At 45.3% G+C, this 57,671-nt stretch carries 54 protein-coding genes, 4 pseudogenes and 4 riboswitches (2 of these 62 cut by a window edge); of the genes and pseudogenes, 19 read left to right on the forward strand and 39 right to left on the reverse strand.

The window, feature by feature from the left end; translation table 11 throughout:
- The 5 genes in view from LNN34_RS19905 to sigY are tightly spaced (at most 6 nt apart) and all read right to left on the reverse strand, a layout consistent with a single transcriptional unit that may run on beyond the window.
- Positions 1–472, reverse strand: partial view of an ABC transporter ATP-binding protein gene (locus LNN34_RS19905; RefSeq protein ID WP_229044312.1) — the 5' portion only. 416 nt of this gene lie to the left of the window's left edge; only the first 472 of its 888 coding nucleotides appear in the window; the start codon lies at positions 470–472; the stop codon falls past the left edge of the window.
- 6 nt (positions 473–478) lie between these two features.
- The gene (yxlE, locus tag LNN34_RS19910; protein WP_024123344.1) at positions 479–667 is read right to left on the reverse strand and encodes a sigma Y negative regulator YxlE; all 189 of its coding nucleotides are present in this window, start codon (positions 665–667) and stop codon (positions 479–481) included.
- Positions 667–870, reverse strand: coding sequence for a sigma Y negative regulator YxlD (yxlD, locus tag LNN34_RS19915; protein ID WP_059292240.1), 204 nt, complete (start codon positions 868–870; stop codon positions 667–669). Before yxlD ends, yxlE begins: the two co-directional genes overlap by 1 nt.
- A complete protein-coding gene (locus LNN34_RS19920) occupies positions 870–1,187 on the reverse strand; it encodes a YxlC family protein (RefSeq protein WP_229044315.1) in 318 nt (105 codons plus the stop codon). Before LNN34_RS19920 ends, yxlD begins: the two co-directional genes overlap by 1 nt.
- A complete protein-coding gene (sigY, locus tag LNN34_RS19925) occupies positions 1,180–1,716 on the reverse strand; it encodes an RNA polymerase sigma factor SigY (protein WP_044160005.1) in 537 nt (178 codons plus the stop codon). Before sigY ends, LNN34_RS19920 begins: the two co-directional genes overlap by 8 nt.
- A 213-nt stretch (positions 1,717–1,929) precedes the next feature.
- Here sigY and LNN34_RS19930 point away from each other — a divergent pair, with 213 nt between their 5' ends.
- Positions 1,930–3,303: a purine-cytosine permease family protein gene (locus LNN34_RS19930; protein WP_024123348.1), complete on the forward strand. Its 1,374-nt coding sequence runs from the start codon at positions 1,930–1,932 to the stop codon at positions 3,301–3,303.
- Positions 3,304–3,315: 12 nt separating this feature from the next.
- Here LNN34_RS19930 and LNN34_RS19935 read toward each other — a convergent pair whose 3' ends face one another.
- From LNN34_RS19935 to cydA, 5 genes are all read right to left on the reverse strand, one after another.
- The gene (locus tag LNN34_RS19935; RefSeq protein WP_229044318.1) at positions 3,316–4,146 is read right to left on the reverse strand and encodes an NAD(P)H-hydrate dehydratase; all 831 of its coding nucleotides are present in this window, start codon (positions 4,144–4,146) and stop codon (positions 3,316–3,318) included.
- 85 nt (positions 4,147–4,231) lie between these two features.
- Positions 4,232–5,959 (reverse strand): thiol reductant ABC exporter subunit CydC, encoded by a 1,728-nt coding sequence (gene cydC / locus LNN34_RS19940; protein WP_229044323.1) that lies wholly within the window; start codon positions 5,957–5,959, stop codon positions 4,232–4,234.
- Positions 5,956–7,659 carry a thiol reductant ABC exporter subunit CydD gene (gene cydD / locus LNN34_RS19945; protein ID WP_229044325.1) on the reverse strand — a complete coding sequence of 568 codons (1,704 nt, stop codon included), beginning with the start codon at positions 7,657–7,659 and terminating at the stop codon, positions 5,956–5,958. Before cydD ends, cydC begins: the two co-directional genes overlap by 4 nt.
- Positions 7,659–8,675: a cytochrome d ubiquinol oxidase subunit II gene (gene cydB / locus LNN34_RS19950; RefSeq protein ID WP_044160009.1), complete on the reverse strand. Its 1,017-nt coding sequence runs from the start codon at positions 8,673–8,675 to the stop codon at positions 7,659–7,661. The genes cydD and cydB overlap by 1 nt, the downstream gene beginning before the upstream one ends.
- A complete protein-coding gene (gene cydA / locus LNN34_RS19955) occupies positions 8,659–10,065 on the reverse strand; it encodes a cytochrome ubiquinol oxidase subunit I (RefSeq protein ID WP_059292235.1) in 1,407 nt (468 codons plus the stop codon). Before cydA ends, cydB begins: the two co-directional genes overlap by 17 nt.
- A 551-nt stretch (positions 10,066–10,616) precedes the next feature.
- Between cydA and cimH the strand changes: the two genes are divergently transcribed.
- The 3 genes from cimH to LNN34_RS19970 all read left to right on the forward strand — a co-directional run bounded on the left by cimH (position 10,617) and on the right by LNN34_RS19970 (position 14,039).
- Complete coding sequence (cimH, locus tag LNN34_RS19960) at positions 10,617–11,966, forward strand: citrate/malate transporter CimH (RefSeq protein ID WP_044160011.1); 1,350 nt, start codon at positions 10,617–10,619, stop codon at positions 11,964–11,966.
- A 123-nt stretch (positions 11,967–12,089) separates the two neighbouring features.
- Entirely contained in the window at positions 12,090–13,778 is a 1,689-nt protein-coding gene (locus tag LNN34_RS19965; RefSeq protein WP_229044327.1) for a M56 family metallopeptidase, read from the forward strand.
- 57 nt (positions 13,779–13,835) lie between these two features.
- Positions 13,836–14,039, forward strand: a complete 204-nt coding sequence (locus LNN34_RS19970) for a hypothetical protein (protein WP_229044487.1) — start codon at positions 13,836–13,838, stop codon at positions 14,037–14,039.
- 12 nt (positions 14,040–14,051) lie between these two features.
- Here LNN34_RS19970 and LNN34_RS19975 read toward each other — a convergent pair whose 3' ends face one another.
- From LNN34_RS19975 to LNN34_RS19995, 5 genes are all read right to left on the reverse strand, one after another.
- Entirely contained in the window at positions 14,052–14,891 is an 840-nt protein-coding gene (locus LNN34_RS19975; protein WP_229044330.1) for a polysaccharide deacetylase family protein, read from the reverse strand.
- A 99-nt stretch (positions 14,892–14,990) separates the two neighbouring features.
- Positions 14,991–15,719: a ZIP family metal transporter gene (locus tag LNN34_RS19980; RefSeq protein WP_229044332.1), complete on the reverse strand. Its 729-nt coding sequence runs from the start codon at positions 15,717–15,719 to the stop codon at positions 14,991–14,993.
- Between the two features lie 110 nt (positions 15,720–15,829).
- Positions 15,830–16,927 carry a maltodextrin ABC transporter ATP-binding protein MsmX gene (gene msmX, locus LNN34_RS19985; RefSeq protein WP_059292232.1) on the reverse strand — a complete coding sequence of 366 codons (1,098 nt, stop codon included), beginning with the start codon at positions 16,925–16,927 and terminating at the stop codon, positions 15,830–15,832.
- 119 nt (positions 16,928–17,046) lie between these two features.
- Positions 17,047–17,940 (reverse strand): helix-turn-helix domain-containing protein, encoded by an 894-nt coding sequence (locus LNN34_RS19990; RefSeq protein WP_229044336.1) that lies wholly within the window; start codon positions 17,938–17,940, stop codon positions 17,047–17,049.
- A gap of 179 nt (positions 17,941–18,119) precedes the next feature.
- Positions 18,120–18,956 (reverse strand): YitT family protein, encoded by an 837-nt coding sequence (locus LNN34_RS19995; RefSeq protein WP_229044339.1) that lies wholly within the window; start codon positions 18,954–18,956, stop codon positions 18,120–18,122.
- 69 nt (positions 18,957–19,025) lie between these two features.
- Positions 19,026–19,128, reverse strand: a riboswitch (guanidine-I (ykkC/yxkD leader).
- Positions 19,129–19,520: 392 nt separating this feature from the next.
- On the opposite strand from LNN34_RS19995, the gene LNN34_RS20000 reads away from it, so the two are divergent.
- Positions 19,521–20,063 carry a DUF4352 domain-containing protein gene (locus tag LNN34_RS20000; protein WP_229044488.1) on the forward strand — a complete coding sequence of 181 codons (543 nt, stop codon included), beginning with the start codon at positions 19,521–19,523 and terminating at the stop codon, positions 20,061–20,063.
- Between the two features lie 74 nt (positions 20,064–20,137).
- Here the strand turns inward: LNN34_RS20000 and galE are convergent, their stop codons facing one another.
- Entirely contained in the window at positions 20,138–21,157 is a 1,020-nt protein-coding gene (gene galE / locus LNN34_RS20005; RefSeq protein WP_059292229.1) for a UDP-glucose 4-epimerase GalE, read from the reverse strand.
- Positions 21,158–21,345: 188 nt separating this feature from the next.
- Here galE and LNN34_RS22145 point away from each other — a divergent pair.
- From LNN34_RS22145 to LNN34_RS20035, 8 genes and pseudogenes are all read left to right on the forward strand, one after another.
- Positions 21,346–21,414 (forward strand): annotated as a pseudogene (locus LNN34_RS22145) (DUF1453 domain-containing protein); the annotation flags it as partial.
- Positions 21,414–21,773, forward strand: a pseudogene (locus LNN34_RS20010) (LuxR C-terminal-related transcriptional regulator); the annotation flags it as partial. The pseudogenes LNN34_RS22145 and LNN34_RS20010, both read left to right, overlap by 1 nt.
- 49 nt (positions 21,774–21,822) lie before the next feature.
- A complete protein-coding gene (gene pepT / locus LNN34_RS20015; protein WP_229044342.1) occupies positions 21,823–23,055 on the forward strand; it encodes a peptidase T in 1,233 nt (410 codons plus the stop codon).
- Positions 23,056–23,162: 107 nt separating this feature from the next.
- The gene (locus tag LNN34_RS21970; RefSeq protein ID WP_010332428.1) at positions 23,163–23,288 is read left to right on the forward strand and encodes a hypothetical protein; all 126 of its coding nucleotides are present in this window, start codon (positions 23,163–23,165) and stop codon (positions 23,286–23,288) included.
- Between the two features lie 277 nt (positions 23,289–23,565).
- Positions 23,566–23,844: pseudogene (locus LNN34_RS20020) on the forward strand (hypothetical protein).
- Positions 23,845–23,973: 129 nt separating this feature from the next.
- Entirely contained in the window at positions 23,974–24,462 is a 489-nt protein-coding gene (locus LNN34_RS20025) for an LURP-one-related/scramblase family protein (protein WP_044160021.1), read from the forward strand.
- A 65-nt stretch (positions 24,463–24,527) separates the two neighbouring features.
- Positions 24,528–24,634: riboswitch (SAM riboswitch) on the forward strand.
- Between the two features lie 84 nt (positions 24,635–24,718).
- The gene (locus tag LNN34_RS20030) at positions 24,719–25,852 is read left to right on the forward strand and encodes a 5-methyltetrahydropteroyltriglutamate--homocysteine S-methyltransferase (RefSeq protein ID WP_229044344.1); all 1,134 of its coding nucleotides are present in this window, start codon (positions 24,719–24,721) and stop codon (positions 25,850–25,852) included.
- 68 nt (positions 25,853–25,920) lie between these two features.
- Positions 25,921–26,028: riboswitch (SAM riboswitch) on the forward strand.
- Between the two features lie 77 nt (positions 26,029–26,105).
- Positions 26,106–27,245, forward strand: a complete 1,140-nt coding sequence (locus LNN34_RS20035) for a 5-methyltetrahydropteroyltriglutamate--homocysteine S-methyltransferase (protein WP_229044346.1) — start codon at positions 26,106–26,108, stop codon at positions 27,243–27,245.
- A gap of 47 nt (positions 27,246–27,292) precedes the next feature.
- On the opposite strand, the gene LNN34_RS20040 is transcribed toward LNN34_RS20035, so the two are convergent.
- The 6 genes from LNN34_RS20040 to LNN34_RS20065 form a co-directional block, all read right to left on the reverse strand.
- Positions 27,293–28,687, reverse strand: coding sequence for a sigma-54 interaction domain-containing protein (locus LNN34_RS20040; protein ID WP_229044348.1), 1,395 nt, complete (start codon positions 28,685–28,687; stop codon positions 27,293–27,295).
- Between the two features lie 80 nt (positions 28,688–28,767).
- On the reverse strand, positions 28,768–29,541 hold the full coding sequence (locus tag LNN34_RS20045; RefSeq protein ID WP_229044350.1) for a 3-hydroxybutyrate dehydrogenase: 774 nt from the start codon (positions 29,539–29,541) through the stop codon (positions 28,768–28,770).
- A 17-nt stretch (positions 29,542–29,558) separates the two neighbouring features.
- Positions 29,559–30,215, reverse strand: a complete 657-nt coding sequence (locus tag LNN34_RS20050; RefSeq protein ID WP_024123370.1) for a CoA transferase subunit B — start codon at positions 30,213–30,215, stop codon at positions 29,559–29,561.
- Positions 30,212–30,925 (reverse strand): CoA transferase subunit A, encoded by a 714-nt coding sequence (locus LNN34_RS20055; RefSeq protein WP_044160025.1) that lies wholly within the window; start codon positions 30,923–30,925, stop codon positions 30,212–30,214. The genes LNN34_RS20050 and LNN34_RS20055 overlap by 4 nt, the downstream gene beginning before the upstream one ends.
- A 24-nt stretch (positions 30,926–30,949) precedes the next feature.
- Complete coding sequence (locus tag LNN34_RS20060; protein ID WP_229044352.1) at positions 30,950–32,389, reverse strand: GntP family permease; 1,440 nt, start codon at positions 32,387–32,389, stop codon at positions 30,950–30,952.
- Between the two features lie 232 nt (positions 32,390–32,621).
- Complete coding sequence (locus LNN34_RS20065) at positions 32,622–33,464, reverse strand: methyltransferase domain-containing protein (protein ID WP_229044490.1); 843 nt, start codon at positions 33,462–33,464, stop codon at positions 32,622–32,624.
- 490 nt (positions 33,465–33,954) lie between these two features.
- Positions 33,955–34,056: riboswitch (purine riboswitch) on the forward strand.
- Positions 34,057–34,183: 127 nt separating this feature from the next.
- Between LNN34_RS20065 and LNN34_RS20070 the strand changes: the two genes are divergently transcribed.
- The gene (locus LNN34_RS20070; RefSeq protein WP_095712686.1) at positions 34,184–35,377 is read left to right on the forward strand and encodes a NupC/NupG family nucleoside CNT transporter; all 1,194 of its coding nucleotides are present in this window, start codon (positions 34,184–34,186) and stop codon (positions 35,375–35,377) included.
- 42 nt (positions 35,378–35,419) lie between these two features.
- On the opposite strand, the gene LNN34_RS20075 is transcribed toward LNN34_RS20070, so the two are convergent.
- The 3 genes from LNN34_RS20075 to LNN34_RS20085 all read right to left on the reverse strand — a co-directional run bounded on the left by LNN34_RS20075 (position 35,420) and on the right by LNN34_RS20085 (position 38,640).
- Positions 35,420–36,094, reverse strand: coding sequence for a DUF3298 and DUF4163 domain-containing protein (locus tag LNN34_RS20075; RefSeq protein WP_044160028.1), 675 nt, complete (start codon positions 36,092–36,094; stop codon positions 35,420–35,422).
- A gap of 148 nt (positions 36,095–36,242) precedes the next feature.
- Positions 36,243–36,530, reverse strand: coding sequence for a hypothetical protein (locus tag LNN34_RS20080; RefSeq protein ID WP_044160029.1), 288 nt, complete (start codon positions 36,528–36,530; stop codon positions 36,243–36,245).
- A 49-nt stretch (positions 36,531–36,579) separates the two neighbouring features.
- Positions 36,580–38,640 carry a catalase gene (locus LNN34_RS20085; RefSeq protein WP_229044354.1) on the reverse strand — a complete coding sequence of 687 codons (2,061 nt, stop codon included), beginning with the start codon at positions 38,638–38,640 and terminating at the stop codon, positions 36,580–36,582.
- A gap of 208 nt (positions 38,641–38,848) precedes the next feature.
- On the opposite strand from LNN34_RS20085, the gene citH reads away from it, so the two are divergent.
- Both citH and LNN34_RS20095 read left to right on the forward strand, forming a co-directional pair.
- The gene (gene citH / locus LNN34_RS20090; RefSeq protein WP_059335232.1) at positions 38,849–40,129 is read left to right on the forward strand and encodes a citrate transporter CitH; all 1,281 of its coding nucleotides are present in this window, start codon (positions 38,849–38,851) and stop codon (positions 40,127–40,129) included.
- A 91-nt stretch (positions 40,130–40,220) separates the two neighbouring features.
- Positions 40,221–40,799, forward strand: coding sequence for a DUF421 domain-containing protein (locus LNN34_RS20095; RefSeq protein ID WP_229044356.1), 579 nt, complete (start codon positions 40,221–40,223; stop codon positions 40,797–40,799).
- Positions 40,800–40,835: 36 nt separating this feature from the next.
- Here the strand turns inward: LNN34_RS20095 and LNN34_RS20100 are convergent, their stop codons facing one another.
- The 5 genes from LNN34_RS20100 to LNN34_RS20120 form a co-directional block, all read right to left on the reverse strand.
- Positions 40,836–41,942 (reverse strand): hypothetical protein, encoded by a 1,107-nt coding sequence (locus LNN34_RS20100; protein ID WP_229044358.1) that lies wholly within the window; start codon positions 41,940–41,942, stop codon positions 40,836–40,838.
- 98 nt (positions 41,943–42,040) lie between these two features.
- A complete protein-coding gene (locus LNN34_RS20105; RefSeq protein ID WP_044160033.1) occupies positions 42,041–43,459 on the reverse strand; it encodes a glycoside hydrolase family 1 protein in 1,419 nt (472 codons plus the stop codon).
- A 19-nt stretch (positions 43,460–43,478) separates the two neighbouring features.
- Entirely contained in the window at positions 43,479–45,311 is a 1,833-nt protein-coding gene (locus LNN34_RS20110; protein ID WP_229044360.1) for a beta-glucoside-specific PTS transporter subunit IIABC, read from the reverse strand.
- A 310-nt stretch (positions 45,312–45,621) separates the two neighbouring features.
- Positions 45,622–46,455, reverse strand: coding sequence for a BglG family transcription antiterminator LicT (gene licT, locus LNN34_RS20115; protein WP_044160035.1), 834 nt, complete (start codon positions 46,453–46,455; stop codon positions 45,622–45,624).
- 96 nt (positions 46,456–46,551) lie between these two features.
- Entirely contained in the window at positions 46,552–47,232 is a 681-nt protein-coding gene (locus LNN34_RS20120) for a hypothetical protein (RefSeq protein WP_202646760.1), read from the reverse strand.
- Between the two features lie 210 nt (positions 47,233–47,442).
- On the opposite strand from LNN34_RS20120, the gene LNN34_RS20125 reads away from it, so the two are divergent.
- On the forward strand, positions 47,443–48,726 hold the full coding sequence (locus LNN34_RS20125; protein ID WP_229044361.1) for an MFS transporter: 1,284 nt from the start codon (positions 47,443–47,445) through the stop codon (positions 48,724–48,726).
- Between the two features lie 18 nt (positions 48,727–48,744).
- On the opposite strand, the gene LNN34_RS20130 is transcribed toward LNN34_RS20125, so the two are convergent.
- The gene (locus LNN34_RS20130; RefSeq protein WP_229044363.1) at positions 48,745–50,184 is read right to left on the reverse strand and encodes a DEAD/DEAH box helicase; all 1,440 of its coding nucleotides are present in this window, start codon (positions 50,182–50,184) and stop codon (positions 48,745–48,747) included.
- An 82-nt stretch (positions 50,185–50,266) separates the two neighbouring features.
- Positions 50,267–51,415 (reverse strand): rhamnogalacturonan acetylesterase, encoded by a 1,149-nt coding sequence (locus tag LNN34_RS20135; protein WP_229044364.1) that lies wholly within the window; start codon positions 51,413–51,415, stop codon positions 50,267–50,269.
- 164 nt (positions 51,416–51,579) lie between these two features.
- On the opposite strand from LNN34_RS20135, the gene LNN34_RS20140 reads away from it, so the two are divergent.
- Complete coding sequence (locus LNN34_RS20140; RefSeq protein ID WP_095712674.1) at positions 51,580–51,921, forward strand: PadR family transcriptional regulator; 342 nt, start codon at positions 51,580–51,582, stop codon at positions 51,919–51,921.
- The gene (locus LNN34_RS20145) at positions 51,918–52,439 is read left to right on the forward strand and encodes a DUF2812 domain-containing protein (protein WP_229044367.1); all 522 of its coding nucleotides are present in this window, start codon (positions 51,918–51,920) and stop codon (positions 52,437–52,439) included. The genes LNN34_RS20140 and LNN34_RS20145 overlap by 4 nt, the downstream gene beginning before the upstream one ends.
- Before the next feature lie 210 nt (positions 52,440–52,649).
- Here LNN34_RS20145 and LNN34_RS20150 read toward each other — a convergent pair whose 3' ends face one another.
- The 7 genes and pseudogenes from LNN34_RS20150 to LNN34_RS20180 form a co-directional block, all read right to left on the reverse strand.
- Positions 52,650–52,781 (reverse strand): hypothetical protein, encoded by a 132-nt coding sequence (locus LNN34_RS20150; RefSeq protein ID WP_229044369.1) that lies wholly within the window; start codon positions 52,779–52,781, stop codon positions 52,650–52,652.
- A gap of 17 nt (positions 52,782–52,798) precedes the next feature.
- On the reverse strand, positions 52,799–53,254 hold the full coding sequence (locus LNN34_RS20155; protein ID WP_229044371.1) for a hypothetical protein: 456 nt from the start codon (positions 53,252–53,254) through the stop codon (positions 52,799–52,801).
- 13 nt (positions 53,255–53,267) lie between these two features.
- Complete coding sequence (locus LNN34_RS20160; protein ID WP_229044373.1) at positions 53,268–53,564, reverse strand: YxiJ-like family protein; 297 nt, start codon at positions 53,562–53,564, stop codon at positions 53,268–53,270.
- 15 nt (positions 53,565–53,579) lie between these two features.
- The gene (locus tag LNN34_RS20165; RefSeq protein ID WP_229044375.1) at positions 53,580–53,720 is read right to left on the reverse strand and encodes a hypothetical protein; all 141 of its coding nucleotides are present in this window, start codon (positions 53,718–53,720) and stop codon (positions 53,580–53,582) included.
- Between the two features lie 157 nt (positions 53,721–53,877).
- Entirely contained in the window at positions 53,878–55,401 is a 1,524-nt protein-coding gene (locus LNN34_RS20170; protein WP_198098205.1) for a class I adenylate-forming enzyme family protein, read from the reverse strand.
- A gap of 97 nt (positions 55,402–55,498) precedes the next feature.
- Positions 55,499–56,726, reverse strand: a pseudogene (gene fabF, locus LNN34_RS20175) (beta-ketoacyl-ACP synthase II).
- Positions 56,727–57,198: 472 nt separating this feature from the next.
- Positions 57,199–57,671, reverse strand: the 3' portion of a protein-coding gene (locus LNN34_RS20180; protein ID WP_198098206.1) for an SDR family NAD(P)-dependent oxidoreductase. Its footprint extends 307 nt past the window's final position; the window shows 473 of its 780 coding nt (coding positions 308–780); its start codon lies beyond the right edge, outside the window — the gene reads right to left on this strand; it ends in the stop codon at positions 57,199–57,201.

Genomic DNA, 57,671 nt, shown 5'->3' on the forward strand with positions numbered 1-57,671 from the left:
GGGCAGAAACCGGTTCATCCAAAATCAAAAGCTTCGGTTTATGAAGCAGAGCCTGAGCCAGACCGAGCCTTTGTTTCATGCCGCCAGAATAACCGCCGATTCTTTTGTTTGCCGCGTCCTGCAAACCGACAAACGCCAGCATTTCGCCTATTTTCTCTTGGCATTTTTTCTTTGAAAGGCCAGACAGTCTCCCGGCAAAGGTTAAAAATTCATTTGCCGTCATCCATGAATAAAAAGCCGGGTACTGCGGAAGGTAGCCGATCATACTGCGATCTGCCTTTTTCTCCCCGTACAGCTTGACCGTCCCGGAGGTGGGTGACAGCAGTCCGGACAGCATTTGAAGCGTTGTGGTTTTACCAGCCCCATTCGGTCCTAATAGAGCGACACACTCGTTCTCCTTGACTTGAAAGCTGACATTCCGTACTGCTTGATGATGCCGATATGATTTGCATAATGACTCAATAGATAGCATGCTCGCTCACCTTTGCTTTCTGCCGACGGTAAAAAATAAAATCGGCCCAATAATATTGATGCATATAATCACTGCTGCCCACATCCATTTCGGCCCGTTTGTCCGCTCTTCTTTCACACAGCTGATCAGGGCAAACACTGCCAGCACGGCCTGTAGCACAATCAGCGGTACAATCATTTCCCAAGAAATATTCATTAGCTGATCCTCCTATTTTTTCGGTCAGGCCTTATCACAAAAAAGTAATAGCAAATCAGAGGCATCGGCGCTTGAATCAGTCCGACAATTCCCCACACCCATGCCAGACGATCCCGTTTTTTCGCATCAATGAATAAAAAGATTCCCTGTGCCAATACAATCAGATAAGCAAACACAAAAATCGTCAAATCTGTTTGGGACATCAGCGCTTCACCTCACGTTCGCCAAGGTATCGTTTTTTCTCAGCCGCAATCAAAATCGGCAGGACTGCCAGCGCACAGACCTGAAGCACGACAAAAGCAGCGGGAACTTGAGTAAATGCCAGAATCGCCGCGCTTACCACCATCAGTGCACAGAACACAAATAAGATAACTTCTTTCAGCACGCTTTTTCTTCGTTCGGCTTTCATTTGTAACAGCTGATCAAGCAATTCTTTTTGACTCGGTATAATCGGGTTGGCGCATTGGTCAATTTTCTGCAATTCCGATTTTAAATGAACAGATCGCTTTTCTTTATTCATCAGTCCACTCCTTTCTGATTTGCTGGAGCCCTTTATGGACTCTGGACTTTACCGTGCCTTCTTTGATATGCAGCATCATCCCGATATCAGCATAGGTATAGCCGTAATAGTGCCTTAATAAAACGGGCGTGCGCAGCTTCGGGTCAAGCTGAGAAAAGAGATCAAGCGTCTCGCTCCACTCAGAGCCTTTCATTGACACATCCCATTTGATCTTGCGTATCGTTTCCTCTGTAACAGCCTGATTTCGTTTCCATTCTCTCTTCCTCTTTTTCTGGTGATCAAGGTAGAGTCTTGACGCGATAGAGATCAGCCAAGTGGAGAATTTGGATCGCCCTTGAAAACTCCCCAGATGGACGTACCCTTTCAGAAAGGTTTCCTGAACTAGATCCTCGCTGATGTCAGGGTGAAGGGAAAGCTTTAACAAGTATTTGTATAGAAAAGAATAATAATGCTGAAATAGGGCTGTAAACGCCTCGTCGCTTCCCTCTTTCGCCTGCTGAATCAATTGCTGTTCTTCATTTGTATCCAACGGCCGCGATCCCCCCTTTTTTTGTTATCTTGCCTTATGAGACGACACCGGATTCCAGAGCGTTCAACTTTTTTTATAATTCTTTTGATCTATTGACTTCACTGGCTTCTCATTGGTTTTCGTGAACATCTAAATTTGTAAAGCGAATTACAGTCTGTTAAGCTATGTTTTTATGTCTATTTCAAAATTTCATTATATATGGAGGACGATGCATTGAAAGTAGAAAGGCGAACGATTGAATATATTCCGAATGAAGAAAGACATGGTAAAGCAAAAGATTTATTTCCCGTATGGTTCGGGGCCAATATGCATATCACCACGTTAGTGACCGGTACTCTTCCCGTTGCAATGGGACTTAATCTGTTTTGGAGTGTTGCCGCTATTATTTGCGGAACCTTAATCGGTGCCATATTTATGGCTTCTCATTCCGCGCAAGGACCCCAGCTCGGCATCCCGCAAATGATTCAAAGCCGTGCCCAATTCGGCGTAATCGGAGCGATTCTTCCCCTCTTCTTAGTCATGTTTATCTACCTTGGTTTCTTCGCAAGCAGTACAATTCTGGCGGCCGGGACCTTAAGCAGCTTTGTTCCCATCCCGGGATCATGGAGCATTATAGGCTTAAGCGCCGCATGTTTTTTACTCACCATTTTCGGTCATGATTTGATTCACAAAATGCAAAAAATCCTTTCTTGGACTTCTTTTGCCGTATTTTTTGCTGCAACGATACTCATTTTCCAATTACCGATTCCGGCAGGCAGCTGGATGCCCGGGACGGTCGACTTGCCCGTTTTCTTGGTGGCAGTCAGCGCCGTAGCAACTTGGCAGCTTGCCTATGCGCCTTATGTCGCCGATTATTCCAGATATCTGCCAATTAAAACACCGGCGTCCCAAACGTTTTGGTACAGCTATGCAGGAACATCTGTCAGCTCCATCTGGATGATGCTGCTCGGCGCGCTGCTGACCACGGCACTTCCTGATTTTACGACAAACTCAGGGACCCAGATTGTGCAATTGTTCGGCCCCTTCTCGTTCATTATGCTGATCATTGTTTTATTTGGCCAGATGGCGATTAATGTCTTTAACTTGTATGGAGCTTTTATGTCCACGACGACTACGCTTGAGCCGTTTCTGAAATTAAAAGTCACACCGAAAATCAGAATCATCATGATCCTTGGCGTCACCGTCGTCGGAACAGTCCTAAGCCTTCTCGGGCAAAGTAATTTTATGGAGCTGTTTTTGAATTTTATCTTTTTTATCAGTTATTTCTTAATTCCATGGACGGCGATCAATTTAGTGGATTACTACTTCGTCCGCCACGGGAGCTATGAGGTCAAAGCGATGTTTGATGTCAACGGGCCGTATGGAAGAGTCAATTGGATCACAACGATTGCTTTCATTCTGTCCATCTTGTTAGAAATTCCGTTTATCAATACATCCTTTTACATCGGGCCATTGGCAAAAATGTTTGGCGGCGGGGATATCGCATGGATTATCGGCTTGGCCGTGCCTTCTGTTCTATATTATGTACTCATGAAACCTCGCCTGAAAAAACGAGCGGGCTATCAAGAAAAGCTGTCTTCCCTATGAAGACAGCTTTTTTCATTCAAATCGTTTCCACACACGAGGCAACATGTCAGAGAGCTCGTGGGCGAGCAGCGTATGGGCAGAGTGTTCGTCAGTCCAAAGCTCGGCGCATGCACCGTGCAAGTATACGGCATTTAATACGGCATGTTTCGGGTCTTTGTGGCAGCAAAGCATGCCCAATATCATTCCCGTCAGTGTGTCGCCGGTTCCGCCTTTGGCGAGTGCCCCGTTTCCGGTCGGATTGCTCCAGCAGTCGCCATCGGGAAACGCGATGATGGTTTGATTTCCTTTTAACACGATCACCGTTTGCAGCTGAACCGCCCACTCCTTGGCATATTCTGCTCTTTTATTTTGTAAGTCTTTCACCGGAACCCCTGTCATTCGGGAAAACTCACCTGGATGCGGCGTAAGGATGACGGGCGCCTTCCGTTTCGGATACGTGCGCTTTGTCAGCGCCCCGGCATCCAAAATAACAGGACAATCCTTCTCAAGAACATGATCAACGGCCTGCTGCACCCTCTCTGTTTGCGGAAGCCCCGAACCGATCGCAATTGCCCGGTATGTCTCTTCAAGGCGAGAGCCCGCCGCTTTTTCCCAGCCGTCCCGCCAATACGTGGCCTCCGGCAGAACCGGAACGATCAGCGGGATCACGCTTTCAGACGTGCCGATGACAAGCTTGCCGAGACCGCTCCGCATGGCTCCAAGCCCGGCTAAAAGCGCAGCGCCCGGCATGTCGTCGCTTCCCGCCAGCAGCAAAGCCGTACCGTACGTACCTTTATGGCTCGCTGCATCTCTTTCAGGGAGCGCAGCCCTTACATGCTCTTCCGTCCAAATCGGAACATTCATATCCATACCTCCTCTTATTTCTCTTCTTATTTTTCCTGCACTTCTTCTTTTTCAAACAAAAAAAGACAGCCTCAGAGACTGTCTTTTATTTTACAGGAACGTCGAGATGATAAAGCCGGCGATACCGTTCGTTCGTCGCCAGCAGTTCCTCGTGTGTTCCTTCCATTTCTGTTTTTCCGTTTTCCAGAAAGACGATTTTATCGGCCGCTTCCACTCCCGCCAAGTGATGCGTAATCCAAAGAATCGTTTTACCTTTCAGCACCTCAAACACGGTTTCCATCAGTTCGCGTTCCGTGATAGGGTCCAAGCCTACTGTAGGCTCATCAAGTATAATGATCGGCGTATCCTGCAGCAAAATCCGGGCGAGCGCGATCCGCTGCCGCTCTCCTCCTGAAAATCGGATTCCGGTTTCCTGAACTGAAGTATGATATCCGTCAGGCAGCGACTCAATGTAATCATGCAGCTTCACCTGCTTTGCGGCGCGACGCACATCCTCGTCGCTCGCCTTTCCGTTTCCGAGCCTGATGTTATTCAAAATGCTTGTATCAAACAAGTGAGGCTTTTGATTTAACACAGCCACCGCATCAGCAATCTGATTCTTTACAAGCGCTGTTTCCACTCCGTTTAACGTTACCGAGCCTGAGTCAGGTTTCAATGCGCCCTCAATTAATGCGAGTGATGTTGATTTTCCTGAGCCGCTCCGGCCGAGCAGCGCCATTTTTTCTCCTTGGCGCAGCGTAAAGGAAAAATGGTTCAGTACTTGGCTGCTGTTGTCATAAGAAAACGTCACATCACGAAACGCCAAAGTGACGTCTTTGAGATCAAGCCTGTCAGCCGCAGACGCTGTTTGTGAAGCCTCAGGCTGAGGAGCCACCTTGTTCATTCTTCTGATAGAATCCTGATAACCCGGCACTTCGCCCAACGCATCAGAAAGCGGCAGAAAAGCTTCTGTCAGCGGGAACACAACAAGCACAAAGGCAGCAATCATCGTTTTGGCGAGTTCGCCATTTGCATGCTGCCCCGCCGTCCAAAACAGCATCAGCAAAATAAGGCCGGCGACAAAGCATTGCGCGGCGAAATCCCGCCATCTTGTAAAACGATGTTTTTTGCGTTCCAGCTCAAACCAAGCGTTTTCTTCTCTTTCATAGGAATCAATAAAAGCATGCCGGCGTCCGCTGAACATCCAGTCGCTGACACCCATCACGGCATCTGTGAGACGGCTGTACAGCACGTTTCGCCCGCTTTTCAGCTTGGCATTCTTCGCCCGCGTCACAAGCAAAGACACGACCGGAAACAGCACAACCAGAACAAACAAATAAAGCGCCAGCAAAATGGCAAACGGCCAGGAGAAAAAGCCGAGCGCAATCACTGAAACAGCATACAAAAGCAAGGCTGAGATGGCAGGGAAAATGGTTTTTAAGAAGGCATCCTGCAAATGCTCAATATCCTCAGACAAAATGCCGAGCATATCTCCCGTGCGAATACGGGACCGCAGCATCAAAGCGCCAGGCTCAAGCATGTTGTAAAGGCGGACGCGCATGTCTGACACGATTTTCAAAATGATATGATGCCCGATCAGGCGCTCCACATAGCGTGACACAGACCGGGCGATCCCAAAGGTTCGAACGGCGACAATCGGCACATAAATGAGCAGGATGTTCTCCGGCCTTGTCGCCGCCTTTGAAATTAAAAACCCAGAAGTAAACATGAGAAAAGCAGCGGAAAAAATCGTCACCGCACCCAAAAAGACAACAAGAACAAACAGACGGGCATTTTGCTTGATATACGGCAGAATCCATTCTTCTTTCTTCATGCTCTTTCCCCCAGTTGTGCCTTCACGAGTTTGGTGTACACACCGTTTTTCGCCAGCAATTCATCGTGAGTCCCGATTTCTGCTGCCCTGCCTCCGTCCAGCACGATAATTTCATCCATATCGAGCATCCAATGGAGACGGTGTGTCGCGAGAAAGACGAGCTTGTCATTAAATAAATCCAGCATCGTTTCTTTTATTTCATATTCTGTTTCGATATCCAGATGGGCGGTCGGCTCATCCAGCAGCAGAATCGGGCGGTTACCCAAAAAAGCGCGGGCAAGCGCGACACGCTGAGCCTGACCGCCGCTGAGCGCCCGGCCGCCTTCTCCGATCCGTCCCTCTAATCCTTCAGGAAGAGTGTTTACAAACTCCGTCAATCCCGCTGAGGAAGCAGCGCGGGCTGTATCTTCAGCAGAAGCACTTGGGTGATAAAACCGGATATTGTTCGCCAGCGTATCATCAAAAATATAAGGATGCTGCGGAATATAGAGAAGGTTTTTCTGCCAGTTCCCATCCTGCAGGTGCGAACGGCTTGAACCATTCACACTGATAACACCGTCATCCGGCTCCAAAAATCCTCCGAGAATATCGATTAAAGTTGATTTTCCGGCACCGCTTGCTCCAATGATGCCGATTTTTTTCTTCCCTTTAAATGAAAGAGTCATATCAGACATCGCTCGGCCAACTGAGACACCTGACAGCTTCAGTTCATCGTGATTGGACCATGTTTCAAGCTGAAGCGGGGCCTCTTCTTTGAATCCCGGCTGAGATAATATGTCCTGAATCGTCTTGCCCGCTTCCTGTCCATTAAGCGTCGCATGATAATCATTTCCCACTTCCCGCACCGGCAGAAAGTATTCAGGTGCCAGAATAAGCGCTGTTAAAGCGGGGCCAAGCAAAATACCGCCGTCTATCAAACGCAAGCCTAAAAACACAGCAACTGTCGCCACCGACAGCATCGTGAAAAAATCGAGGGCAAATGAAGATAAAAACGCCACCCGCAGTGTGCTCATTGTCGCTTTGCGATACCGCTCACTGACGTGGAAAATGTTTTTGCTATGCGATTTGCTCAATCCTAAAAAACGCAAAGTCTCCAATCCGCGAAGAGAATCAACAAAATGGTTGGACAATGTCTGGTATGATTTCCACTGGCGATCCGCTTTTCGCTGTGCGACAAGGCCAAGAAGAATCATAAAAAGAATCAGAATCGGCAGGGCCGCGACTAAAATAATCGCAGAAGTCCGATCCTGAAAAAACACGTAGATGACAACCGCAGCCGGCACAATCGCCATGCTGACCATTTTCGGCAAAAACAGCTCTAGATAGCGGCGGAATTGGCTGATGCCTTCCATCGCCAGCGTCACCATTTGCCCCGTCCCCTCTTTCTTTGCAAAGCGGGGGCCTAAGCGGAACAGCTGATCGAGAAAGCTTTTCCTCAAATCAGCTCCCGTCCGGGCAGCATATTGATAGACGATTTTTTGGCGCGCCACCGTCATCCCGTGCCGCGCGACAAAAGCGATGAGGAAGAAGCCGATCACCGGAAACAGGGAGGCAATGCTCTTCCCGTTGAAAAGCCCGGTTACAGCTTCACTCAGCCACTCTGCCTGCATGATAATAGCGGCTGTCTGAATCAGCGTTAAGCAAGTAATCACGGTGAGAATCCGCTTCATTCCTTTATATCGAAACAGGTCTTTTCCCATTAATAAGTCATAGGCTCCTTATGGCTGACGCGCTTCCGGAAGACATAATAGCTCCAGATCTGGCTGCCGATTACAAACGGCAATAGCGTTAATGCTGCAATTGACATGACTTTTAGCGAATAATCACCGGAAGAAGCGTTAGCTACTGTTAAATCGAACGCGCTTTGAATCGAGCTGACCATCACCCGAGGGAATAATGAAATGAAAATCATTCCTACGGTCAGAGCAAGCCCCGCGCCTGTCATCCCGAATGTCCATCCGTCTTTTTTCTTACGGATAAATACAGCCGCGAGCATAAAGCAGATGACAATCAAAACAACAAGCGGAATGGTAATCTCGCCGCGGCGTGTAAACATGTCTGTCTCATAAGCAGAAAGGGCCGCGAAGGCAAGAACCGCTACAAAAACAACACCCATTATCTTTTGTGCCATTTTCCGGGCGCGGTTTTGCAAATCACCAATCGTACGCAGCGTGATGAACATTAATCCATGCTGGAAGCAAAGAAGTGTTACGGTCACGCCGCCAAGTACAGAATATACATTGATATAATCAGATAAGTGCGCGTGAATGTTCATATCGGCATCAATCGGCATACCGCGGAATAATGTCGTAAATAACACACCGAGCACAAACGGAGGAATCAGACTGCCGAAGAAAACCACCCAGTCCCAAACCTTTACCCATTTCAAATGATCAACCTTGCCGCGGAATTCAAACGCGACCCCGCGGCCCATTAACGCAAGCAGCACAATGACAAACGGAATGTAATAACCGCTCAGCATTGTTGCATACCAGTTTGGAAACGCCGCGAAGATAGCACCCGCACCAGTCAAAAGCCATACTTCATTCGCGTCCCAGAACGGTCCGATCGTGTTGATCAGCACTCTGCGCTCTAATTCATTATGGCCAAGAAAACGGGTCGCCATGCCGACCCCAAAATCAAAGCCTTCCAAAAAGAAGAAACCTACAAACAATACAGCAACGAGTATAAACCAAAGATCATGAAGAGATGCCATGGTATACCTCCTGACTAAATGGATCTGTTGATACAGGAACATCATGATGATCACTATGCTCCGCACCTTTTTTAATCTCACGGATGAACAAGAAGACGAGCAATGCGCCCAAAATCAGATACATCACACCGAACGCGATGATTGAGAATAACAGGGAGCCCGCCGTTACGTTAGGCGACACGGATTGAGCCGTTGTCATCAAACCCATGACCGTCCAAGGCTGACGCCCGATTTCTGTCATAATCCAGCCCGCGGAGTTCGCAAGAAACGGGAAGGAAATCAATGCGATCATAATGCGCAAATACCATTTGCTGTTTTCCAGCTTTTTGCGGCGGTTTAGCCAAAGGCCGCCTAACGCAGCAAGAATCATGACAACACCTGCTCCAACCATAATGCGGAAACTCCAGAACGTCGTTTTGACAGGCGGAATATAGTCGCCTTTTCCGTACACTTTTTCGTACTCTGCCTGAAGTGTTTTCATTCCTTTGACACTGCCGCTGAATTTTTGATAAGCCAGATAGCTCAATGCGTAAGGAACTTTGATTTCATTAGAGCTCTTTTCATTTTTCGTATCAATTGTGGCAAAGGCCGTCCAAGCGGCAGGGTCGCCGCTGTCTTCCCAAAGCCCTTCACTGGCAGCCATTTTCATTGGCTGTGACTCCATCAAGTGTTCAGCCTGCATGTGTCCGCTAAGGCCGACGCCAAGGCCTGCACAAAGCCCGACAATCATTGCGAGTTTGAAAGATTGTTTAAAGAATGGCACTTCTTTTTTCTTTAATAGTTTAAAAGCACTGACACCGGCGATAAAGAAAGCCCCGGTGGCAAGCGCACCGAAAATGACGTGCGGGAATTCAACCCAAAGCTGCGGATTTGTAATCAGCGCGCCAAAGTCATTCATTTCCGCGCGGCCGTTTTTGATCGTAAAGCCGACCGGTTCCTGCATAAAGGAGTTCGCTGTTAAGATCCAGAAAGACGACATAATCGTTCCGAATGACACGAGCCAAATGCAGAGCGCATGAATTTTTTTAGGCAGGCGGTCCCACCCGAAAATCCATAATCCGATAAAAATAGATTCCATGAAAAACGCCAATAATGCTTCAATCGCAAGCGGCGCGCCAAATACATCTCCGACAAAACGGGAATAATCAGACCAGTTCAGTCCAAACTGGAATTCTTGCAAAATCCCCGTAACAACACCGACTGCGAAATTTATTAAGAATAAGTGTCCCCAAAACTTCGCCATTTTGAGGTACAGCTCATTTTTCTTCACAAGATAAAGAGTCTCCATCAACGCAACCATAAACACAAGCCCGATAGACATTGGCACAAACAAGAAATGAAACAACGTTGTTGATGCAAATTGAATGCGGGCTAATACTAATTCACTCATGCTTTATCCTCCATTTCCGGTTGAACGTTATATTGTTCACTACTTCACAAGCAGAACCGAAACTTTGATCAGTATTTCACAAAATAGACGAAAAAAATATTGTTCAATATTTCACAAATACGTCAAAAAGTCGTCCAATATGATTCAAGATTGCCAGACTGACGAATGGCACGATCTCTAAATGGTTCATATTAAGTACTTTACAACGATCCGCTTCAAAAATAAAGCCCGAAATACCTAAAAAGTCCCACACTATGTGACGGATTATTGTCTATTTTGTTGCTGATTTATGACGGCTGCTAGGATAAATGACCCTTTATTATCGTACATCAATGCCTCGCTTCTTGCGAATAAAATGCTTGACCGGCATCAGCACTCGTTTCTCGGCACTCCGGCACATCCGGAATTTAGTCAAAACGTCTCTTTTCATCTGAATCATAAAGAAGAAACAGTTTGAATAGTAAATTTTTAATATATTAATAATTTCAACTTTTTAGTATACTTAACATAGTGAACAATTTCACTGCAACAAGAATAGGGGAGGTTTTTCAATGGGAGAGCTTCAAACTCAATTGCAATTGCAAACGGATACAATTCACGAAGGGGTTCGAAAAGAGAATTGGTTTGCGAAAGCTATGAATATAAAAGTAGGCATCATACCGCTTCCTGTGTATGTCTTGCTGTTTATATTAATCACTGTTTTTGTAATGCATCACGATGTAAAAAGTGACATCTTGACATCCATTGCCGTCATGGCGTTTTTCGGGTTTACCTTTGCCCAAATCGGAAAATCGATACCGATTGTGCGCTCTATCGGCGGTCCGGCCATCCTTGCTACTTTTATTCCATCTGCTGTCGTCTACTATCACCTTCTGCCAAATGATATTGTCAAATCCACCACAGAATTTACAGAAAACTCAAACTTTCTTTATTTGTTTATTGCCGGAATTGTTGTCGGAAGCATCCTCGGCATGAAAAGAGAAACACTTGTAAAAGCATTTATGAAAATTTTTATACCGCTTATCGCCGGTTCTGTCGCGGCCGCCATTGTGGGACTGGCTGTCGGTACATTGCTCGGACTCGGATTTCAGCACACTCTTCTGTACGTCGTGATTCCTATTATGGCTGGCGGCGTCGGAGAAGGCGCCATCCCTCTGTCCATCGGTTATTCCGATATCATGCCGATGTCTCAAGGGGAGGCGTTTGCACTTGTTCTTCCATCGATCATGCTCGGCAGCCTGTGTGCGATCATCTTAGCGGGCCTGCTCAACAGAATCGGCAAGAAAAAACCGGAATGGACCGGCAACGGTAAAGTTGACCGTTCAGAAGATTCACCTGCGCTGGAGGAATCGCAAAACGGCCAGCACATGTTCAACCTTTCTCTGTTTGCGTCCGGAGGAATCCTTGCCGTTTCCTTGTATTTGGTCGGTATGCTTGCCCACGATTTTTTCGGTTTTCCGGCCCCTGTTGCCATGCTGCTGTTAGCTGTTTTGATCAAGCTGTTCAGACTGGTCCCTGCCTCAATTGAAAACGGCGCGTTTGGCGTGTCCCGCTTCTTTTCAACGGCAGTCACCTATCCGCTGCTCTTTGCAATTGGCGTGTCTATGACGCCGTGGGACAAGCTTGTTGCCGCCTTTAATCTCAGCAATATCATTACGATTCTGTCTGTCGTTGTCACAATGATGACGGTCGGCTTTTTCACAGGAAAATGGCTGAACATGTATCCGATCGAAACAGCCATTATTAATGCGTGCCATTCAGGGCAAGGAGGCACCGGTGACGTCGCGATATTAAGTGCCGCTGAAAGGCTTGAGCTGATGCCTTTTGCCCAGGTGTCCACTAGAATCGGCGGGGCCATCACAGTGTCCTTGACCTTATTGCTGTTACACCAGTTTTATTGATACGCTGCAAGCAAGTTCTTCGTATAACGAAAGAGCTTGCTTTTTTGCATTTCCGTGTTTTTACAAGTTCCTGCCGCATGCTATAGTAATAGTTGGAAAGATTATGATAGAAAGGACTCTAGCATGCCTATGGAAACCAGTCTTTTTCTCTTTATCATTCTCGGGCTGGGCATTCAGCTGATATCAGCCCTTGCAGCAAAGCTTCTTCCGGCATTAGAACTCTGGATTGATATTGTTCTTTGGATCGGTGCTGCTAGCTTTATCTTCTCTCAACAGCCTTTCTTAGATGGCATCGTCTCTCTGGCATTGATGTTCACCAGCTACTGGACCGCATTGGATCTGACTGTCCCCAGCCGTGTTGAAAAACCATCAGGCGAATGGCAGGAAATTGAGCTTGCAAGAGATCACACACGCCTCCTCTCGGACATTGCTCTGACTGTCATTGTGTTTGCGGGCGCTATTATTTTCTTCATTTACGGTCCTGACACCAGTGTTCTAAAATATGTGATCCTGTTCGGTTTCATCTCGGGCGGCGCAGCACTGGCAAAACGCATATTAAATTTTCTAAGTGTAAAAGTCTTTTATTCATCGTCTTTAGAAACATGGCATATCAGTTCACGATATGAAAGCCGCACCTACCCGCTTTCAGACCTGAAAGACATCCGGCTTGAATCGACGGCAGATCTATTAAAGCTTCATCCGCTTTTGACCATGTATTCATCCCGGCTCGATATGACAACAAGCTTTCAGCAAGTCATAAGGCTCTCTCTTCCCGGAGAAACGCTGTTTCTGACCGTGAAAGATCCTGAAAAGTGGAAAGCGATTCTCGGGGAATTTCTAGCTTCCGAAACCAAAGAGGAAACGGTTATTGCTGTCCTGCCGATTTATCATCGAAAAAATGTGAAACGGCTTTTAGGTAAACTTTATTTTGCCGCAAGCGTAAAAGGGATATCTGCTTACGCCATATTGGTGCTCGGTTTATATGCCTTACACGCCTCCCCTTGGGTCATTTCTGGTGCCGTGATGTTGTACTGGGTTTTGAATATGTATCTATCTGACCGGGTGCTGCGGACAGCAATGGATGCCAGGTCTTGTCTGAATACAGACGTTCAGGCAGCGGCAGATAAGATGTTTAGAAAAGCAGGCATTTCGCATGTGGAGATTTACGAAACGGATAGTGATGAATACAACGGCATGGCCGTCGGAATGAATGTAGGAAGATCAATGGTGATTCTGACAAGCGCTACATTAACCCTTCCGCCGCATGTCATTGAGGGTATTCTTGCCCATGAGGCTGTTCATATTAAAAAACGTGATGTGCTGTCCATGCAGCTGTTGCGCTTTTTATACCTTGGGGCAGTCATCGGGATCATTCTTTTACTTGAGCATTACATCGCCCATCCCGGCGCTTACAAAATCGCACTTTGGGCGCTGATCATGGGAATCATCATTCTATTTCAGCTTTATCAGTCATTTTGTTCCCAGTGGATGGAGGTGCGCGCCGATCACATTGGCGCTTCATTGCTGGAGGGCGGATACAGGCAGATGGCCGAATCCTTAAAGATCCTGGCGGTTCGCCAGGATGAAGATCTGCAAAAACAAAACACCTACTGCTCTGATATAGATGAAGACGACGTTAAGGTGAACTCTCTCACCCGGGATAACAGCTGGCTTTTCAGAATCATAGATTTTCAGTTTTCTCCTCATCCGCCTATGTATTGGCGTGTCAGCGCATTGCTTTCAAACAAAGGACACGGCATGGTCAAGCGCTGGCTGAGAGATCGGCTGAAAGAATCCATCTCCCTTAAATGAAACTTTTCAGGCTTCAAAACGTATGAAAAATAACTGTTTAAAGGGGGACGCCATATGATTGTGATTCTTATCGCTTTGATCTTCGGTATGATCGTTATTTATCAATCGGCTCGATCAACCGCTTCAGAAAACCAAGGACGCCAGCGGGCGGACAGCGGTTTTTTCGGATTTTCCGATGGCGATTCCCGCCATGATGGATGCGGCAGTGACGGAGGCTTCGGGGATTCCGGCTGTGACGGCGGAGGGGGCGGCGGCGATTAATCGCCGCCATTTTTATTTCATCGACTCGATATACGCGCCAAATGACGCTCCTGACATTCCCGGGGATACACGTACGCGATGGAGGGCGTACATCCCCTGATCTCTGGAGGCTGCTCCCGGTTCAGTCGTCACTCCCATTTGATAACCGGTTTTTTCAGCGTCCTTCAGGGTATCTTCGTTGTAGCGCCCAACCGGATAGCTGATGATGGCCGTTTGCTGATCGAACATCCTGTCAAACAGCTTTTTTGAATCTGCCATTTCGCTATGCTGCTGTTTTGGCGTTAAACCGTTCAGCTCAAGGTGGTCAATCGTATGGCTTTCAATCGATATGCCATGCTGTGACATTTCCTTCATTTGATCCTCTGTCAGATGATGTTTATGCCCAATCGATTTGCCGATCATAAAAATCGTCGCCTTCATGCCATACTTCTTTAATACCGGATACGCGTCTTTGTAATTATCGGTGTATCCGTCATCAAACGTGATGAGCACACATTTCTCACTCGGCTTCTTGTCCTGAGTCAGCATGAGATACGCCTCTTTTGGGGTTAATGTCTGGTAGCCGTTATCGTGCAGCCATTTCATATGTGCCTCAAATTCTTTCTTTGGCACACGGAGACTGTTGCCTGAAGAGATGCTGTGGTACATCAAAATCGGCAGCTTTGCCGGTTTCTCTGTTTTGATCCATGCGGATGTATCATCTTCTTTTTTCTGTACATGTATTGTCTTTTCTTCCGGTTTCTTTTGTTCCGCTTTTGGCATCTGCTGCTCTGCGATTGCTTCTTTTTCAGCGCAAGCGGCAAGAGTCAAACAACTAGCCAAAAGAAAACTGATTAAGATAAAACGTTTCATCGGTTTCCTGCTTTCTGTCTATTTCTTCCTCCTTTTCATCGGTTGATTTGCGGGATTTTCAAGTGAAAAAACCAGACATGTAGCCATGTCCGGTGCAGATTAGGAAAACTGATTCAAAATCAAAGACGATAAAAGACCAAGAGCAGCAATTAACCCTGTCATCGGACCGCTGTCTTCATACGCCTCGGGCATCATCGTGGATGCAACCATTGCGATGATGCCTCCGCCCGCAAAAGCGGCGATTGCCGACATCATCTCCTCAGGAGCGCCATCGAGGACGTAATATCCTGACCATGAGGCAAAAATAGAAATCATCAATACCGCCGCCCAAAGCAGCAAGATTTTCGCCTTTGAATATCCGCTGTTCTTCATGCCGTCCGTACTGGACAGCCCTTCAGGTATATTGCTGATAAAAATCGCAATCACCAAAAGGAAGCTGACGGATTGTTTTTCAAGAAGGCTGGCTCCAATCATAATAGATTCGGGGACAGCATCCATGATGGTGCCGATAAAAATCGCGATCCACCCGCCGCCTGCAGCTGCTTGTCCCGATCTTTTTCTTTGTGACGCGCCTCTTTTCGAAACCGCGTAATCAAAAAGGGTAAACACGACAGCGCCTGCTATAAATCCGGCTCCTGTCGAGACAATTCCGCCATCCTTCACCGCGTCCTCAAGAAGTTCATAGGCAGCAGCGCCGATTAATACCCCTGTGCCAAAAGCCATGATATAACCGATGATACGCTTGCGAATCGGGAGAAACATAGACGCCAGCGCACCCAGCAAAACAGCAGAGCCGGAAATCCCGCCCCACATCGCCGCATTCCACATTTCTATCTCTCCTTTCTACAAACCACTACCCGCCGCGGTTTTTGCTGTAAACCTTGAGATAGAGAGGGAATGCAAAAAACCGGACATCGCTCCATGTCCGGTTCTCCAGCTTAACGGATTCTGATTTCAGTTTCACTGTCAAAGAAATGCCCTTTATTCATATCAAACGCAACTGTCAGCTCATCCCCTGACTGAATATCGAGACGGGCGTCGATCCTCGCAATAAAATCCTGGTTATCGATTTGCGAATAAATCATGATCTCAGACCCCAGCAGCTCCGCAACATTGATTTTCGCTTTAATTGAAGAGCTCTTGTACGATTCCACGACAATCAATTCATCATGAATATCCTCAGGGCGGATGCCGAAAATGACTTCTTTGCCAATGTAGCCTTTTTCACGAAGCACCTTCATTTTCCCCTCCGGCACGCTCAACACGGAAGAACCGATTTTGATTGTGCCGTCAGACAGCTTCCCTTTGAAAAAGTTCATCGCTGGTGACCCGATAAAACCGCCAACGAATACATTTTCAGGGAATTCGTAAACATCCTTCGGCGTCCCGATCTGCTGGATTTTGCCGTCCTTCATAACCACAATCCGAGTCGCCATCGTCAATGCTTCTGTCTGATCATGCGTGACATAAATCGTGGTGGTTTGCAGCCTCTGGTGGAGTTTAATAATTTCCGCTCTCATTTGCACCCGAAGCTTTGCATCCAAGTTTGACAAAGGCTCATCCATCAAGAATACCTTTGCATCCCGCACGATCGCCCTTCCCAGCGCAACCCGCTGTCTCTGCCCGCCTGAGAGCGCTTTAGGTTTGCGGTGCAAATATTCTTCCAGCCCGAGAATTTTAGCGGCTTCCTCCACTCTTTTTTTGATTTCAGGCTTGGGCATTTTGCGGAGCTTCAGTCCGAATGCGATATTATCGTATACCGTCATATGCGGATAGAGCGCGTAGTTCTGGAACACCATCGCGATATCCCTGTCCTTTGGCGCCACATCATTTACCCGTTTTCCTCCAATATAAAAATCGCCTTTCGAAATTTCCTCAAGTCCTGCGACCATCCGCAGTGTCGTTGATTTGCCGCAGCCGGACGGGCCGACAAATACGATAAATTCCTTATCCGCAATGTGAAGATTAAAGTCGTCTACCGCCGCTTCCTTCTGATCATAATATTTATAAATGTGCTCCATCCGCAATTCAGCCATCTAACATCCCCCTTTGTTATTGTAAACGCTTTCTTAAATCAAGTGTATCAGCTTTTATCCGACACTGAAATGGGCAGCATTCATAAAATCACACGGCCGTTTTCGTGCATATTTCCAGTTTATTCTGAACCTTCGCTTTGCAGGCAGATAAAATACGCAAGCAGAGCGCCTGTATATGTTTTAATGTCTATTCCTGACCACTCGATAAATTTATCAATCCGGTACTGCAGGCTGTTGCGGTGCAGATGCAGTTTTTTCGCTGTTAATGTCACGTTTGAGCTGTTTTCGATAAACAGCTTGATTGTTTTTCTCAGCTCAGGTTCATTTTCAAATAATAGCTCGGCTTCTTCACTAAGCAGTGATTTCAGCTGTTCCTTTTCTTCCTCCAATAATAAAAAAGGGAACATGATATCAAACGTCACACGCTGAACCTGCGGCAGCCGCTTTTCAGCGAATAGAAAATACGTTTGTTCACGGGCATAATGTTTTCGTAAGCGCTCATCTGTTTCATAAAACCTTCCAGCGTAAAAACGGACACTGAAGTAGAAATCACTTTCAAGAACCCTGGCGAGCGACTCCAATTCGTCTTTCCCAGCTGCCGCTTCACTTTCCTGCTCCACAATCACGCCTCTGTCCTCATGCATCCAAACGATCACAAAAGACACCGGCCAAAAATGGCGCATCGCTTCCGCAAATGATGCCCGTTCAGTTTTGCCGATCAAATGAAAATGAATGAACCTTGTCCTCTTCTTGATATTCGGCGGCACTTCTCCTTGCGAGAATAGAAACGCAAACCACCTGTTTTCTTCCGGCGATTTGAGAGACATGTGATCTGCCTCTTCCGCTAGCGTTAAAAATGACTGAAGCAGCAATGCCTCCTTTTGGCTGATCTCCGTTTTTGGGATCGAGATATATTTCTGACTGTTTTCATCAAAAAAACACAAGCAGTCTTCCTTTGTACAAAGCTTGTCAGACACAATCGAACCGGGATAAATAGCCACCAGCGACTTCATATGGTCTCCTCTCCTATGTAAGGATATGTATTTTCAGTATAAGGCGAAATGCACATGTTCTCCAGCTTCTTTTCGTATTAGATGGCCCTCTTTCGTTTACAGCAACGGCAATAAAGCGCGATACAGAAGCAATGGTTCTAAACAAATAGATCCCTCTGCGTCTGCGCAGAGGGACCTCCTTATTTTGAAATATCCACAAACCCTTCACCAAACACATCGCGCACATCATGAACGATCACAAACGCTTTTTTGTCACAGCTTCTGATGATTTTCTTCAGCATAGAAAGCTCCTGTTTGTTAATGACGATATACAAAATCTCTTTTGACTCGCCCGTATAGTTTCCCTTTCCTGATAAAATGGTGACGCCCCGGTCCATTAGCGTATTAACCCGCTCGGCAATTTCACCTTTATTTTCCGATATGACAGTAATTGCTTTTTTCGTATTCAATCCTTCAATAATGAAGTCCATCACTTTTGTTCCGATATACAGCATCACAATCGTAAACATCATTTTTTCCGCACCAATAATAAAATAAGAGCTGAAGACAACAATTAAATCAAAAAAGAGCAGGGCGTAACTGATATTCCAATCTAAATATTTATTGGCAATTCTGGCCAGAATGGCGGAACCGGCTGTTGTGCCGCCGACCCGAATGATCATGCCGATCCCGACACCCGCAAACACCCCTGCGAAAATCGTGTTAATGATCAGCTCATCAGACGGTGTGCTCCACCCGTGTGTCAAATGCAGAAAAAGCGAGTTTGCTGCCACGGCGATAATCGTATAAACCGTGGTTTTCCCGTCGAGAAATTTATATCCGATCAATAGCAGAAAAGCGTTTAATATAAAGTTTGTCACCCCGGGAGACCAATGAAACACATAATACAAAATCAGCGTAATCCCCGTAACGCCGCCTTCCCCAAGGTCATTGGGGATCGCGAATAAATTCACAGCAAGCGCGAAGAAAAAAGCGCCAATCACGAGCATCAGCACATCAAGCATTTTCTTTTTCATCACAGAACACTCCTTCTTCAGATAGTATCAACAAAAAAACCCAGGAGTACGCTCTCGCAAAAGAGCAGAAACTCCTGGGCTTTTATCCCACCGTGTCATAACAGCCAGACTGTTATGTGTTTTCTCTCGGTCACAGGCCAATATGCATTGCGGAACCCTAGAAAACCAATGTTTTAGCATATCCTTTTCACTTTCCAATATTAGCATTATAAGGGACTGAGCAAATAGGTTCAAGGGGTTATTTACGGAGATTTAAGTGCAAGTTAAAATTCAAGAAAATACAAATTAGCTATTAACATATGAATCATACAGACGATAAGAAAATAAGCATATATTTTCACAAGAAAATATAGCTAACAATGATAAATAATATAATAAATTGATAATTTTGTATTGACTAAGTGAAATAATATAGGCATTATAGTACATATGTTTTGTGTATTTAATGACATAGGAGGAAATATAATGGCAGGAAAACTAGTCCCATGTAAAGCTTGCGGTCAAGAAATTGCAAAAGGTGTAAAAAAATGTCCTAACTGTGGTAAGGATCAGCGTAACTTTTTTATGAGACATAAAATTATTACGTTTATTCTGGCAGTTGTTGTCATCATTATTATCGGTAATGTTATTGGCGGCGGAGGCGATTCAGAAGCCACTTCCAAAACATCAAGCAACAGCAAAGCTGAAACTGAAAAAACATACAATATCGGTGATACTGTTAAGACTGAGAAAACTGAAGTGACAGTTACAAAAGTAGAAGACAGAGATTCTGTTGGCACTCAATATATTGAAAAGAAAGCATCTGATGGAGGTACTATTGTAGCTGTTCAATATACAATTAAAAACGTATCCAAAAAGCCGATAAGTTCTTTTTCAATTCCAACTGCTAAATTGGTTGATGGTGATGGCACTTCTTATGATTCTGATATTGATGCTTCTTCAACCTATGCAACTGAGACAAAAGTTGATAACTCTAAAATATTGAGTGATCTAAATCCTAATATTAAAGTAACAGATGTGAAAGCTTTTGAAGTCGACAAGGAAGCTTATGCAAAAGGAACTTGGAAACTCAAATTCAGCAATGATGTGATTGTGAAAATCAAATAATAGCAGACAAGGGTGCCTTAACAGGCACCCTTTTTCTCTAAAAAAGGCCTTCTCTGTTGAGAAGGCCTCCATTCTTATTTCAGACTCTTGTACCCATTCACATTCGAAGACTGCCATCTCCAAGAATCGGCACACATTTCTTCAAGGCCTCTTTTTGCCTCCCAGCCCAGTTCCCGCTTGGCTTTTGCAGGATCTGCGAAGCAGGTTGCAATGTCTCCGGGGCGTCGGTCCGCAAATTGATACGGAACCTCTTTCCCTGATACTTTTTCAAAGGCTTTGACCATTTCAAGCACACTGTAGCCCGTGCCTGTTCCGAGGTTGTATGCATCAGCTCCGGTGGAGTTCAATACTTTTTCCAGCGCCTTGACGTGGCCTTCTGCGAGATCGACGACATGAATATAATCGCGTACGCCTGTCCCGTCTTTGGTCGGATAATCATTTCCGAATACGCTTAACTGCTCCAGCTTGCCAACGGCTACCTGTGCCACATATGGCATCAGGTTATTTGGAATGCCGTTCGGATCTTCACCGATTCGTCCGCTCGGATGCGCGCCGAATGGATTAAAGTAGCGCAGCAGGGCAACACTCCACTCATTGTCAGCCGTATGCAAATCACGCAAAATTTGTTCAAGCATGAGCTTCGTCTGTCCATAAGGATTTGTTGCACCTAATGGAAAGTCCTCCGTAATCGGTGACGTTTCCGGTACGCCGTATACCGTTGCGGAAGAACTGAATACGATTTTCTTAACGCCGTATTTCTCCATGATTTCACATAAAATAAAGGTTCCCGTGAGATTGTTATGATAATATTTGAGCGGAATCGCAACAGACTCTCCGACTGCTTTTAACCCCGCAAAATGAATCACAGCCTCAATCTCGTTTTCTGCAAAAACCGAATCTACCGCTTCCCGATCCAATAGATCCGCTTCATAGAACGTTAACTCTTTTCCTGTAATCTCTTTGACACGATTCAGCGCCTCAGCTGAACTATTGGACAAATTATCAAGAACGACAATCTCATAGCCGCTGTTCAATAACTCCACACATGTGTGGCTTCCGATGTACCCGGCGCCGCCTGTAACAAGTATTGCCATGATGTAAACCCTCCTAAAGAATGTATTGCTTATTATTATAAAGTTTTCAGAAGCTCTCTACATCCATTTTCAAGAAGTTTAATCGTTTATTAATGATTTCTTCATATTTCATCTTAAACCCTTGCGATTAATTCGGTAGATTTTTCAGCGAGAATACGCCCTTTTATTTTTTATAGAACTGCCCATATATTTTTATTGTATTTATTCTTATTATTATATCGATGTACCGGGAAAGAACTGTAAAGCCCGGGAAACTGCAGGCGCAGTCGGTTACCTGCTGAAGGACACGCTTCCTGAAGAACTGATAGACGCCATTCGGGCTGCCTTCAGAGGCAAAGCGATTTTCCGCACAGTCACAGCCGCTAAAATCATCACTGAGACATTCCGCGCAAAGCAACAGCCTCATGCTGAAGAGCTGGCAGAGCCGTTTACCAAAGGAGAGCTTGAGGTTCTTCAGCAAATGGCCTATGGCTTGAGAAATGAGGATATTGCCGACAAGCTTTTTGTCAATGAAAGCACCGTCAAAACCCATGTGCATCGAATTCTGCAAAAATGCAATGCCCAAGACCGGACTCAGGCAGTCGTTTTTGCCATTCGAAACGGCATTGTGAATTAGATATCTCTCATCCCGGCATGGTAGAATAAAACAAAGGAGATGATTGGAAATGAAAGAAGAAATCATTGAACGGTTTACTACATACGTAAAGGTCGACACACAGTCCGATGAATCCGTCGACACTTGCCCTTCCACACCCGGCCAATTGACGTTAGGAAACATGCTTGTCGATGAATTGAAGTCAATCGGCATGCAGGATGCAGCCATTGATGAAAACGGCTATGTCATGGCGACCCTTCCTTCCAACACTGACAAAGACGTGCCGACGATCGGCTTTCTCGCCCACGTCGACACCGCCACAGACTTTACCGGCAAAAATGTAAATCCGCAAATCGTTGAAAGCTACGATGGAAAAGACATCACGCTCAACGAAAAGCTGCAGGTCATCCTATCGCCTGATCAATTCCCTGAACTGTCGGGCTACAAAGGCCACACCCTGATCACCACAGACGGTACAACCCTTCTCGGCGCTGACAATAAGGCTGGCATCGCCGAAATCATGACAGCCATGGATTATCTCATCAAACATCCTGAAATCAAGCACGGCACCATCAGAGTTGCATTTACACCTGATGAAGAAATCGGCAGAGGCCCGCACAAATTTGATGTTGGGCGATTCAATGCCTCCTTTGCCTATACGGTTGACGGCGGCCCGCTCGGTGAGCTTGAATATGAAAGCTTCAATGCAGCCGCGGCGAAAATCACGATCAAAGGCAACAATGTACATCCCGGCACGGCAAAGGGCAAAATGGTCAACTCTGCGAAGATCGCAATGAAGCTGAACAGCATGCTGCCGGCAGATGAGGCACCTGAATATACAGAGGGCTACGAAGGCTTCTATCACCTGCTTTCCATTCAGGGAGATGTAGAAGAGACCAAGCTCCACTACATTATCAGAGACTTTGACAAAAACATCTTCCAAAACAGAAAAGAAACCATGCAGCGCATCATTGAAGAGCTCCAGAACGAATACGGACAATATCGCATTCAGCTTGATATGAACGATCAATACTACAACATGAGGGAAAAAATTGAGCCTGTCATCGAAATCGTCAATACTGCCAAACAAGCGATGGAAAACCTCGGCATCGAACCGAAAATCTCTCCGATCCGCGGCGGCACGGACGGTTCGCAGCTTTCCTATATGGGACTCCCAACGCCGAACATCTTTACCGGCGGAGAAAACTTTCACGGCAAATTTGAATACATCTCAGCCGACAACATGGTCAAAGCCGTAAATGTCATCGTTGAGATTGCAAAGCTGTTTGAAGAACAGGCGTAAGCTGAGAAACCAGTCCAAAAAAGGACTGGTTTTTTTGCGTGAAAATGAAACATTTTAAAAGCTCTGTCCGTAAAACAACTATCAACGGATGAGGAGGAAATGCAAAGATGAAGAACACAATTGCCGCAAAAAGCCTGTTCAAAAAATGGATGATTTCCCGCCCGCTCAAAATGCAAACAAAACGATCAAATCCATTTAAAAAAATAAGAAGAATGTTCAAACGCTTTTTCTGACCCTTCGCCGGACTCCCCTCAAATCAGCCAACCAGTCCAAATTCCCGCCCAAATGCTCCGTAGTTTGGGTTTTTTGTGTTCAATTCCTCAAAATAGGGTATACATCAAACAAAGAAGAACACATTATCCATATATAGTTAATTTGAATTACAGAAATTTAGGTTAAAAGTTATATAAAGGAATTCATTTTAACGTCGATAGTAACTATAGAACCAATCAAAAGGAAAAACACCAGCTTAATGTAAGACTATTTTCAGGTCATGGGCGAAAAGAATTTTTGAGGAACACACATTTATTATTATTGGATTTAGAATTTTTTGAATACTTTTAGACGTTTTATCCGTACAATAGAGAATACCAAAACTTTTTTTGGGAGGTATGTAAAATGATCCTATTTATTATCATCGCATTATGTGGCTATCTTCTCTTTTCATTCAGCAAAGACAATAGACGAAAACCGCAAAAGACAAGCCCTCTTCCTGCACCCGTTCCTCATCATAATAACCTAATCGACCTTGACGCCATCCGCCAAAAACGCCGGATGCATCTTTCCTAATTCTATATTTCAAACGAAAAGGCTGCTGAATGATGCAGCCTTTTAAAATTGTGTTGAGATAGAGCCTGAAACCTTTTTATCCTCTATCCGTAATTTCATATAAGGCAAATCCAAAAGGAGACTTCAGCAATGATCGATTTATTTATGAAACAAAAAATGTTCTCGCTTAAAGATGCATTTCACATTTATGACCGTGATGAACAAGAGAGATTCAAGGTCGAAGGGCGGTTCTTTTCGTTAGGGGACTCATTGCAATTGACAGATTCATCCGGAAAAACGCTCGTTTCCATTGAGCAAAAAGTGATGTCATTTTTGCCGCGATACGAGATTTCAATTGGTGGGAAAACGGTTTGTGAGGTAACGAAGAAAGTAACGTTTTTCAAACCGAAATTTGTGATTTCCGGCCTTAACTGGGAAATCGATGGTGACTTATGGAGGGATGAATTCCAGCTGACGGACGGAGAAAATGTCCGGATGTCAGTGAGCAAGAAGTGGCTCAGCTGGGGTGATTCCTATCACTTGCAGATTGCAAACGAGGAAGATGTTCTGATTTGCACTGCCATCGCTATCGTGCTTGATATGGTTTTATATAACGATGAAGATGAAAGTATTTTCTAAAAAGCATTGACAGTTGATCCAAAAGTAATAATATTAAGATAATTAATATGTAAATATGAAGTTATACCTTATCAAGAGAGGTGGAGGGACTGGCCCTATGATACCCGGCAACCGCTGTTTTATACAGAATGGTGCTAAATCCTTAAGAACATCGCGTTCTTGCAGATGAGGCAGAGATTTGATCATTCAAGCTCTTCCTTACACAAAGGAAGAGCTTTTTTCATGCAGCAAACATTTTAGAAAAGAGGCGAATGATATGGCTCAACAAGTAAACCTTGCTTCACATAAATCAGAAAAACAGAAGAAAGCTCCTTTCCGCGCCGATCATGTCGGCAGTTTATTACGATCCGCCCCAGTAAAAGAGGCGCGGCAAAAACAAGCGGCAGGCGGGATCACGGCAGAACAGCTTCGTGATATTGAAAATAAAGAAATCACCCGCATTGTCGAAAAGCAAAAGGAAATCGGCCTAAACGTCGTAACCGACGGAGAGTTCCGCCGTTCTTGGTGGCATTACGATTTCCTGGAAGGGCTCGACGGAGTGGAAGCGTTCATCCCCGCTGAAGGAATTCAGTTCCATAACGCGAAAACAAAAGCACGCAGCATCAGAGTGACGGGAAAACTTGATTTTACGAGCCATCCAACGCTTGCCGATTATCAATTTTTACATGAGATTGCCGGTGACGCGACACCAAAGCTGACGATTCCGAGTCCAAATATGCTGTTTTTCGGTGAAAAAGCTGATCAAGGCGTGTATTCCGATCAGGAGGAATATTTTCATGATCTGGCCCAGGCGTACAAAAAAGCGATTAACGCTTTCTATGATGCGGGCTGCCGCTATCTTCAGCTCGATGATACGTCATGGTCTCTCTTCTTTGAAGAAAAAGGCAGAGAGGTTGTCCGTGCCCTCGGCGGTGATCCGGAAACATTGCCTGCGTTGTTTGCCAAAACGATTAACGATGCAGTGGCGGACCGTCCTGACGACTTAACGGTCACGATGCATATCTGCCGCGGCAACTTCCGCTCGACTTGGGCCGCATCAGGAGGCTATGACGCTGTAGCGGAAACGATTCTTGACGGTTTAGACCTTGACGGCTTGTTCCTGGAATACGATGATGACCGCTCCGGAAACTTTGACCCGCTTCGCTTTGTCAAACGCAAGGATCTGCAAATTGTCTTAGGCTTGATTACATCCAAATATGGAGAGCTTGAGGACCCAGAGGATGTCAAACGCCGAATCAGCGAAGCTGCGCGCTTTGTCAGCTTAGATCAGCTTTGCTTGAGCCCGCAGTGCGGTTTCGCTTCAACAGAAGAAGGAAACCTTTTGACTGAGGAGCAGCAGTGGGCGAAGCTCCGTCATGTGGCCGACATTGCCAATGATGTGTGGAAATAATCTATCATTGACAGAAAAGAGAAATGTGTGAATAATAGATACTATCAGAAAATTTCATAAAAAGGTTTTCCTTATCAAGAGAGGTGGAGGGACTGGCCCTGCGATACCCGGCAACCGCTGTTTAACAGAATGGTGCTAAATCCTTTAGAGCAGATTTTTGCTCTTGAAGATAAGGTTGAGATTGTTCACGCAAGCTCTTCCTTATCCAAAGGAAGAGCTTTTTTATATTCGAATGGAAAGAAGGAATGAACACATGTCACAGCAAACAACACCCGCAGAACAAAAACAATCGCTTCAGAGAAAAAAAACGCCGTTTCGCGCGGATCAAGTCGGAAGCCTGCTGAGATCTGAGCCCGTCAAAAAAGCGCGGCTGAAAAAGGCGGCCGGCGAAATCACTGCCGAACAGCTTCGCCAGATTGAAAACGATGAAATCATCCGCATTGTGGAAAAACAAAAAGAAACCGGCCTGAACGTCGTGACAGACGGGGAATTCCGCAGAGCGTGGTGGCATTTTGATTTCCTTGAAAATCTGGATGGCGTTGAGCCGTTTATACCTGAACAGGGTATCCAGTTCCATAATGTGCAGACAAAAGCACGCGGCATCAAAGTAACAGGCGATATTGATTTCTCAAATCACCCAATGCTCGAAGATTACTCATTTTTACATGGCATCGCTGGTGATGCAACGCCAAAAATGACAATTCCAAGTCCGAATATGCTCTTTTTCCGCGGCAGATTGGAAAAGGATGCATACAAAAACGATTATGCTCTTTTCCAGCATGATGTATCAAAAGCGTATAAAAAAGCGATTCAAGCGTTTTATGACAGAGGCTGCCGCTACCTCCAGCTTGATGATACGGCATGGGCTGTTTTCTTATCTGAAAAAGGCTTGAAACAAGTGGAAGCATTCGGAACAACGCCTGACGAGCTTCGCCAGCTGTTTGCGAAGTCAATCAATGACGCAATTGCCGACCGTCCGGATGATATGACCATTACCATGCATATTTGCCGCGGCAACTTCCAGTCCACTTGGACAGCTGAAGGCGGTTATGATGCGGCGGCGGAAACCATTTTTAACGGCTTGAATCTGGACGGGCTTTTCTTAGAGTATGATGATTCACGCTCAGGCGGATTCGAACCGCTCCGTTATGTGAAACGCTCTGATCTTCAGCTTGTCCTAGGCTTAGTGACATCTAAATTCGGTGAGCTTGAACATCCGGACGACGTGAAACGCCGTATCGAGGAGGCTTCCCGTTATGTCAGCCTAGATCAGTTGTGCCTGAGCCCGCAATGCGGATTCGCTTCGACTGAGGAAGGCAACAAGCTGACCGAGGAACAGCAATGGGCGAAGCTGCGCCATGTTGTTGAGATCGCTAACGATGTTTGGAAATAAGGAACAGAAAAACACACTTGATTCCCGGGCGGGGCAAGTGTGTTTTTTTATGCCTGCTCAATTTGATAGGCTTTGCATTTTTCATATAAGCTTGTTTTTCCTATGCCTAATAGCTTTGCTGCCTTTATTTTATTGCCGTCTGCTGCGGCAAGCGCCTCGATGATCGCGTTTTTTTCCGCCTCAGCGATTGTCTCTTTTAATGGACGTATAGATTGATATTCCCGGATTTTGATTGTTCTTTGGATGGGTTGATCTTCAGGAGCCAGATTCAGGTGTTTCGGTTCGATTCGTTTGCCGTCGAGGACGTTGACAGCCCGTTCTAAGACATTTTCCAATTCTCGTATGTTTCCCGGCCAAGAATAGCTCTGAAGCACTGCAATTGCTTCTTTAGAAAGCTCCAAGCCATCAAAGCCAAATTTCCGTTCAAGTTTTTTTAATAGAAGCCCCGCGATCGGCACAACATCCTCTATGCGCTCTCTTAGGGACGGGATTTGAATTTTGATCACATTCAGTCGGTAATAGAGGTCTTGCCGGAAGTCTCCTTCCCGTACCATTTCTTCGAGGTTTCGGTGTGTCGCCGCAATCACTCGTACATCTATTGGGATCGGGCTTCTTCCGCCGATCCGCTCTATCTCTTTCTCCTGCAGTACGCGAAGGATTTTGCTTTGCATATGCAGCGGCATATCACCTACCTCATCAAGGAAAATGGTTCCTTGATGCGCAAGTTCGAATTTTCCTTTTTTCCCGCCTTTTTTTGCCCCCGTAAAAGCGCCGTCTTCGTATCCGAACATTTCTGATTCAAACAAATGCTCTGGGATCGAGGCGCAGTTGACGCGCAGAAAGGGAGCATACCTGCGGCGGCTGTTCTGATGGATGGCGTGGGCAAACAGCTCTTTTCCCGTGCCTGATTCTCCTAAAAGCAAAACGGCCGATTGGCTGTCAGATACCCGTTCAGCCAGCCGTTTCGCTTCCATAAAGAGAGAGCTGTTTCCGATCAAGTCGCCAAAGTGGTATTTACTGAAAAGCTCTTTTTCGTATCTATTTTTGTAGTAATTGAGTTCATTGAGGAGTGGTTTAATTTTTCTTGAATAATCCATCCATTCCTGCGGATTGCGGAACATAACGGTTCCGACCGCTCCTACAAGCTGCCGGTTCACATAGAGCGGATACCGGTTGGCGATCATTTCGCTGCCGTTAATCGGATGAATAGCGGCAGCCTCTGTCCGCCCCGTCTTTGCCACGATGTGCATTCTCGAGTTTTCAATCACGTCCTGAACGGGTTTTCCTATCGCTTCTTCCCCTGTTTTTTTAAGAAAGTCACAGTACGCCGGGTTGATATAGAGAATTTTCCCCTCATGATCAACCACAACAATACATTCCGCCGCAAGGTTGATGATTTCATCCAGCCATTCAAAGGGTAATTCTTTAATAGAATGTTTCATCTCCCTGTCGCTCCCGTCACATTTTGTAATCGCTTTCAACCTTATGATAAACGAGAGCCTCCTATGAATACAAGAATCTATTATTGAGCTGTGTAGCCTCCATCCAGCACGACCGCCTGCCCTGTGACGCCTTTCGCCTTTTCACTCGCCAAAAAGACGGCATAATCAGCAATTTCTTTAACCGAGAGAAGACGTTTTTGCGGCACAAGCGGAAAAATCACCTCTTCCAGAACCGATTCATAGGGAACATGTCTTGTTTTAGAAAGATCACTGAGCTGATTGCGGACAAGCTGTGTGTCCACATATCCCGGGCAGAGTGCATTCACCGTAATCCCGTGGGGCGCGCCTTCCAGCGCCCCCACCTTTGTCAGCCCAATGACGCCATGCTTTGCGCTGTTATAAGCGGCTTTTCCCGCAAACCCCACCAGTCCGTTCACAGACGCGATATTGATGATCCTGCCGAACTGCTGTTTTTTCATAAGGGGAAAGACATGTTTCATTGCGATGAATGGCGCGGTCAGCATGACGCGAATAAGCTGTTCAAACCGTTCTGTCGGAAACTCTTCAATCGGCGCGACATGCTGCATGCCTGCGTTATTCACCAAAGTATCCAAACGTCCGTATCGGGTCTTGATAGTATGGACGATATCAGCGATTTGCTCTTCCTTTGTCACGTCACATGGAATGCCCGTGGCGCTAAAGCCTTTCTCGTTCAGCTTGGCGGCGGCCTCATCGCACGCTTTTGGATTTAGATCTGAGATAATGACATCGGCGCCTTCCCGGGCGAATTCCTTTGCGATTTCAAATCCGATTCCCCCGGCTGCGCCTGTCACAAGAGCGACTTGTTTTTTCATGTCATACACCTTCCCGCTCAAGATTTTTGCCGAATGACTGACTGGCTCACGGCGAAGTCAGCTTCAGTTTTCTCATATACCTCTTCCAGCGTGACGCCGTCCTGGAGCTCAGTCAGTGTCATATGCCCGTTATCAAAATCAAAAACAGCCAGATCAGTAATCAGCCGATGAACGACTTTCTGTCCTGTCAGCGGGAGGGAGCATTGTTTTTTCACCTTCGATTCCCCATGTTTATTGACGTGCTCCATGATGACAACGATTCGCTTAGCCCCGTTGACCAAGTCCATAGCGCCGCCCATTCCCTTCACCATTTTCCCCGGAATCATCCAGTTCGCCAAATCCCCTTGCTCAGAAACCTCCATGCCCCCAAGGATGGCCAGGTCGATATGCCCGCCTCGTATCATCGCAAAGGATTCCGCGCTGTCAAAATAGGATGCGCCTGTTACGGCGGTGATCGTTTCTTTCCCCGCATTTATCAGATCCGGGTCTTCCGTTCCTTCCAGCGGATACGGGCCGATCCCGAGCAAACCGTTTTCTGATTGAAGCATCACATGCACGCCCTCCGGTATCTCATTTGCGACAAGTGTCGGCATCCCTATGCCAAGATTGACGTTCATACCGTCTTTTATTTCCTTTACAGCACGTTTGACCATTCGTTTTCTGGCTTCCTTCATTGTGCCGCCTCCTTTCCCTTCGCTTGCTGAACGGTTCGTTTTTCAATCCGCTTTTCATGTGTGCCGAGCACAACATGCTGTACGTAAATACCAGGCGTGTGGATGTGGTCGGGATCAAGCTCTCCCGCCTCAACAATTTCTTCTGCCTCAGCAATTGTGATCTTTCCCGCCATGGCGGCAACCGGATTGAAGTTTCTTGCCGTTTTCCGGAAAACTAAATTTCCCATGGTGTCCGCTTTCCACGCTTTTACAATGGCGACGTCCCCAGTAATTCCTTTTTCTAACACATATGTGCGTCCGTCAAAGGTTTTATGCTCTTTCCCGTCAGCGATGGTGGTTCCGACGCCTGTGGCTGTATAAAATCCCGGTATGCCTGCTCCTCCTGCTCGGATTCTTTCAGCGAGTGTCCCTTGGGGAACCAATTCCACTTCCAATTCTCCGCTTAAAAATTGCTTTTCAAAAATTTTGTTTTCGCCGACGTAGGAGGCGATCATTTTTTTGATTTGCTTGTTTGCCAGCAGCAGGCCGAGCCCCCAATCATCAACTCCGCAATTATTGCTGACGACGGTTAAATCCTTTACCCCTTTATCCCTTATCGCCAGAATGAGCTGCTCGGGTATTCCGCACAGGCCGAATCCGCCCGCGATCAGTGTATCCCCCTCCCGAATGAGTTCTGCGGCTTCCTTACTCGATGACAGCACTTTTCCCATATCTGATTCCCCTTTCGTTTTGTCCTATACAAGGCCCGTCAAACTGTAAATCGCGATAATCACAAATACGGCGGCGGTTTTGATGAGAGTAATCGCAAAAATATCCCGATACGATTGGCGATGGGTCAGACCCGTCACAGCCAGCAGGGTGATCACCGCCCCATTATGCGGAAGCGTATCCATGCCTCCTGACGCCATCGAAATGACCCGGTGCATCACTTCAGGCGGTATGTGATAGATCTGAATCGCTTTCAAATATTGATCAGACATCGCGCTTAACGCGATTCCCATTCCCCCTGAGGCCGATCCGGTGATCCCTGCCAGCGTTGTTGTCGTCACAGCTCCGTTTACAAGCGGATCCGTAAACGTATGTGAAATGCCGCTGCTCAGCTTATGAAACCCCGGCAGCGCAGCAATGATGCCGCCGAAACCATACTCGGCGCCTGTATTCATCGATGCAAGCAAAGCGCCGCCGATCCCTTCATTCAGCCCTTCCTTTAGCTGTCCAAACACTTTTCTCCAATCAAACAGAATGGTTGCGATGATTCCGATCAGGAGGGCCAGCTCCACTGACCAAATGGCAACCGCGGAGGAGATATCAAGTTTCCCGAACTCTCCCAATCCTATGGCGGAAAAATCAAATTCATTCGGATACCATTTGGGAAGGAACGTGGTGAAACATTTATTCATCACACCAACGAGAATAAGAGGAACAAAAGCGAGTGCGTGCCGGACCTTACTGGTGTCAGACTCTAAGACCGGCCGGCTTTGTTCCGGGGCAAGATCAGATGGCTCACGCGCGGCAGAAATCTCCGATTGAAAACCGGCGTAACCTTCGCCCGATTTCTCTGCTTTTTTGCGCCTCGATTCCAAGTAGAGCATACCCGCAGCCAGCACAAACACCGCACCGATCATACCAAGCCAAGGGGCGGCGTAAATGTCTGTTTTGAAAAACGTCGTAGGAATCACATTTTGGATTTGCGGTGTACCCGGCAGTGCATCCATTGTAAAGGTAAATGCCCCGAGAGCAATCGTTCCCGGTATGAGGCGCTTCGGGATGTCAGCTTCTTTGAACATATTTTTCGCAAAGGGGTATACAGCAAAGACGACAACAAACAGGCTGACTCCGCTGTACGTTAAAATGGCGCTCATCAATACGATAGCGAGTGTTGCTCGTTTCGCACCGACCAGTCTGACAATAGTCTTCGCAATGGAAGCCGCCAAGCCGGACATCTCGACAACCTTTCCGAAAATGGCGCCAAGCAGAAATACTGGAAAGTACAGCTTAATAAACCCCGCCATCTTTTCCATAAATATGGTTGAGAAAAAAGGAAGCACAAAGCTTGGATCTGTCAGCAGCACAGCAAATAAGGCGCAAATCGGAGCAAACAAAATGACTGAAAATCCCCGATAGGCGACAAACATCAGCAAACCCAAAGCCAAAAGAATAATCATAATGTCCACAAACATCCCTCTTTTCCGCTTGTCTGAGAAAAGGAAAGCGTTTACAAAATATCCCCTCCCTTTCCGTCATTTCTCATGCAAGTTCTGTGCCAGTTGCCAGAACACCATTTCAAGCCTTTCCCTTTCCATATTTACGGAAAATGCGAGATAACTATTCCAATCCGGTGGAAATTTCCGTTTTTGCGGAAAACAAGAAAGGAAAGCTCCTTTTTTGGGAGCTTTCCTCTATCACTCATATCGTTCCGATTAATACATCGACATCAACTGTCAGCTGAGCCGATTCCATTTTTCTAAACTGGTTGATGTTTTCAGCCGATGCGGACCAGGCTAACGGTGTCATGTTCAGAAGCCATTCTATGCCTTGCTGATGAAGCGTTTTGATATAGCGCAGCCTCATCAGATGATCGAGCTGAAAATGTGTTGTAAAGCGCTCAATTGCAGGGGTATTGGAATAGGTTTGTCTATCTGAATCTGCGTATAAAACTCGCCTTAGTTCTGTTAAATAATCCTTTTGAGGAACAACCTTTATAACCAAACCATCTTTTTTCAGCAGTCTGTGAAACTCTGCATAATTTGAAGGTGAGAAAATCGATAGAATCACATCAAATTGCCGGTCTTGAAAGGGCGCATTAGCTACATCGGCTACGGCCCACAGCTTTCCGCCACTATTTTTTGAAGCCCGTAAAATGCCATCCTTGGCAATATCAATCCCAATTCCGTGAACTGTTTTCTTCTCTTGAAGCAGATCGCAAACCGCTTTCAGATGGGTCCCCTCACCGCATCCGCAGTCTAAAATGGTTAACGTCTCTTTTTCAAACTTCCGGTCACTGATCAAGTCAGCTATTGCCTGATGAAGCGGTGCAAAAAAATGATACTCTGCCATCAGCCGGCTTCTTGCTTCGAAAAGCCCCGCCCGATAGCTGCTTTTGACCGGCTTTGTCAGGAAATTCACGTACCCATGCCGGGATATATCAAACGTGTGCCCGCTCGTTAAACAAATCAAACTTTTCCATGATGTGACTTTCATAGAAGAATCACAAATCGGGCATCGAAATTGAGAGACAAATTGATTCATATAAGCAGCATGCTTCTTTATGTTTGACACAAAAAACACCTCATTCATTCGTTTTTTAAATAAATGAAAAAGGCATAGACAAATAAACCTGGACCTATCTAACTTTTTGGCCAGGTCTGGAAAGTCGTCTATACCTGTCATTATCTATAACGAATGAATTGAATAATCATAAAAAAGAACTCCTTTTTGCTGCATAGAGGGTTTCCCCGCTATTATGATACATCAATCATCCAGAAATAGGAACCAGATTCTCAACGACAGGCGGCTGCCCGAACTCCTCACCAGCCGATGGTCAGCATGTATTCATTTCATCACCTATTCCTCTTGACGTGCCTGTGATGATGAAATGCTTCATTTCTGATCACAATTTCAGCATAGCAATCCAATATGATTTTCCTTTATTTTCTCGACTTCGAAATATAAATTTATTATTTTGAAAATAGTTAAAAAGGTTGATTTTCAAAAAGTGAAAGGATAAAATACTGCTATCATCTTAGAAAAAAGACATTCTTGTATATAATCAGTAATATGGTCTGATTGTTTCTACCTAGTAACCGTAAAAAACTAGACTACAAGAAAGTTTGAATAAATTTGAACGAGTTGAAAAGGACAAGTTCTTTTCTGTTTGCTCTTATTTTTCACACTTTCTGCACTTCCAGAATTTGTGAAGGATAAGGGCTTTTTTCATTTCCATAATAAACCTCATAGGAGTTGCTATCATGTACTTTTTATTAAACCTTGTCGGTCTCATTGTGATTATGGCAGTTGTGTTCCTATGCTCCCCGCAGAAAAAGAAAATCCAGTGGCGTCCAATCATTACGTTAATTGTTCTGGAGCTTTTGATTACGTGGTTTATGCTGGGGACAAAAATTGGCAGCTGGGCCATCGGACAAATTGGAAATTTCTTCACTTGGCTGATTGCTTGTGCCAGTGACGGGATCGCGTTTGCCTTCCCTTCTGTGATGGCAAATGAAACGGTAGACTTTTTCTTCAGCGCACTTCTTCCAATTATTTTCATCGTCACATTCTTTGACATCTTAACATATTTCGGCATTTTGCCTTGGCTGATCGATAAAATCGGCTGGGTGATCTCAAAGGCTTCCCGCTTGCCGAAATTAGAAAGCTTTTTCTCTATTCAAATGATGTTCTTGGGAAATACAGAAGCTCTGGCAGTCATTCGCCAGCAGCTCACAGTATTAAACAACAACCGCCTGCTCACATTCGGCTTAATGAGCATGAGCAGCATCAGCGGCTCCATTATTGGATCTTACCTGTCAATGGTTCCGGCGACATACGTGTTTACAGCGATTCCTTTAAATTGCTTAAACGCGCTGATTATCGCAAACCTGCTGAATCCTGTTCATGTGCCGGAGGATGAAGACATCATCTATACACCGCCTAAAGAAGAGAAAAAAGACTTTTTCTCTACGATTTCTAACAGTATGCTTGTCGGCATGAACATGGTGATCGTTATTTTGGCAATGGTGATTGGATATGTGGCGTTAACGTCAGCAGTCAATGGCATTCTTGGTGTTTTCGTACACGGCCTGACCATCCAGACGATTTTTGCTTATCTCTTCAGTCCGTTCGCATTCCTGCTTGGGCTGCCGGTACACGATGCGATGTATGTCGCGCAGCTGATGGGAATGAAATTGGCGACGAACGAGTTTGTTGCGATGCTTGACTTGAAAAACAATCTGAAAACACTGCCGCCTCACACAGTTGCGGTAGCGACGACATTCCTGACGTCATTTGCCAACTTCAGTACTGTCGGCATGATTTACGGAACGTATAACTCGATCCTTGACGGCGAAAAATCAACCGTGATTGGGAGAAACGTGTGGAAGCTGCTCGTCAGCGGAATTGCGGTATCTTTACTAAGTGCTGCGATTGTCGGCCTGTTTGTGTGGTAGAAAAATGGAGCCATATCCCTTTTAAGGATATGGCTCTTTTGATTATTGATAAATAGAGGAAGGCACCTGTACATCACGGATTCCGGCTGCATATGGTCCTAAGTCATACTGGCCGAAGACGATGGCGATTCCGTTTTTCGTAAAGTAAAACGTTGTGTCTTGGTTAAGGGTAATATCCTCTTTCTTTACATCAGGAAAAAACAGCGTGTCATGTTTTTTGATGTAGCTGTATAAGTAATCTTTCGTTTTGCTGACTTTTGTTTTGGTATTCAGAATCTGATTCAGTGTCACCCGCTTTTGTGTTTTCAAGTCATAGTTGAAGGACTGAACAGACGTTAAACCATGGGCGCCGCCTGAATAGATATAATTGAGCGTTTGAATGCTGAGCTTGCCCGCCGCATTATATTTGACGCTGAAGGATGTTTGATATTCCGCGTTGAAGCCCTGCTGTTCGCCTGCTTTTTTGTTTTTCAGGTATTCCTGATACGATTGTTCAATATAGGCTTTCAGCTCTTGATTGATGTTCTTTTCAAATGCGGCATTCCCGATGTGATGAACCTGAGGATACTTTAATTCCTTGATCTTTTTGTACGTATGGCTGCTGACAGTCGGCGTTTTCGCTTGAACCGCTTGTAAAGATGGGGCCGCATATGCAAATACACTAAAAAGCAAAACAGCAGCAGCTACCGCGCATTTCATCATTTTGTTCCATTTCATACAATCTCCCCTTTTCGATGTTCTTTGTTTATCATTCCCTTTTTTCTGCAACGCACACTTTTATAGACTGATGAGGTGAAAAGAAGTTTCTAGGTCTATCTGCTCGATTTTCCCAATAAAAAAGAGACAATAAATTGTCTCTTTTTTACTATTTACGCCCGGCAATCACTTCGTGAACCGCTTGTGCCAAATCAATATTCCCAAACATCTCCAACACCGCGATGACGGTCTGGTCAGGTATATGTTCTGACTCGTTCTTCGGCACAATCAGTTCTTCCACTGTTTTTTTCAAGCTTTCATTCAGCTTTTGCTGCGGATATGCTTTGGCATATAGCTCCAACGGATCAAGATCATGGTTCACACACCATTGGGCGAACACTAATATCATCATATTTTCGTCGCGCTCGTAAGCCTCTGCGAGCTGTTTTTCGTTCATATGTCATGCTCCTTATGAAAAGTATCTTCCTCTAAGATACAGGAGCGAATCAAATTCGTCTATCCCAATGGCGGTGGGCGGCAACCGCTTCGATAAACGCTTTGCTGAAGCCGGTGTAACCATCTTCGTCTTTTGCTGACACAACGCCCGGCCCCTCTGTTGTGCCGACAGCCGATTTGAGGAGGTCAACTCCTTCGTTTGCCGCGCCGACCGCCTTATAGTGATTGTAGGCTTCTCTGATAAACGCCATCGCTTGTTTATCTTCTTTTAATTCAGGTCCTCCTGCGGCATAAACGGCATCATACAGAACAGAATCAACCGTCAGGAATGTGCCGCTGACCTCAAGCTGCTGTCCGGCGCCGCTTGTGATGTACCCCAGCGCTTGACTGATGATATCCGCTGTGATCCCTTCTTGTTTTAAGGCATCCAGCACTGTTTGCAGTTCTTTTTCATCAAAACCATTGCCGGCGAGAACCGCGACTTTTCTCGTTGACGCTGTTTTCACTGTACGGGCTTGGCTTAACGCAGGTGAGGTAAGGATTTCTTTTGATGCTTTGCGTTTCGCCGGCGGCGCCACGCCTACTCCTTTGGCGATTTCTTCTGCTAAATCTGCATCGACATTGCTGAAGACATCAACGACCTGCCGCTGTACGTCTTTACTTTTGACCTTCCCGACCTCGAAGCAGAAAGCAGAAATGATGTGCTGTTTCTCCACAGGAGACATGCTGTTCCAGAACAGTTTTGCCTGTGAGTAGTAATTATTGAAACTGTCGCTCCGCTGGCGGATTTTTCTGCCTTCTACTTTCTCCTGATAGTGGACGTAACCGCCTTCTTCGGCTGACGCAGGAGACGGGTCATTGTTCTGCAGAGAGTTTTTATGATAAGCGACCGGCCCCTTGTTGATGGTCATCCGGTGATAACCGTCGTACTGGTTGTTATGGAACGGACATACCGGGCGGTTAATCGGAATCTCGTGGAAGTTCGGGCCGCCAAGACGGATCAGCTGTGTATCCGTATAAGAGAAAAGCCGTCCCTGCAGCAGCGGGTCATTTGTGAAGTCGATGCCCGGCACGACATTTCCCGGGTGGAACGCGACTTGTTCTGTTTCCGCAAACACATTATCCTGGTTGCGGTTCAGCGTCATTTTCCCAATGATCTTCACCGGTACAAGCTCTTCCGGCCAAAGCTTCGTCGGATCAAGAATATCAAAATCAAAGTTGAATTCATCTTCTTCATCTATCATCTGCACGCCTAGCTCATATTCAACAACGCCGCCGTTTTCAATCGTTTCCCACAGGTCGCGGCGGTGGAAATCAGGGTCTTTTCCGGCAATTTTCTGCGCTTCATCCCATACGAGAGAATGTACGCCGAGCACCGGCTTCCAATGGAATTTCACGAAACGCGCCTTTCCTTGTTCGTTCACAAAACGGAACGTGTGAACGCCAAAGCCCTCCATCATCCGGTAGCTGCGGGGAATGCCTCTGTCAGACATCGTCCACATCACCATGTGAGCAGACTCTGGATTATTGGCGACAAAGTCCCAAAACGTATCATGAGCTGTCGCGGCCTGGGGCATTTCATTGTGCGGCTCAGGCTTAAACGCATGCACCAAATCCGGGAACTTGATCGCATCCTGAATAAAGAACACCGGGATATTATTGCCTACTAGATCATAGTTTCCTTCTTCGGTATAGAATTTCGTCGCAAAGCCTCTGGCGTCACGCACCGTGTCAGCGGAGCCTTTGGAGCCCGCAACTGTTGAAAACCGGACAAATACCGGTGTCTTCACCGAAGGGTCCTGAAGAAATTTCGCCCGGGTGAATTCTGTCATCGGCTCGTAAACCTGAAAAAAGCCATGCACGCCATACCCGCGCGCGTGCACGATCCGTTCAGGGATTCTCTCATGGTCAAAATGGGTCATCTTCTCCCGAAAGTGAAAATCCTCCATCAACGTCGGGCCGCGAACTCCGGCTTTTAACGAATGTTCGTCCTCAGACACCCGTACGCCTTGGTTTGTCGTCATTTTCTTTCCGCTATTATCAACCCTGTACTGTTCGAGCTGCTCGTCTTTTGAGTGTTCATTGACTCGTTTGTTTTGATCATCACTCATGTCTGCTCCCCCTTTTCCTATTGCAGATCTCAAAAAATAAACATTCTACAGCACATTTACCCGGGGCGATCTGTATATAAACTGCTCATCTGCTCTCTAGGTTTTGAGGTCTACTTGTCAACATGAGGTCATAAATATTTGAAATAAGCCTTCTCGAAGTGTGGAAGCGCTTACTATAATTGTGCTGTTGAATGGAGGAGGTCATATCGTGCTTGCGATACTCGGTTTTGTGATGATCATTGTCTTCATGTATCTTATTATGTCTAACCGGCTTTCCGCTCTTATTGCCTTGATTGTCGTTCCTGTTGTGTTTGCCCTGATCAGCGGATTCGGCAAAGACCTGGGCGATATGATGCTTCAGGGTGTAACAGGTCTCGCTCCGACAGGCATCATGCTATTATTTGCGATCCTGTATTTCGGCATCATGATTGATTCAGGTTTGTTCGATCCGCTCATTGCCAAAATCTTATCCCTTGTCAAAGGAGATCCATTAAAAATCGCTGTCGGCACAGCGGTGTTGACGATGACCATTTCGTTGGACGGAGATGGGACAACAACGTACATGATTACCATTGCTGCGATGCTTCCGCTATACAAACGGCTCGGCATGAACCGGCTGGTGTTGGCGGGAATTGCAATGCTCGGATCGGGAGTCATGAATATTATTCCGTGGGGAGGACCGACTGCAAGGGTGTTGGCTTCTCTAAAATTGGACACGTCAGAAGTCTTCACTCCGCTGATTCCTGCTATGATCGCCGGCATTCTCTGGGTGCTTGCCGCAGCCTATATTCTTGGAAAAAAAGAACGGAAACGGCTCGGTGTCATTTCAATTGAACACCAGCACGCGTCCGATCCGGATACAGCGCCGCTCAAACGACCCGCTCTCCAGTGGTTTAACCTGCTGCTGACTGTCGTGCTGATGGCGGCTTTGATCACCAGCCTGCTCCCGCTCCCTGTTCTTTTTATGATCGCATTTGCTGTCGCCTTGATGGTGAACTATCCAAATGTAAAAGAGCAGCAAAAGCGGATCTCAGCGCATGCAGGAAATGCGTTAAACGTTGTCTCCATGGTGTTTGCCGCCGGCATTTTCACAGGCATTTTGTCGGGCACAAAAATGGTAGACGCCATGGCGCATTCTCTCGTATCACTCATCCCTGACGCCATGGGCCCGCATCTGCCCTTGATTACAGCCATCGTCAGCATGCCATTTACCTTTTTTATGTCGAATGACGCCTTTTACTTCGGTGTTCTGCCGATTATCACAGAAGCCGCCGCTGCTTACGGAATAGATGCCGCAGAAATCGGCAGAGCCTCTTTGCTGGGCCAGCCTGTGCATTTGCTCAGTCCTCTCGTTCCTTCCACTTATTTATTGGTCGGAATGGCGGGCGTCAGCTTTGGCGACCATCAAAAATTCACGATCAAATGGGCCGTGGGAACAACCATTGTGATGACGATTGCGGCACTGCTGATTGGGATTATTTCGTTTTAACGAGAAGGGATTTCCGCTAGCGGAAATCCTTTTGTTCTGTATAATCCGAAAAGCCTGGATCATACTATGGAAAAATCAAAAAGGTGATTGCATGAATTTTGCTTGGGAAGCACTCATTTTAATTATATCCGGGATCATATTGCTCAGAATATCGGGGAGAAAGTCAATCTCTCAAATGACGTTAGCACAAACTGTGGTGATGATTTCAATTGGAACAATTATTGTCCAGCCGATTATAGAGACAAGTTTATGGAAAACCCTTGTAGCTGCCAGTATTTTTACTGTGGCGCTAATACTCATGGAATGGTTTCAGGTGAAGGCCAATTGGATGGAAAAGTTCATAACCGGCAAAGCAAAATTAGTCGTTGAAGATGGTAAACTCAATATAGAAAATATGAAAAAATTGAGGCTGACAGTTGATCAGCTTGAAATGCGAATGAGGCTTCACGGAATCTCCAGCATAAAGGACGTTAAGAATGCAACGATTGAGGCAAACGGCCAATTAGGATATGAATTACGTGATGACAAGAAGCCGCTAACCATGGGTGATTTTAAGAAAATGATGAATGTTCCAGCTCCAAATACAATGAATCAGCCTGAACCTGATAAGCAAGATAACATTTTTGAAGAGTTAAAAAACACTAGTCATTCCGCTGGCAAATTAAAATAAGGCTATTTCATTGTAATGAAATAGCCAAGTGAATTCTTATTGAATATACGAAATGACTGGCAAGCTTTCAACACCTGAAGCATAGTAGTAATTTAAAACACTGAAAAAGTCTATCGCTTTGCCGGTTTTCAGATCAACGATTAATATATGGTCCCCATAGTTCTGATCATCCGCATCAAGCCTTCTAGGTGTTTTTTTACCTAACGTATCAAGGAAAGAATCATCATAACCTACCCCGGACTGATAAGCTGATACATGATGCATAAAAAGCGTGCCTGTGTCTAAGTAAACCATGATGGCTGAGCTTGAACTTGCATAACTCGAATGATAAGTGACAGGGTCAGAAATATTTTTAACCTTCACATCAGAAATGGAATGGGTGCGCTGATTATACCCGCCTCCATAGGAAAAATAATATTCTCTTTCCCAGTCTAATGAAGATGTTTTCGTACTAGAATTGTACAGCAGTGTACCATTAGCATAAACGGAACCGTCTCCATACTCAGCAACAAAGGCTTGTAAATTAGACGTTACCGATTTTACACTTGAATAATTTGAAGGGTTTTTCGCGTTTAACTGAATGTTATATGAATCTCCCGTCGTTCCTTCAGAGTAAACCCGGATCATATAATCGCCAGCGGGAAGCTCTTTTAAAAGCACTAAGTTCCCTGCTGCCATAGATATATTAGACGGCTGAGCTTCTCCTGTATCCCAATTGACAACATACAATTTCAGATGGTAATCGCTGTTGTCTGAAAGAATTCTTGTGATAAGGGTTCGATCTGACGAAGTACTGAAAAAGTACATATCATCAGGATTATTTTCATCAAGGACAGAGGTTGTATTGAAAACCTGGTCATCGGAGTTGTACATGGAACTTGTTTTAAAACCATTCTCATTCGAAGGCTTCTTCACTTTCATCTTTTCTGTTGTATTGTCCGTTTTAAAGCTTACTTGCTTCGCTTGATTTAATGAGACACCCTCAGTTTCCTTTTGTTTTTTCAGTTTTTCCTGCTGCTCCATAATTGGTTTATCTTTTAACACACTTTGCGCTGAGGCAGCATTTGAATTCAGACATAAGCTAAAAACAACAAGCAACACAGTACACAAAAAAGGCAGTGAAACAATTTTTTTGTTCTTCATATACAAACCCCTTTCCAATTTTATACTATACATATCGGCAAGGGGCTCGGATCATTTACATAAATATATTTATTTTCATAAATTGTTTATTTTTTCTATCAGTTCAATGACGCGCCATTCGAAGCAATCAGCTCTTTATACCAATAAAAGCTTTTCTTGCGAATACGGCGCAGGTCTTTCAGGTCGAATTCATCACGATTGACATAGATGAAGCCGTAGCGTTTAGAACAGCCCTGGTGGGTGGAAATTAAGTCAATCGCAGACCACGGTGAGTAGCCGAATACGTCAACGCCGTCTGTCATCGCCCATTGAATTTGTTCAATGTGCTGCTTTACATAATCAATCCGGTAATCGTCATTAACCGTATCGTTTTCTTCGAGTTGATCGAAAGCGCCTAACCCGTTTTCTGTGATGATCAATGGCAGCTGGTAGCGGTCATAGATTTCACGAAGTGTGGAACGGAAGCCAACCGGATCAATTTCCCAGCCGAAATCGTTTTTCTCCAGGTTCGGGTTGGCGCTGCCGCGGTAGACGCCGTCTTCTCCCGTTTTCAAATGCTGGTCTCCTCCGCGCGCTGCTTCGTCCGAGCCGTCGCCTCTGCTTGCTTCCGCCGTTTGAGACGTGTAGTAGTTAAATGCGATAAAATCAGGCTTCGCAGATCGCAGAATCTCCATATCACCATCTTCAATGACTGGCGTATAGCCTTTTTCTTTCATATATGCCCAAGCTGTCGTGTTATAACGCCCGTGAACCGCCATATCTAAATAGAGCCAGTTGCGGATTGCATTGTAGTTGAAGGCTGCGACAACATCTTCTGGTTTTGAAGATGCCGGGTAAATCAGCGCAATGTTTGGAGCTGGGCCGATCTTGGCTTCCGGCAGCATCTCATGGCATAGATTCATAGCCTTCGCCTGTGCCACCAGCATGTGGTGATTTTGCTGATACAGTTCCTTTTTCGGGTTTTTCAGATTCGGATCAAGTGTGCCCAGCGCACTTCCATGCAGGATCATCATGTTTTGTTCATTGATTGTCAGCCAGTACTTGACACGGTCACCGAAGTGTTCAAACAGCACCTTCGAATACCGTTCAAAAGCGTCAATTACAGATCGCTTTGACCAGCCTCCTTTTTCCTGCAATGCATTCGGCAGATCAAAGTGATACATCGTGACGATCGGTTCAATCTTATATTTGAGCAGCTCATCAATCAGATTGCTGTAAAATTCAATCCCTTTTGGATTGATGTCTCCGTCGCCATCAGGAATAATGCGCGTCCAGGCGATAGAAAAACGGTATGCTTTAAAGCCCATTTCAGCAAACAGCGCAACGTCTTCTTTATAACGGTGATAATGATCGCTGGCTACCTTAAAATCAGTCGTTCCCTCAGGATAGCTGTCGCGGGCGTCAATCACTGAAGGTCCCTTTCCATCTTCGTTCCACGCGCCTTCAACCTGATAAGCAGAAGTTGATGCTCCCCACAAAAAGTTCTCCGGAAATGCCGCAAGTTTGTTATAGTTCATCGTCTGTTCCTCCAATGCTTTAGATTAAAGAAATAATTCTTTCTTCTGTTTTGACTTGCTTTTGATCAGTTTGAATGACGTCGGTATATTGATCTGTGTTTGTGATGATGATCGGCGTGTTCATATCAAACCCTGCCTTTATTAACTCCTCTAAATCAAATTCAGCCAGCAGATCGCCTTGTTTGACGGCTTGCCCCTGCACCACTTTAGGATAAAAGTGTTTACCTTCCAGCTTCACCGTATCAAATCCGAGGTGAATCAGGATTTCTGTTTCCTGATGGGTGATCATGCCGAATGCATGGCCAGTCGGGAAAACAGTCGTTATCACGGCATCTGCCGGAGCCACCAGCCGGCCTTTCTCCGGCAAAATCGCAATTCCCTTTCCAAGCGTCTCCGATGCGAACACCTTATCCTTCACTTCCGCTAACGGAATCACGCTTCCTTCTAATGGACTGTTGATCTGCTCATGATGTGTGGCAGGTGCTGGCGGTTCCGTTTTGGCATCTGCTTTTTCCGCGGGATCTTCAAATCCGACAATGTACGTTAGGATGATTGAGAGAATAAAAGATACCGAGATTCCCAAGATAAAGCCTGCAAACCCCTGTCCGTAGAAAATCGGGATGGTCAATAGACCCGGCGCACCTGAAGCGATGGCCACACTGTGAGCCTGCCCGATAATCGCCCCGCCAACAGCCGCACTGATGACACCGCATACAAAAGGTTTTTTCAGTCTGAGCGTCACCCCATAAACGGCAGGCTCCGTAATGCCGAAAATTCCGGTGACTGCGGCGGAACCCGCAAGTGCCTTCAATTTTTTATTTTTCGTTTTTAACATGACCCCGATGGCGGCACCTGTTTGGGCAAACACAGCTGCTGCTGTAGCCGGTTTGATAGAATCCTGCCCGTTGACCGCAATATTGTTTAAAATAACCGGCACGATGCCCCAGTGAATGCCAAAGATGACAAGGATCTGCCAAAGGGCTGCGATCACGGCACCGGCCAGCATCGGATTAAAATGAAAGATCGCCAGAATCACAGCCGCGATGCCATTTCCGGCATTTACGCCAATCGGCCCGAACACGATTAATGTGAGCGGCACGACCGTCACTAAACAGATCAGCGGCGTGATGAAGGTTTTTACACTGTCATGAATCAGCCTGTTTAGAAACTTCTCCATGCAGCTCATCACGAAAATCGCCAGGATGATCGGTATAACGGTTGATGTGTAATTCATTAAAACAACGGGAATGCCAAAAAAATCGGTATCCGCATTGCCATTCTTCAGTTCAATAATGGTTGGATAGATGAGCGCCCCGGCAACCGTGACAGACACAAACACGTTTGCGCCGAATTTTCGGGCAGCTGTAATCGCAAGCAGCAATGGCAGAAAATAAAACAGGCTGTCCGCGGCGGCATATAAAATCGTGTAAGTTGTATCCTCAGTTTTGAGCCAGCCGGCATTTGTACAGATCATAAGCAGGCCCTTTAAAATTCCCGCTCCCGCCATCACGCCAAGCAAAGGCGTAAAAATGCTCGATACGATATCAACCAGACGGCCGAACAGATTCCCTTTCTGAGCAGAACGCTCTGTTTGGTCATCCTGCAGCACACTTGATATCTTTTCAATCTCGCGATACACCTCGGAAACATGATTACCGATGACCACCTGAAACTGCCCGCCGCTTTCCACAACAGTCACGACATCGTCTAAAGCTTCTATTTTTTCTTTGTCTGCTTTTGAGCGGTCGTTCAGCGTAAAACGCAAGCGCGTCGCACAATGTACAAGTGAACGCACATTTTCTTCCCCGCCGACCAATTGTAAAATGTCTCTGGCTGCTGCCTGAATCCCCATTTCCCCTCATCCCTTCCGCTGAAAAATAAAAAACCTAAACTACCCCTGCCACAATAGGAACAAGTAGTTTAGGTTTTGCCTGCTGACCAGTAACAATCCTATAAAACTTCATCATTCGATTTTTCTTCAATTTTGCTCCATCACCATCCCCTGAAAAAAATAAAAACCTAAATTACCACCAGCGCAGACAGAGATCCTCCGCACTCATCGTAATTTAGGTTTTGCCTGCTTATCAGTAACAATCCTAAAATCATAATATATTGATGTAAGAAGAAATTAACACACGAAAATAAAAATGTCAACGCTTTCATCATGTTTGTTTGACGACCCTTTCAATATGAATCGTTAAGTACAGCAGCTCGTCCCTGGTGAGTTTGTGTTCATATTCGTGTTCCATATACGCTTTGATTTTCTTCGTGCAGTCATACGCACGATGATATTTTTCTTTCACCGTTTCCAGCAAAAAATCGTCCTGGCTTTCCAGGTAGGTTCCGTTAAAAAGACGCTGCGCGAAAAACTTCAGGTGAGTGACAAACCGATAATAATGCAGCGATTCTTCATCAAATTCAATATTAAAATGATATTTTACAATACTTAAAATCTCTTGCATCACTTTTGTAATGTTCATGATATTGGGCATCTCTTCATTGAGTTCGGCATTCACGATATGGAGGGCAATAAAACCTGCTTCATCCTCCGGCAGGGAAACACCTGTCTTGTTTTTCACCATGTGCAGCGCTTCTTTGCCGATCGCAAACTCATCTTTGTACAGCCGTTTGGTTTCCCACAGCAACGCATTTTTGATATCAAGACCCTTTTTATTGCGCTGTATGGCAAAGTTAATATGATCGGTCAGCGACACGTAGATGCTGTCGTTCAGCTTTTTTCCAAGCTGTAATTTCGCATAGCTGATAATGTCCTCACACACTTCCATACATTCAAGCGGTATTTCATACAAAAGGGTTTTAAATTTCTCTGATACATCCTTGTTATCGAGAGTGAACACCTTCTCAATGCGTGCTTCATCGACCTCGTCGCCGGACTTTTTTTGGAACGCGAGCCCTCTGCCCATGATGACCAATTCGCTCCCTTGTTCATTGACCACACTGATCACGTTATTGTTGATCACCTTCGCAATCTTCATGACATGTCCCTCCAATCAGCTAAGAACAGACTACACCTTGATTGTACATTCTTTTTGTACTAGGTCAATATCTTCAGGGAAAGAGCAGCGATCCGGTCAATATACTTCACTCAGCACCGTCTGCCCGCTCTGTTTCTGAAGCAGCGCCTCAAGATGGCGTTCAAAGGATTCTTTATCTGCCCCCTGCTTCTTGACTATGCCATTCATTAAGCTGATGCTTTCGGCATTGTATTTCGTATATTGTTTTTTCAGCTGATCCAGCTGTTTTCTTGTTTGTTTAGCGTTTTTCGGTGTGACTTGATTGATGAGAGCGATCATGCTGCCGGTAATCTCAAAAAAGGTGTCTCTATTGTCTTTAAGCTGCTGATTCTCATTGCGGCTCTTTTCTTGATTGCGGGTTTTCTGAAGCATTGCGAATGCCTCTCTGTTTTGTTTTTTGAGCCGGCCGTTTTCGAGTTTAATGGATTCAAGATTTTTCTTCGCTATATCTGCTTCCTCTTCTGTCATGCTGCTGCGAATAAAATATTCAGGGTTGCCGATCCCATAATCAAACGTCTCGCTTACGTATATCATAGAACTGAAAACAACCGCCAGCTGCATATCGTTTGATAGGGTCTGAAAGTCTTGCTTTTTCTTGCTGCCCAGTGATTTTATCATGCTTTGTTTGATCGCCTTTTGATCATGATGGGCGGCGGTCTGAACATTGCTTTCGCTTTCACATGCGCTCATCGCAAGAACAGCGATCAGCAGGCTTATCAACAAGCCTATTCGCCTCATGCTCTGTCTCCTCTCTGCTGAAACTCTTCTGGAAAATGCGGCAAAATATAGTTAAATCGTACCAGATATATGATGTGTCAGCAATAAACCAAAAGTATTATTTGACCTGTATAGAACATAAACATTTTGTAAAAATTGACCGCGGTTCCATCCTTTTCTATGCGGTTTCTCGTACAATAGAAGTATCGTTACTGGGGAGGGGCTCTGCAGATGAAACGTTTTACGAAACAAGAAAACAGCTGGGTTGTATATGACTGGGCTAACTCTGCTTATTCCATTGTCGTCACAACCGCGGTATTTCCGTTGTTTTATAAATCAGCCGCTGCGGAAGGCGGTGTCAGCGCTGCTCAATCAACTGCTTATTTAGGTTATACGATAGCGATTTCTACCTTTATTCTCGCCATGCTCGGCCCGATTTTAGGAACCATCGCCGACTATGAAGGCTGCAAAAAAAAGTTCTTCGGCTTCTTTGTGTCAGCGGGTGTCGCCAGCACCGCGGCGCTTGCCTTTATTCCAAGTGAACATTGGCTGCTTTTGCTGCTGTTCTACACCATATCGGCTGTCGGTTTTTCCGGCGCCAATGTATTCTACGACGCCTTCCTCGTTGACGTCACGCCTGAGGAGCGAATGAATCTCGTCTCCGCCCGCGGCTTTGCCTTAGGCTATATCGGCAGCACGATCCCATTTATCCTCAGCATCGCCGTGATCCTGCTCGCACAGGCAGAAACGATTCCGATGTCTGTGTCTGGCGCAAGCCAGCTGTCCTTTTTTATAACGGCCGCTTGGTGGGGACTGTTTACCATTCCGATGCTGAAACACGTTCATCAGCGCTATTACATCAAAAGAGAACCCCGCATCATAGCCAACAGCTTTAAACGCCTCGGGCAAACGATGAAACGGATCCGGCAGTACCGGGCGCTGTTCCTTTTTCTGCTTGCTTATTTCTTTTATATCGATGGAGTCGGCACCATTATTACGATGTCGACCTCCTACGGGTCAGATTTGGGCATCAGCTCCACAAGTCTCCTGATCATCCTGTTTGTCACTCAAGTCGTCGCCGCGCCGTTTGCCATTTTATACGGAAGACTGGCGGAGCGCTTCACGGGGAAAACAATTCTGTACGTTGGCATCGTCATGTATATGATTGTCTGCGTATATGCGTATTTTCTGGAAACGACGCTTGATTTCTGGATTCTAGCCATGCTTGTCGCCACCTCGCAGGGCGGCATTCAAGCATTAAGCCGCTCCTATTTCGCCAAGCTCGTCCCGAAACACCATGCAAATGAATTCTTCGGCTTCTACAACATTTTCGGAAAATTCGCCTCGATTATGGGGCCGCTGCTCATCGCCGTTACCGCCCAGCTTACCGGAAAATCATCGACTGCGGTGTTCAGCCTGATCATTTTGTTTGTGATCGGGATTGTCATCCTCGCCTTTGTGCCGGAAGAAAACAGCACCAATGTCAGCCATCACAAAAATGACCTGCCCCTTTAACTGGGAGCAGGTCATTCATCATTTATTCGCTTTATTCACCTTAAGCTTTTTCCCTTTGACGGTTGTATCCTTCATGGCTTTGAGAACATGAGGGCCTTTTCCGTTTAAAATTTCCACGTACGAGGCGTTATCCATGATCGTAATGATGCCAATGTCATCAGCCGAAACCCCGTCGATTTTAGCGATCGTTCCAACAAAATCAACGGCTCTGATTTTCTTTTTCTTTCCGCCGTTAAAATACAGCTTCATAATGTCTTTATTCAGCTCTTCGCTCTTGTCTTTTTTGATCGCCGGACGGTCTTTCAGTTTAGCGAGAAAATCCGGTTTCTTTTTTGCGACATCCTCTTGCGATGGGGCTTCCAATTTATGAATCCCAAATCCGATATAGTCTTCTATTTCAGTCAGGAACCGCTTTTCAAACGGCGCCACAAATGAAATCGCTTTTCCCTGATTTCCGGCTCGGCCTGTCCGTCCTGTACGGTGTACGTAGCTTTCTTTCTCAAGGGGCAAATCATAGTTGATGACAAGGGCGATATTTTCGATATCGATCCCCCGCGCGGCGACGTCTGTCGCGACTAAATAACGGTACTCGCCTCTTTTAAATTCATTCATGACGTCAAAACGGTCTTCCTGAATCATCCCGCCGTGAATTTTATCGCATGGATATCCTAAGTCATCCAATTCATCGGTCAGCTGATTCACATGCTCTTTCGTCCGGCAGAAAATGATGCAGCTGTCCGGGTTCTCAGTGATGAGTACATCCTTCAGCAAAGAAAACTTATTCTCTTCTCTGACTTGAATCACCGCATGTTCAATATTCCTTGTGGTGAGGCCGGCCGCTTTGATTTCGATATGCTCTGGTTTTTGCATATATTGACGGCTTAATTTCTCAATATCCTCTGGCAGCGTCGCAGAAAACAGCATCGTTGTACGCTTAACCGGGAGATGCTTGATAATCGCCTCCACCTGATCGATGAAGCCCATATTCAGCATCTCATCCGCTTCATCAATAACCAGATAGGATAGGCGATCCAGCGGCAGCGTGCCTTTTTCAATATGATCCAGGACGCGTCCCGGTGTGCCCACAACGATATGGCTTTTTTGCTTCAGCTCGGCTTTTTGTTTATCAAAGGATGATTTTCCAAATACAGCTGTCGCTTTGATTCGTTTAAATCTTCCGATGTTCGTGATATCCTCTTTTACTTGCACGGCAAGCTCACGGGTCGGCGTCAGCACCAGTGCCTGCGGTTTGTTTTCGTCCCAATCCGCCAGCTCGCAGAGAGGAATGCCAAACGCAGCCGTTTTCCCGCTTCCCGTCTGTGATTTGACGACAAGATCCTTTCGTTCAAGGGCAGCGGGAATCACGCTCTGCTGCACCTTGGTCGGTTCTGTATATCCTAGTCCTTCCAGTGCTCGTATAATGTCATGACTGATTTGATAGTTTTTAAAATGACTCATGTATAAACTCCTGTCTCTTGCAGATGTTCTCATTATACTCTAATTGACGAAGGCATATGTGTTTTGTCGAAAATATGACGTATTAAAAGCCATCGATTCCCTGGCGTTTTAGCTCCTGAACAGCCAATCGCGCCAGTGCGTCGGCCCCCGCGCGGTTCGGGTGCAGCGTGTCTCCATCCATATAAAGCGCGAGCGTTTTTTCCGGACCGATCGATGTAAAGTAAGATGAACTGAGGACATTCAGGTCAATAAGCCTTGTTTTTTCTTCTTCGGCCAAAGCCAAAATAGAAGCCCTGTACCATCGGTTTACAGAGGAATGGAGGCCCTCAGAAGTAAAATCTGTCGCCCGGCCTTGCGGTGTTGAAAGAATCACGTCCACGCCCTTCGCTTTCACCTGACGGATCATATCACGCATAATCTCCTTAAATTCCGCTTCAGATTCATTATGCTTCGGATTTGTGTCATTAATGCCCAGCTGCAAGATAAAATAATCACCCGGTTTGATGTACTTCAAGATCGCCTCGAGCTGACCGTCATTTCGAAATCCTCTCGCGATCTGCCCGCCTGACGCCATGTTTCTCACTTGAAAGGTATGCTTGTCGACATAGTGAGGCAGCATTTGCCCCCAGCCCGCCTGCTTGCTGCTGTTGAGCGGATAATAATTGCACACCGTCGAATCGCCGCCGACATAAATGGTTCGATTCGTCACCGGCTGATCAGACAATTTCTTGATCTTCAAGGCGCTGAGCGTAAAAGCCGTACCCGTCTTGCCTTCAGTCACCAGCAGATTCAGCTGCCCGTCGGTGACAGGGATTTGGAACGTATCCTCCGCACCGTCTCCCGTCATATTGATGACCTGATACACACCCTCCGCCGCCACGCTTGCCCTCGCCGTATTGCCCAGCGTCACCTTCACCTCATAAAGGCCATTCGGAAGATCCACATTAAACGTGTTGTCGCTTTTCGTCCCATACGCTAAAAATTGAACCGCATCACTTTTCACGCCCGTCCCGGATGCCGCCACATCCTTCATATGTTCCGGCGTTTGAAAACCGTAGCCCTTTGATGGGTTATAACGGTCAGACGCCCTTACCCCAATGTAATCAGGCTCAACCGAACCGCTCCCAAAGTCAAACTGATACACCTTCGGCTCAGACGCCTTCAAACTCTCTGCCCCGCTGAAACACAACATCAACATCATCACAAAACCCGCCGTTATCCATTTTTTCATTAAGAATCCTCCTCTATGAAAACGCATTCATTAATGCATACTCGGTGATTGTTTCTTTATGATGACTGAACGCAGAAAAAAATTGCATTGACAAAAGAAAAGGAAGATTTTATTATATCAATAATTGATATATCATTAGTTGATATAAGAAATGAGGTGACCGCTTGCCAAAGCAACGTCCGCAGGAAATGGATCAGCTCACCGATCCAGCCTATTATATTGTCTTAACCTTGCTGGAGCCAAAACACGGCTATTCGATCATGCAGGAGATTGAAGACATGACCGATGCCTCCTTTACGATCGGCCCAGCTACCTTATATACATTGTTAAAGAAATTATTGCAGGAAGAGATCATTGAGCTTGTCAACAACGACAACCCGCGCCGCAAAGTGTACCAGACCACCCTGCACGGCCAAGAATTACTCAAAAAAGAAATGCAGCGCAGAAAAATGATGGCGGAACACGGCGAACGCGCTTTTCAACAATTGAAAGGGGATTCATCATGAAACAGAAAAAATATATGATGTCCGAAGGCTTGGCTTTTTCAGAAGAAAAGGATATGAAGAGACTAAGTGACATGGCCAGCAAAGGCTGGGTGCTCGATTCTTTTGCGGTTATGGGGTATAAACTTAGAAAAGCTGAGCCGCGGAAGTTGATCTACAGTATTGATTATCATGATGTGGGGGAAGAAAGCTTGGCGGAATACACCGAGATGTTTGAAGCGGCCGGGTGGGAACGTGTTTGCTCTTCACGAGGTATGCATATCTTTTCGGCTGAGCCTGGGACTTCGCCGATATACAGTGATCAATCCACCATGAGAGAGAAATATAAAAGAAGTGAAAAAGACATTCGAAATGTCACCTGCACCTTGAGCTTCCTGACTCTCTTGTCCATTACACTCCATTATTTGACCGGGTTATCAAATTGGGTGCCTTTGGCTTTCCTGGTTGTGACTTTTCCGTTTCTCGTGACATATGCGGCAACAAAAGCAAGAACGCTTGGAAAGTGGGGAAAATCAGTGTGACTTCTTGTCACACTTGATTACATCCCACCCTCCGCAATAGAAACTCATTTGGTTTTCTTGATCATACACATAATAACGGAGCCTTTCCCATTGATCATCAGTCGGTAAAATCTCCAATTCAATCCTATCGATAGATTCAAGATCATCCAGTCTCGATGCACTAATGTCTTCAAACCGCAAATGAATGTCACAGGTTTGAGCAGATAGTTTTCATTCAAACACCGGAATATGAATATAACGATCATCTTCTTTCATATAGAAAGAAAACTCGTTTAATGTAAATGGACCTGTATCCTCATCAGAAAGATGCTGTTTCATTTTCTCGTATTGTGTGATATTCATATGGATTCCTCCTCCTTTTATGTTTCATCGCCAACCATATAGATCTCCGCAGCATCGTATTCAAACCACATGATCCGTTCGCCCGAGTCCGTCAGGCATTGGAGTTTGCCTTCGGAAAAATAGTTTTTATCCGGTTGAGGATCAGTGATCAGAAAAACATCATCATTGATAGAAGCTAACAGAAAGAGAAAACCTGCAATGTCCCGATCTGTTTCATGTACTATGCATTGGAAATGAAATTGCCTTTTGGCCAGCTTCGTCACTTTGTAAGCATAGCCTTTGAAAAACTCTGACAGGTCTTCTATAAATGAACCACCCGTTATCACCTGTATCATGATTCGCTCATAGGCAAGCCCCAGCCAAAAACGATTAAAAGACTCAGCATCTTCAAGCTCGCATGACATAACGGTTTGGTCAGGTTTAAGCTCGATCATGTCCAAATTGCCAATACTGCTTATAGAGGTTATTTCCATAAAACCCTCCTTATTAGTTGAATAGCGCAGCGCAAATCTCTTGTCTGACTTGCTCGTACAAAAGAATGTGATGATACAAATCGGTATCGTTTTTGATCATATCCGGCGGGATGTCAGGATACAGCTCAAAAAAGCCTTTCTCCAACGAATACCGCTGATGCCGGGGCATCCTTTTATTCGCCAGCACATAACCCAGACTGCCGGCAACAAGCATAAAAAACTCATATATTTCCGCTTCAAAGCCGTACAATTCATCAGGATACGGCGTTTCATCAAGTTCTCGCTGTCTCTTTCTCAGCTTTTCAAACACACCGACTCTCCTCCCCTATTCAGCTTCCGTCACCTCATATTGCCGGCAATAAAAGCGGAACGTCTGCTCTTCCCATTCTTCCACAAGGTACAGCATACCTTGCGGCTGCATTTTAATATTAAGAAACCCATCAGACAGATCCGTTAGGGTTTCCATATCTCGTATCGTAACGGCTGAAACGTCTTTGAATGTGACAATAATTGAACGGGAATGATAAACAGCTGTTAACTCAATCGTATAAATACCAAGAATGTTATCTGGTTCCAGATAAAAACGAAAACATTCTGAAAATTATAGCATTAAACAACGACTATCATAATCGTTGTTTATACATATGCTCATACTTATTTTTCACTTCTTTTTTAAATACTTTTCCTACACTATTTTTAGGAAGTGAAGATACAAATACAACGGTTGGCACTTTGTATGATGCTAATCGTTCTTTACAGAAATTCACTACATCTTCTTCCGTTAAAGTGGATGCTGCTTGTTTAACAACAAATGCATATGGAACTTCACCGTACACATCGTCAGGCATACCGACAACTGTGGCTTCTAATACACCGTCTGCTGCTAAGACAACTTCTTCTACTTGATCTGGGTAGATATTGTCTCCTCCATATACAATGACATCTTTGTAGCGTCCTTCGATATAAAGAAATCCATCTTCATCCAATCGACCTGCATCGCCCATCGCTAACCAGCCATCTTGCAAGACAGCGTTTGTTGCCTCTTCGTTTTGCCAGTAACCTTTAAAGAGATAAGGACTTCGTACCAGCACTTCTCCTTTTTCCCCCGGTGGCACTTCTTGACGTGTGTCAGGATCGACAATTTTAACTTCTACATATGGATTTGGTTTTCCAGCTGAGCTTACTTTCTTCCATCCCATTTGAGGATGCCATGAACTGATAATCCACGCTTCTGTGCTTGCGTATCCTTGAGCTAAAATCATTCCATTACGTTCATATTGTTCGATGAGAGACTCTGATACTTTTGTTCCGCCTGAAAGAGCAAGTTTTAGAGGGAAATTATAGTGAGCCCCTTTTTCAAGCTGTTCTACGATGTATTTTAATGCTGGTGGTAATGCAAACAGCATTTTAATGTTTTCTTTTTCAATTACCTCAATTACTTTAGCTGGATCTGTTTCTTCAGAACATACCATTGTGTTTCCTGTATTAATGCACATAAATAACATGCTCATAGAACTCATGTGGAAGAATGGATGAACAAACAAATAGCGCATGCTTTTATCGATATTTGCACGTTCTTCCTGTCCGCCAGAGTTTAAAAAGGCACTTACGGATCCGTGTGCAATCATACACCCTTTTGATTTGCCTGTTGTACCTGATGTGAACATCATTAATGCTAGATCTTCAGGGAGTACTTCAGGAAGTGATGCCGGAGTACTTGTTTCATATGATGAAAATTGAGACGTAAATTCTTTTGCCTCTTCAATTAACAGCATAAAGTCAAGTGTGTGTGTTTGTTTTGCTTTTTTCAAAACAGGTGTAAATTCCTGATGGTGAACAATGGCTTTTAGTTGTCCACTAGTAATGATGCTATCCAGTTCATAAGGAGTCATACTTTTACTTAGGGGAACAACCACGGCTCCTACTTGTAGAATACCCATCGTTACAACTGGGTAAGCAACACTTGTATGAGCTAAAATACCGATACGGTCCCCTTTTTGAATCCCTTTCTTTAAGAAATAATGAGACAATTGATTTACTTTTTCATGAAATTCACTAAATGTATAACGTTCATTATGTTCAACTAATGCCTCATGTTGAGGAGAAATCTCTGCACGTTCTGCGACTAAGTGTTGTAATGTGTTCATTTTACTCTCTCCCTCTTTCGTTTAAACTAAATGTTATAACTGTTAATATGTTAAAATAATATTTAATAATCAATTAGTCCTTTTACTACATTTTTATTTATATCGACAACTTTCTAAATAGCAACACAGCATTATGTCCGCCAAAACCATTAGAGATAGCATAGTTTATCTTTGTCTTAGTTGCATGATTTGGCGTATAATCTAAATCACAATCCTCATCCGGTGTTTCATAATTAATAGTGGGAGGAACTATATCTTCCATAATACTTCCGAGGGTTATTACAGCCTCAATCCCACCAGCTGCCCCAAAAAGATGTCCAGTCATTGATTTCGTGGAACTTACCTTTAAGTTATAAGCATGAGCACCAAAAACACTTTTAATCGCTTTAGTCTCTGATTTATCTCCTTCAGGGGTGCTTGTCCCATGCGCATTTATAAAATCCACTTCAGTGGATTTTATATTCCCCATGTCTAAAGCCAATCTCATGGCGTTTGCGGCTCCGGTATAATCAGGGGAAGTCATATGATAGGCATCTGTTGTTGAACCATAGCCTACGATTTCTCCTAAGATTATTGCTCCTCGTTCTCTTGCGTGTTCATACTCTTCCAAGAATAAAACGCCTGCTCCTTCAGACATGACAAAGCCATCACGACCTCTGTCAAATGGACGACTTGCCTTTTCTGGAAAATCATTGAAAGTGGACGTTGCTCTCATTCTTGAGAACCCAGCAAAAGCCAGTGGATTAATAGGAGCCTCAGTCCCTCCAGCTAATATGCCATCTGAATATCCATGTCGAATATTTAGAAAAGCCTCACCAATTGCTTGATTTCCTGTTGCACACGCAGAAACAGGTGAAAAGCTAGGTCCCTTAAAACCCGTTTTTATAGAAATAATTCCCGAGGCCATATTGCTAATCATCACAGGAACCATAAATGGAGAAACTTTTCTTGGTCCTCTTTCAATTAAAGCCGTATGACATCTAATGTCGTATTAATTCCCCCAATACCGGAACCAATATAAACCCCTAATCGCTCTTTATTCAAACTTTGTAAATCTAGATTCGCCTGTTCTAAAGCTTGTTGAGCAGCAGCAACAGCATACTGCACGAACAAGTCATATTTTCCCAATTCTTTTTTTCGAGATATTGCTCTCCATCAAAGTCGGTAATATAACCTGCAATTTGGGTGTTAATATTATTAAAGTCATCAGACTTAATCCTTTTGATACCTGACTTACCTTCTTTAATATTCTCCCAGAACGCTTGAACCGTATTTCCTAACGGTGAAACGACTCCATATCCTGTGACTACAACTCTTCGTGACATCACAAACACTCCTCCTCTAACCTTCTTTTTTACATACAATTCAATCTCTACTTGCAAGTAGAGATTGAATTGCCTCGATAAGGAGTTTTGTACCCACTCCTACGTTATGAATATTGTTTTCTCGGATAATAATGGTTATCGCCTACCCCATGCACCCGTAGCTTCGAACATTGCTTTTGTAAGATTATCTACAAATTTGGACTTCGTCTCCTTGAGGTGGTGTCAGGAGAATGCAGTTAACTTCACCATAAAAATTGGAAATATTTAAAGTATTCAAAGAAGAAAAAATGATTAAAAGCTACTTTAAATACTAGATATCTTAACTTAGTAAACAATGCACTAAACGTATTGAATGTAGTAATGTCTTGACAATGGGAAGGCATAGAATAACCTAGCCTAGATAAACCGTACCATTCTATACATAATTCGAGGAAGGACCGTGGCTAGTTTTTCTAGCACCTCCATTTGGTCATCACTCGACTCGCTCTGTACGTTCTCTAATCAAACGAGCCATCACCTTGCGAGGTAGCAACCTCGGCAGGGATGTTATGAACCGGTGGACAGCTCCTGGGATAATTAACGTTTTTCCGCGTAAGAAATCGCGATACGCTTCGTCCGCGACCTCCCCGACCCCCATGACGCCACTTTTGTACAGCTTCGAAGATCCTAATTCTGCACGACCAGTGAAGCCGGTTGCTGTCGGACCAGGACAAAGTGCTGTCACAGTAACGCCTGTGCCACTTAGTTCGTTCTCCAGAGCTTCGGTGAACGAAAGCACGTACGCCTTCGTCGCGAAGTAAACTGACATTAGAGGTCCCGGATAAAAAGCTCCTACCGAAGCTACATTCATCACACCCCCTTGGCGTCGTTTAACCATTTCTGGCAAGAACAACTTCGTCATAATAGTTAAAGCCTTGATATTGACATCAATCATATTCATTTCTT

Source organism: Bacillus sp. AF23 (assembly GCF_020861455.1).
In the GTDB taxonomy this organism is placed as follows: Bacteria; Bacillota; Bacilli; order Bacillales; family Bacillaceae; genus Bacillus; species Bacillus halotolerans.

Coding starts and splice junctions, on each gene's coding strand:
- yxlE (WP_024123344.1), bottom strand. CDS start 667: ATGAATATTTCTTGGGAAATGATTGTACCGCTGATTGTGCTACAGGCC.
- yxlD (WP_059292240.1), bottom strand. CDS start 870: ATGTCCCAAACAGATTTGACGATTTTTGTGTTTGCTTATCTGATTGTA.
- LNN34_RS19920 (WP_229044315.1), bottom strand. CDS start 1,187: ATGAATAAAGAAAAGCGATCTGTTCATTTAAAATCGGAATTGCAGAAA.
- LNN34_RS19935 (WP_229044318.1), bottom strand. CDS start 4,146: ATGAATGTTCCGATTTGGACGGAAGAGCATGTAAGGGCTGCGCTCCCT.
- cydC (WP_229044323.1), bottom strand. CDS start 5,959: ATGAAGAAAGAAGAATGGATTCTGCCGTATATCAAGCAAAATGCCCGT.
- cydD (WP_229044325.1), bottom strand. CDS start 7,659: ATGGGAAAAGACCTGTTTCGATATAAAGGAATGAAGCGGATTCTCACC.
- cydB (WP_044160009.1), bottom strand. CDS start 8,675: ATGGCATCTCTTCATGATCTTTGGTTTATACTCGTTGCTGTATTGTTT.
- cydA (WP_059292235.1), bottom strand. CDS start 10,065: ATGAGTGAATTAGTATTAGCCCGCATTCAATTTGCATCAACAACGTTG.
- cimH (WP_044160011.1), top strand. CDS start 10,617: ATGGGAGAGCTTCAAACTCAATTGCAATTGCAAACGGATACAATTCAC.
- LNN34_RS19965 (WP_229044327.1), top strand. CDS start 12,090: ATGCCTATGGAAACCAGTCTTTTTCTCTTTATCATTCTCGGGCTGGGC.
- LNN34_RS19975 (WP_229044330.1), bottom strand. CDS start 14,891: ATGAAACGTTTTATCTTAATCAGTTTTCTTTTGGCTAGTTGTTTGACT.
- LNN34_RS19980 (WP_229044332.1), bottom strand. CDS start 15,719: ATGTGGAATGCGGCGATGTGGGGCGGGATTTCCGGCTCTGCTGTTTTG.
- msmX (WP_059292232.1), bottom strand. CDS start 16,927: ATGGCTGAATTGCGGATGGAGCACATTTATAAATATTATGATCAGAAG.
- LNN34_RS19990 (WP_229044336.1), bottom strand. CDS start 17,940: ATGAAGTCGCTGGTGGCTATTTATCCCGGTTCGATTGTGTCTGACAAG.
- LNN34_RS19995 (WP_229044339.1), bottom strand. CDS start 18,956: ATGAAAAAGAAAATGCTTGATGTGCTGATGCTCGTGATTGGCGCTTTT.
- LNN34_RS20000 (WP_229044488.1), top strand. CDS start 19,521: ATGAGACATAAAATTATTACGTTTATTCTGGCAGTTGTTGTCATCATT.
- galE (WP_059292229.1), bottom strand. CDS start 21,157: ATGGCAATACTTGTTACAGGCGGCGCCGGGTACATCGGAAGCCACACA.
- pepT (WP_229044342.1), top strand. CDS start 21,823: ATGAAAGAAGAAATCATTGAACGGTTTACTACATACGTAAAGGTCGAC.
- LNN34_RS21970 (WP_010332428.1), top strand. CDS start 23,163: ATGAAGAACACAATTGCCGCAAAAAGCCTGTTCAAAAAATGGATGATT.
- LNN34_RS20025 (WP_044160021.1), top strand. CDS start 23,974: ATGATCGATTTATTTATGAAACAAAAAATGTTCTCGCTTAAAGATGCA.
- LNN34_RS20030 (WP_229044344.1), top strand. CDS start 24,719: ATGGCTCAACAAGTAAACCTTGCTTCACATAAATCAGAAAAACAGAAG.
- LNN34_RS20035 (WP_229044346.1), top strand. CDS start 26,106: ATGTCACAGCAAACAACACCCGCAGAACAAAAACAATCGCTTCAGAGA.
- LNN34_RS20040 (WP_229044348.1), bottom strand. CDS start 28,687: ATGAAACATTCTATTAAAGAATTACCCTTTGAATGGCTGGATGAAATC.
- LNN34_RS20045 (WP_229044350.1), bottom strand. CDS start 29,541: ATGAAAAAACAAGTCGCTCTTGTGACAGGCGCAGCCGGGGGAATCGGA.
- LNN34_RS20050 (WP_024123370.1), bottom strand. CDS start 30,215: ATGAAGGAAGCCAGAAAACGAATGGTCAAACGTGCTGTAAAGGAAATA.
- LNN34_RS20055 (WP_044160025.1), bottom strand. CDS start 30,925: ATGGGAAAAGTGCTGTCATCGAGTAAGGAAGCCGCAGAACTCATTCGG.
- LNN34_RS20065 (WP_229044490.1), bottom strand. CDS start 33,464: ATGAATCAATTTGTCTCTCAATTTCGATGCCCGATTTGTGATTCTTCT.
- LNN34_RS20070 (WP_095712686.1), top strand. CDS start 34,184: ATGTACTTTTTATTAAACCTTGTCGGTCTCATTGTGATTATGGCAGTT.
- LNN34_RS20075 (WP_044160028.1), bottom strand. CDS start 36,094: ATGAAATGGAACAAAATGATGAAATGCGCGGTAGCTGCTGCTGTTTTG.
- LNN34_RS20080 (WP_044160029.1), bottom strand. CDS start 36,530: ATGAACGAAAAACAGCTCGCAGAGGCTTACGAGCGCGACGAAAATATG.
- LNN34_RS20085 (WP_229044354.1), bottom strand. CDS start 38,640: ATGAGTGATGATCAAAACAAACGAGTCAATGAACACTCAAAAGACGAG.
- LNN34_RS20095 (WP_229044356.1), top strand. CDS start 40,221: ATGAATTTTGCTTGGGAAGCACTCATTTTAATTATATCCGGGATCATA.
- LNN34_RS20100 (WP_229044358.1), bottom strand. CDS start 41,942: ATGAAGAACAAAAAAATTGTTTCACTGCCTTTTTTGTGTACTGTGTTG.
- LNN34_RS20105 (WP_044160033.1), bottom strand. CDS start 43,459: ATGAACTATAACAAACTTGCGGCATTTCCGGAGAACTTTTTGTGGGGA.
- LNN34_RS20110 (WP_229044360.1), bottom strand. CDS start 45,311: ATGGGGATTCAGGCAGCAGCCAGAGACATTTTACAATTGGTCGGCGGG.
- licT (WP_044160035.1), bottom strand. CDS start 46,455: ATGAAGATTGCGAAGGTGATCAACAATAACGTGATCAGTGTGGTCAAT.
- LNN34_RS20120 (WP_202646760.1), bottom strand. CDS start 47,232: ATGAGGCGAATAGGCTTGTTGATAAGCCTGCTGATCGCTGTTCTTGCG.
- LNN34_RS20125 (WP_229044361.1), top strand. CDS start 47,443: ATGAAACGTTTTACGAAACAAGAAAACAGCTGGGTTGTATATGACTGG.
- LNN34_RS20130 (WP_229044363.1), bottom strand. CDS start 50,184: ATGAGTCATTTTAAAAACTATCAAATCAGTCATGACATTATACGAGCA.
- LNN34_RS20135 (WP_229044364.1), bottom strand. CDS start 51,415: ATGAAAAAATGGATAACGGCGGGTTTTGTGATGATGTTGATGTTGTGT.
- LNN34_RS20145 (WP_229044367.1), top strand. CDS start 51,918: ATGAAACAGAAAAAATATATGATGTCCGAAGGCTTGGCTTTTTCAGAA.
- LNN34_RS20150 (WP_229044369.1), bottom strand. CDS start 52,781: ATGAATATCACACAATACGAGAAAATGAAACAGCATCTTTCTGATGAG.
- LNN34_RS20155 (WP_229044371.1), bottom strand. CDS start 53,254: ATGGAAATAACCTCTATAAGCAGTATTGGCAATTTGGACATGATCGAG.
- LNN34_RS20165 (WP_229044375.1), bottom strand. CDS start 53,720: ATGGAAACCCTAACGGATCTGTCTGATGGGTTTCTTAATATTAAAATG.
- LNN34_RS20170 (WP_198098205.1), bottom strand. CDS start 55,401: ATGAACACATTACAACACTTAGTCGCAGAACGTGCAGAGATTTCTCCT.